This window comes from Micromonospora sp. CA-249363, assembly GCF_050950185.1.
In the GTDB taxonomy this organism is placed as follows: Bacteria; Actinomycetota; Actinomycetes; order Mycobacteriales; family Micromonosporaceae; genus Micromonospora.
The window spans coordinates 4,330,466-4,387,064 of sequence record NZ_CP192020.1 but is presented as its reverse complement, the minus strand read 5'-3'; the positions used below and the strand labels follow the sequence as shown (position 1 = coordinate 4,387,064).

Below are 56,599 nucleotides of genomic sequence, written 5' to 3'. Positions count from 1 at the left end.
CGGCTCGCCCTGCACATCCGGGAACGGGTACCCCCGCGGCAGCCGCCATGTCCGGTCGACCTGCTGTTGCAGGCCTTAATCGAGCAGAACCTCCGTCGGGTGGACGAGGCGATGCCCGTGATGCGCCGTGCGGTCGACGCCTTCCGGGAGCACGGCCGAGCGGCCGACGCGGATCCGTGGTGGATGGAGCGCGCCTGCGTGTTGAGCGTCGACATCGGGGACGGCGACGCCATGGAGGAGATCGTCGACCGGCAGGTGGAGCTCGCCCGGGCGCAGGGCGCGTACGCGATCCTTCCCCACGCGCTGCGTTTCCAGGCGGTTGCCCGGACGATCGTCGGTCGCTTCGCCGACGCGCACGTCTGCATCATCGAGGCGCGTGCCGTCGACGAGGCCGCGGAGACCTCCAATCTCGTCGGGTCCGACCTGATGCTCGCGGCCTGGAGCGGAGACACCGACCGGTTCCGCGAGATCCAGGAGAAGCTGCGTGGCTGGGTGGAGGTGAACCCCACCGCACTGCACTACGCGAATGGCGTGCTGTGCAACGGCAGCGGTGACCACGAGGCGGCGCTCGACGCGTTGCTGCTGGTGCGGGACCAGCACCGGTGCGGCGCGTACGCCGTCACCGCCTTCCACCACGAGCTGGTCGAGGCCGCCGTGTCCGTCGGACGTCCCGACGAGGCCAAGGAGTCGGCCGAATGGATCGGGGAGGTCGCACGGGTCAACCCGAACGCGTGGACGACGGGCGCGCATCGGTTGGCGTGTGCGCTGCTCGACCCGGGGCTCGGCGCACAGGACCACTACCGCGAGGCGATCAACCGGTTCGCCGGAAGCCGGCTGCGGGTGCACTACGCGCGTGCCCGCCTGCTCTTCGGGGAGTGGCTGCGACGTGTCGGACGCCGTAGCGAGGCGCGGGTGGATTTGCGCGCCGCGTACGAACTGCTCTCCACCATCGGCGCGCGCGGGTTCGCCGCCCGCGCCGCCCGCGAACTGGATGCCATCGGCGAGCCGACCCTGGCCGACGACGCCGATCCGCTCGCCGGGCTGACCGCACGGGAGCTACTCGTCGCGCGCAAGGTCGCCGCCGGCGCGGGCACCAAGGAGGTCGCCGCGCTGCTGTTCGTCAGCCCGCGAACGATCGACGCCCACCTGCGTAACCTCTACCGCAAGCTGGGCATCACCTCACGCCGGCAACTGCGCGAACTTCTCCGCTGACGACGCGGACTTTCCGAGCGACGAGACGGCCCCACCGGTACGGGACCGGCGGGGCCGTCGAGTCGCGTCAGCCCCGGCCCCGCTCACACTCCCGTTCGGCCAGCGTCTTCAGCTCGGTCAGCCACGTCTCCAGGCCCCCGGCGAGAGCCGCGGTGGAGAAATCGACGTCCTGCTCCACCTGGCCACCACGCCATGTCTCCTCGGTACGCACCAGGACCCGGCCGTCGATCTCGGTGAACGTCCAGACGTGGACGCCCTCGTCGATGCGCAGCCCCACCCCGGTCGCCGGGCCGTCCCACCGGAGGCACTGCTGGTGCTGGAGCTGCCGGACGGTGGACGTGACGACGAGCGTCGTGGCGGGGTTCAACGCGGTCTCGGGCACCTCCGTCGTCCATCGGAACGATGATCCGGCACGCAGTGGGCCACGATCGAGCCGCTTGCTGGAGAGGACCGGCTGCTGCCACGACGGCCAGCGTTCCACGTCGGTCTGGATCCGCCAGACGGTCCGTAGCGGCGCGTCGATCACCGTCTCCGTCCGGTAGCGGATCTTCGCGGTGGTGTCGACGGTCTTTCCCGCACATCGCAGCGCCATACGGTCGGAGCCGCTGTCACCCCTGGCCTCGGCCCTGGCCGGCGCACCTGTGGCGCCCACCAGGCCGGCGACGACCACCGCCGTCGCGACGGCGACCATACGGTTCTTCATGAGGCGGTCGCCGCCTCGGCGGTGCGCTTGAGGCGGTCCAGCCACCCGGCGAGGGTGGTGTCGAGGCCCTCCTGGAACGGAGCGGGATCGGCGTCGACGGGCGGACCGGCGAAGGACTCCTCGGTCGACACCTCCACCCCGTCGCCGTCCGACGTGAGCGCCCACACGTGGACGCCGAGGACGCCGTCGGGGCCGTCGCCGTATCCCCGCCACACGAGGCGTTCCTGCGGCCGTACCTCAACGATCGTCGACTCGATCTCCATGCCCCCGGCGGACCAGCGGAACACGGAGCCCGGCGCGAGCGGACCGGGCGTTTCCAGGCGGGCGTACGAGATTTCCGGCAGCCAGGTCGTCCACGCGTCGATGTCCGTGAGGATCCGCCACACGATGTCCGCCGACGCGGCCACCGTGACGCTGTGACGGCTGAGCACCGGGGCGGCCAGGTCGATGCCGGCCTCCTCGGTGTCCGTCATGTTCTCCATCGTTGAGCCCTTCTGCGGTCACTGACGAGCGGATCGCCGGGCATGAGCGAGCCGCGGTGATCCACGCCCGGCAGAACCGATCGTGCCAACCTGGCGACCTCCGCACATCGGCAAGATTTACCTACTCAGGACTCTGCCTCGACCCGTGGCCGTCACGGTGCGGGTCACGGCGGCCGCGGCGGCCTCGGTGCCCCAGTCGCCCTGTTCGAGTCGCTTGGCTCGACTGATCACCGGCGAGGTCCACGGGATCTCGCGGTGCGACCGCGGGAGCGTCCCGCTCTTGGAACAGGAGCAGGAGGAGATCTTCGACGAGGGTCGGGGGTACGACCGGACGTCGCTGGTCATCGGCGGGGCTCCCAGCGGAAGAGTCGGGTGGCGAGGGCGACGGCGATGACGACCCAGCCGAGTGTGGGCGCGAGCAGGGGCAGGGAGTCGGTGACGGCGACGCCGCCGTTCCAGGCGTTCATGACCAGTTCCGTGGCCGCCCCGCCGGGCAGCAGCCGCTTGAGGAAGGCGAGGTTCTCGGTGCCGGAGATGCCTACCCAGCTGGCCATCGCGATCACACCGAGGGTAACGGGCAGGGTGGTGACCTGCGCGTGTTCGGGAGAGTTCGTCAACCCCGCGGTGGCCAGGGCCAGGCCGATCATCATGGCCAGCGTCGCGAGGACCGCCACCACCAGTAGTGCGACGTTGGACGGCCCCCCGGCCACCACGGCCAGGGCGGTCAGAATCGCGGTCACCTGCACCACGGAGAGGACGAGGACGGGCAGCAGCAGGCCGGCGAGGATGCCGGCGTCGCCCTCGGCGGTGGAACGCAGCCGCTTGAGGAAGAGGTTCTGGCGGCGCGAGGCCAGGGTGGTGACGGCCGTGGCGTAGAGGCCGAACGCGGCCACGGTGAACAGCACGATCGCGGCGATGTAGCCGAGGCTCCCCAGGGCCGCGTACGTCTCGTGCTGGCGGACGAAGAACACGCAGACCGCGATCGGGATGATGAGGCTGGTGATCAGCACCAGTCGATTGCGGAAGATCTGGATCAGTTCGCTGGAGGCGATGGACAACACGGTGGCGCTCCTCGGGAAGGTATGGATCAGTTGCTGATGGCGCGGAAGACGTCGTCGAGCCGGGTCGGCCCCGCCGCCAGGTCGCGCAGTTCCACGGCGTGGTCCTGCGCCCAGCCGAGCAGGAGGTGCAGGTCCTTCTGCAGCTCGAAGGACTCGACCGTGACGTTCCCGTCGGCGTCGACGACGGCCGGAATCGGCAGCTGCGGAACCGGCGCGGCGAGGGAGAAGCGGATCACGCCGGGGAGGGTGTGGGTCAGCTCGGAGACGGTGCCCTCGCGGTGCAGGGTGCCCTGGTGCATGAGCCCGATCCGGTCGGCGCGCTGCTGCGCCTCCTCCAGGTAGTGCGTGGTGAGCATGATGGTGGCGCCGTTCTCCCGGAGTCGGTCCACGGTCGCCCAGACGGCGTCGCGGGACTGGATGTCGAGGCCGGTGGTCGGCTCGTCCAGGAAGATCAGTTCCGGGGTGCCGTACACGGCGGTGGCGAAGTCCAGCCGGCGCTTCTCCCCGCCGGACAGCTGAGACACCCTCCGGCCGGCCCGGTCGGTGAGGTCGACCAGGTCGATCACCCGGTCGACGTCGTCGGTGCGCCGGGTGAGCCGGCCGATCAGGCCGATGGACTCACGGACGGTGAGGTCCGGGGAGAATCCGCTCTCCTGGAGCATGACGCCCATCCGGGGACGTACCACCCGCCGATCGTCGGGGCGGTGCCCGAAGACGCGCACGGTGCCCGAGGTCGGGTTGCGATGCCCCTCGACGACTTCCAGGGTCGAGGTCTTGCCAGCTCCGTTGGTGCCCAGCAGGGCGTACAGCTCTCCGGGCCGTACCTCGAAGGAGAGGTCCTTGACTGCGTGAAAGTCGCCGTAGGCGAGGTTCAGGCGTTCGACTTCGATGACGGGTGTGGTGGACATGCACCCATGACAGCGCGGGCGCGGCCGTCCCGTCAGTGGCGCCATGTCATCACCGCATGTGACGTGGTGTCACTGTTCATGGCGTCCGGCGGCCCGATACTGATGTGGTGACCGCTGGATCACCACGCTTCACCGAGTCGACGCAGGGGCGGCTGCGCCGGCTCAACCTCGCCACCTCCCTGCCGCCGGTGGTGTTCGCCGCGGTGGTCCTGCTCTACACCGACGCGCGTACCTGGTGGCACTTCCTCGTCCTGGCGCCCGGAGCCGTGGCGGCGGTGGTGGCCTTCGAACGGTGGACGGCCAACGACCTGGCGCGGGTGGCGCGGCCGTGCCTGGTCGTGGCCGCGGTCGTGTGGCCACTGGGAGTTCTGGTGACCGGCAGCCCCAACGCCTACTGGGGGTTCTGTGCGGTCGGCTCGCTCGCCATGCGCGAGGTCCGGCGGCGGCGGAAGCTGGCGCTGACCGGACTCTTCACCTATGTCGCCGCGGTCGGCGTGGCGCGGCTGCTGGTGCAGCGGGACGACATCGGCCACGTTCTGGTCACCTACGTTCTCATTCCGACCGTCCTCACCATCGTCGTGACGGTCCTCACCATCGTGGGCGAGCGGTTCTACGACCTCATCCGGGAACTCGAACAGACTCGGGAACGCGAGGCGGAGCTGGCCGTGGTCCGGGAGCGCGTGCGGTTCGCCAGCGACCTGCACGACATCCAGGGCCACACCCTGCACGTGGTCAAGCTGAAGATCGCCCTGGCGCAGCGGCTGCTGACTCGCGACACCGAGCGGGCGGAGAAGGAGCTACGGGAGACGTACGCGCTGGTCAGCGACACCATCGCGCAGACCAAGGAACTGGCGTACGCGCAGCGGCGGCTCAACCTCACCGCCGAGATCGAGAACGCCAAGAACCTCTTCGAGGCCGCCGGCATCCGGGTGCGGGTGACCCGGGAGTCGGAGGTCGATGCCAGGGTCAGTGAACTGCTGGGGCAGGTGCTGCGCGAGACGACCACGAACATCCTGCGGCACGCGCAGGCCACCCAGGTACAGATCACCCTCACCGAGTCGGGCATCACCATCGTCAACGACGGGGTGACCGCCACCTCGCCCCCGGAGCTGCGGGGGTTGGCGGCACTGCGGCAACGGGTGGCGGGCGACGGAGGGGAACTGGGCGTGGAACAGCAGCAGGGACGTTTCCGGACGGCGGCGACGTTCCCGGCCGTGCGTGCCGGCGCGGAGCGGGGTGACGGCCGATGACCACGATCGTGCTCGCCGACGACGAGGCGCTGCTGCGCAGCGCCCTGGCCGCGCTGCTGCCCATGGAGGGCGACGTCACCGTCCTCGCTGAGGCGTCCGACGGCAGGACAGCCGTCGAGGCCACCCTGCGGCATGAGCCCGACGTGCTAGTCATCGACCTGGAGATGCCGGGCGTGGACGGCCTCGGCGCGGTCGCCGAGATCCGCCGTACGCGCCCGGAGCAGGTGGTCCTCATGCTGACCCGGCACGCCCGTCCCGGCGTGCTCCGCAAGGCGTTGAAGCTGGGCGTCCAGGGCTTCGTCAGCAAGTCCGCCGAACCGGCGCACATCTCCTCGGTCATCGCCACCCTGCACGCGGGAAAGCGCTGGATCGACCCGGACGTGTCCGCGCTCGCCGTCACCGAGGACAACCCCCTCACCGACCGCGAAGCGGACGTCCTGCGGGTCACCGGCGAGGGCTACTCGGTGGCCGACATCGCCGCTCGGCTGCACCTCGCCCCGGGCACCGTGCGCAACTACCTCTCCAACGCCATGCGCAAGACCCAGACCCGGACCCGCCACGAAGCGGCCCGCTACGCCCGCGAACACGACTGGCTGTGACCGGAGGGGCGACCGGCGGAACGCCAGCATCGCGGCGGCCTGGTTCAGGATCTGCGGACACCGACCTGGCCTCGCGTGTCAGCGCCGGCGAGCTGCGGATCCAGGTCGCTCAGCGAGTGGCGCTGGCCGACCTGCCCGCCGTCCACGCCCAGGTCGGGGCGGGGGAGCTGCCGGGCAAGACCATCATCCTTGCGCAGACGGCCTGACGTCGCGCCGCCGTCCGGGCCTTGTCGCTAAGGTGCGCGAGGGCAGCCTGGCCGGAGGGGGTCCGCGCCTGTCCACCAGAACCGCAACGGACTCGGCGACCGCTTCCGGCATGCACCTCAACCACGTGCTGGCAGAGGACCGGCACCTGCTTCAGGCCTGCTTCTTCTCCTGGAAGTTGACGATCGCCTCTCCATTGTCGCGGGCCCAGTCGGTGAGTGCCCTGATCGGCTCGACCAGGGTGCCTCCGAGTTCGGTCAGGCTGTACTCGACGCGCGGCGGCGCTTCGGCGTACGCGTGCCGTTCGACCAGGCCGTACGCCTGAAGACGGCGGAGCGTCTGGGTGAGGACCTTGCGCGAGATGCCGCCGATGAGCTCGGCCAGCTCGCTGGGCCGCTGCGGCTTGAGGCTGAGCGCGAACAGCACGATCACGGCCCACTTTTCGGTGATGATCTCGACCGTCAGGCGGGTTGGGCAGTCGGCGAGGAAGACCTGTCCGGGGGCGTTGTGCACGAGGTCAAAAGTTACCAGCGGGTTCCTGTCGGCTCCGTAGCGTCCCAAGGCGTACCGCTACTGATAGCTGAAGGAGCCACCCATGCCGCGAGTAGTTGTGTTCGACGAGATCGGTGGTCCGGACGTCCTGCGCATCGTCGAGGAGCCGGTTGTCGAACCTGAAGCGGGCGAGGTGCGCGTCCGGATCGAGGCCTTCGCGGTCAACCCGATCGACCGGATGGTCCGCGCCGGCCAGTCTCCGCGGCCCGTGCGGTTGCCGCACGCCCGGTTGGGCATCGAGGGGACCGGCGTCGTCGACGCGCTGGGCTCCGGTGTCACCGGGCTGGCGGTCGGCGATCCGGTCATCCTCGGTGCCGTCCCCGATTTCGAGACCAAGGGTGCCTACGCCGAATACACCACGTTGGGGGCGAGCAGGGTGGTGCCCCGTCCCGCCGGTCTGGACGTCCTCGGTGCGGCGGCGCTGTGGGTGGCGTACTTCACCGCGTACGGCGCGCTCGTCGAGAAGGCCGGGATGCGCCCCGGCGACCATGTTCTGATCACGGCGGCGTCAGGTGGTGTCGGCCGCGCCGCGATCCAGATCGCCAACCAGATCGGTGCTGTTCCCATCGCGGTCACCCGGCATACCGCAAAGCACGAGAGTCTGCTTGCCGCCGGTGCTGCTGCGGTCGTCGCCACCGACCGCGGGGAAGTGGCCGAATCTGCTCGATCGCACACCGGTGGCAAAGGCGTCGACATCATCCTGGACGCTGTCATGGGTCCGGGCCTGGCCGACCTGTCCCTGGCCGCCAAGCTCGGCGGCACCCTGGCCACCGTGGGCTGGCTGGACCCGAGGCCCGCGTCGTTCCCGGCGAACCCCTCGCTGACCGTTCACCGGTACATGGCTTTCGCTGACATGACCGACCCGGAGATCGTCAGACGTGTCGCGGCCTTCCTGACCGCCGGCGTCCGTACCGGCGTACTGCGACCCGCGATCGACCGAGTGTTCGGCTTCGACGACATCATCGAGGCGCACCGCCACCTGGAGGCGGGAACGGCAGCGGGCAAGATCGTCGTGAAGGTCCGCTAGCTTCACGACCGGTCCGTCCGCCCCGGCCATAAAGGATACTCAATCTATAGGAATAGTCGGTAGTGTGCCGCCATGGCCAGCGCGCTGTTCGGGTTCCCCAACCCGGTGAACGAGGTGTCCGCCCGACTCGTCGCCGGTGGGGTGGTCATCCTGTCCACGGTGACGATCGTGCTGGACCGGCCCTGGATCAGCGCGCTGATCGCGTACGGGTTTGTCGCGCGGGTGCTCACCGGCCCCAAACTCAGCCCACTCGGCCTGCTCGCCACGCGGGTGATCACGCCGCGGCTGCCGGTGCGGGCCAAGCTCGTCGCGGGGCCGCCCAAGCGGTTCGCTCAGGGGATCGGCGCTGTGCTGTCCGTCAGTGCGGCGGTGCTGGCGCTCGGGTTCGGGCAGCACCTCGCGGCGTACGTCGTCCTCGGGGTGGTGATCGTGGCGGCGACACTTGAATCGGTGTTCGCGTTCTGCGTGGGCTGCGCGGTCTTCGCGGGGCTCATGAGGGTCGGATGGATCCCCGAGGCCGTCTGCGCCGAATGCAACGACATCTGGAGCCGTGTGCTGGCAAACGGATAGAAGACCGTCGGATCGGGTTCCCGCTCGACCGAATGCGCCGCCCGGGCCGATGGTCCGGGCGGCGACGGGCTGGTCGACGTCGAGCGTTCGCGCCGGGAAAATCCAGGACGGGAATTCGTGGCTCCTCGCTCAACTGGCCAGCCCACGTCAGCGGCTGGGGTGCCATCCGAGCAAGGGGCCGAGCCGGGTCGCCATGTCGGTGAGGATCTGCGCGTAGTCGGCCGGTGCGAAGGTGAAGGGCAGGGCGAACGCGACCTCGTCCACCTCGCGGAACGCGACATTGTCGAGCAGTCGTTCGGCGATCTGCTCCGACGGGCCGACGAGGTCGGGGGCGAACATCATCCGGGCCGGACCCTGGGGTGACGCCGTTCGAGGCGTGCGTTGCAGGGCGTACTCCTCGTAGCGGGCACGTTGGGCCGAGGTGGCGGTGTCGGTGGGAATGACGACCAGCCCCTGCGAGACGCGAGCGCGTTCGCCGTCCGGGTGGTGGGCGCGGAAGGCGCGGATGTGCGAGAGCTGAATCTCGGCGAAGTCGGTGGACTCCTCGGCCTTGACCACGCTGCTGGTGAGCAGGTTCATGCCGTGCTCGCCGGCCCAACGAGCGGAGCTGAGGCTGCCGGCGCCGTACCACATCCGGGCGGCCAGGCCGGGGGAGTGCGGTTGCACCCGGCGGGAGAACTGCTCGAAGCCCTCGAAGCCCTCGACGTCGCTGGCCGGCTCGCCGCGAACGAGGTCGAGCAGCCGTCGAACCCGCGTGTAGGTGAAATCCTCCGCCTCGGCGGTGTCCGGGTAGAGCGCTCGGCGGACCCGGTCGTAGTGCATGGGTGGCCCGACGCTCACCCCGGGGTTGAGGCGTCCTCCGGAGAGGATGTCGACCGTGGCCAGGTCCTCGGCCAGCCGCAGGGGGTTCTCCCAGCCGAGCGGGATGACCGCGGTGCCGAGTTCGATGTGTCGGGTCCGCTGTGAGGCCGCCGCCAGTACGGCGATCGGTGAGGAGATGCCGTACTGGAGGTGGCGGTGGCGTACCCAGGTGCTGTCGAAGCCGAGTTGCTCGCCCAACTCGATGAGCTCAAGTGTCGCCTCGTGGCCGGTGCGAGGGTCGGCCTCGTCGAACAGGCCGATGGTCAGGAAGCCGAGCTTTCGCAGTGGCGCCGACCGCTTCGACACAGGTGTTTCAGTCACCGTCCGCCTCCAAGGATGCTCACCCAAAGACTTGAAATCCTACTTGATTGGTAGGAAAATCGACCCATGCTGCTGGTACGGCTGTTCACCTCCCGCCGGGTCGTCGACCTGATGCGGGTCGCCGCGCAGCTGTGTCACCGGGCCGCCCTTCCGGCCTGAGCAGGGGATCTCTGCCCGCCGGTTGTCGTCCCGCCGGCTCGCGTCCGGCACCTCCGCACCCCGTTCCGAGTGGTCGTACGCCAACGAGAGGGATCGGTCATGACAAATGATCTCGCACCGTCCGGATCCGCCGACGCGGCACAATCCAGTCGCGCGTTCGCCGAGGACTGGCAGGAGTGGCATCGCCGGCACGAGGAGGCGCGGGCGGACCGCCACGGCTTCCTCGCCGTGGCCGGACTGCACTGGCTCACCGGGGAGCCGCAGCGGTTCCCCGGTGTGCCGGGGACGTGGCACACCGGGACAAAGGGGCCGGTGGTGACCCTCGCCGACGACGAGGAGATCGTCGTCGACGGCCGCCGCGTCCGGGAGCGGCACGAGTTCGGGCCGATCGCCGAGCGCGCCGGCATCACCGTGGACATCGACGGCGGCGTCCTCGAGGTGGCCCGGCGGGGTGGGTACGACATCCTCCGACCCCGACGTCCCGACCACCCGCTGCGGACGCACTACCGGGGCACCGCCACCCATCCGCCCGCCGAGCGGTGGGTGTTCCAGGGGCGGTTCGTGCCGTTCGACCGTCCACGACCGACCACGGTCGGCGCTGCCGTGGAAGGCCTCCAGCACGTCTACGACGCGCCCGGTCGGATCGAGTTCAGCGTCGACGGGCTGTCGCTGAGCCTGACCGCGTTCAACGGCGCTACGCCCGGCAGCCTGTCGGTGCTGTTCACCGACGCCACCTCCGGCGTCACCACCTACGGGGCCAACCGGTCGCTGGCCGTCGGGGCGCCGGACGAGCAGGGTCGGGTGATCCTGGACTTCAACCGGGCCGTCAACCTGCCGTGCGCGTACACCGACTTCGCGACCTGCCCGCTGCCCCCGACGGAGAACCGGCTGCCGGTCGCCGTCGAGGCCGGCGAGAAGATCCCGTTCGAGCGGCTGGCCGCCGACCTCGCCGCCCGTTCCTAGCGCTCCGTGCCGTCACCCCTCGGGAGGAACGCCATGACCTCGTCCACCAACGAGCCGACCGACGCCGACGCCGACGCGCTGCGCAGGTTGCTGCGCCACCAGGCCAGCACCGTCACGGTGGTCACCGCCCCCGGTACACCGCCGGTGGGCTTCACCGCGACATCGTTCACGTCGGTGTCGCTGACGCCGCCGATCGTCTCGTTCTGCCTGAATCTCGGCTCGTCCACGTGGCCGACGCTGGCGCAGGCGCGGCACGTGGCGGTGCACCTGCTCGCGCACGGCCAGCAGGACCTGGCCCAGACGTTCGCCACGAGCGGCATCGACCGCTTCGCCGCCCCGACCCGCTGGCGGCCCGGGCCGAACGGGCTGCCGATCCTCGACGGCGCCCTGGCCTGGCTGGTGTGCCGGGTCGTCGACCGGGTGGTCGTCGGCGATCACGTGGTCGTGCTGGCCGAGCCGGAACTGCTCCGGCACGCCGACGTCGGCTCGCCGTTGCTCTACCACCGGGGTCGCTACGCGGGCCTCGCGGACGCCCCGGACGGCACGGCCCGTCGCGCCGCCGCCTGACCGCATGAGGCCGGGGTGTTCCGGCGGCCGTCGTCAGCAGCGCGGTGACGTGCCCGGTGGGTCGGTCCCGGCCCGGCGCGGGTCCAGGTCGACGCACCGGACACATTCCCTCTAAATCCTATAGCCTTAGTAGGTAATGCGTCAACGAATCGGCGTCCCCACGTGCGATAGCCGACATCCATCGACCGATGTGTTGACACCGTCCCGCGCGGCGAGTGGACTCGGCTCATGTCCAGCGAGCTGCGGCTGACGATCCGCGGCCACATCGACTTCGGTCGGGTGTGGTCGAGTTCCTGTCTGGCCTGACCGGCACTCCGCTCACACCGGCCCGCCGAGGTGGGGCTCACTGCCGAGCCGACCGCCGAGCCATCAGCACCGACACCGTGACCGACCCGCGCCCACCGCGCCGGGTCGAGTGTCGGCGTACCCGGTACCGCCTGCCTGGACAGGAGACCTCGCCATGCCCGCCAACCGTCTGCGAACCCTCGCCGCCGCCGTGCTCGCCCCACTGCTCGCCGTCGTCGCCGGGTGCTCCACCACCGCCACGCCGGCCGCCGAAGCCGCCGGCCAGCCCCGCTCCGGCGGCAGCCTCACCTGGGCCGTGGAGACCGAGCCGATCACCCTCAACCCGCACCAGTACGCCCAGGCCAAGGCCCGCCTGCTGGTCTGGAACACCTTCGAGTCCCTGCTCACCTACGACAAGCAGGGCAAGCTGACGCCGTGGCTGGCCACCGGCTGGCAGGTCGCCCCGGACGGGTTGTCGTACACCCTGACACTGCGCGACGGTGTCACCTTCTCGGACGGCACGCCCCTGGACGCCGCCGCCGTGAAGGCGAACATCGACAAACTCCGCGAACCCGGTTACGCCCCCGCTGTCGCCGCCGTGCAACTGCGCAACCTCAAGGCCGTCGAGGTCGTCGATCCGCGCACCGTACGGCTCACCCTCACCACCCCCGACGTGCTCATCCTCGACTTCCTCGCCTCGCCGCAGGGCGCGCAGATCTCGCCCAAGTCGCTGCGCGAGGCGAAGAACCTCAAGGCCGGCGGCGTCGACGTGGTCGGCACCGGACCGTTCGTGCTGGACCGCTACGTCGCCGGTCAGGAGCTGCACTACCGGCGTAACCCCGGCTACGACTGGGCGCCGCCCACCGCGACCCACACCGGCCCCGCCTACCTCGACGAGGTCACCTACCGCTTCCTGAAGGAGTCGGCGGTGCGCGTCGGCGCGCTCACGTCCAGCCAGGTTCAGGTCATCGAGGGCGTGCCCGCCACCGACCAGCCGTTGGTCACCCGCAACCGGGCGCTGCGCCTGAGCCGGGAGCTCAACTCCGGCTCCGCCTACTCGTACTACTTCAACACCTCGCACGCGCCCTTCGACGACCTGCGGGTCCGCCAGGCATTCCGCGAGGCCGTCGACGTGGACACCGTGCTCCGGTCGGTCTACCGGGACACCGCCACCCGCGCCTGGAGCGTCATCAGCCCGTCCAGCCCGCTCTACGACAAGCGGCTCGACGGCAGCGCGTACAGCGGCAATCCCGCCAGGGCGAACACCCTGCTGGACCAGGCCGGCTGGACCGCGCGGGACGCCGACGGCTACCGGGTGAAGGCCGGCAGACGACTCACCGTACGGCTCGTGCAGTCCGCACCCTTCGTCCGCGACCGACGCGACGTCCTGGCGCAGGCCGTGCAGGCGGCCGTCAAGCAGAGCGCCGGCATCGACCTGAAGGTGTCGCTCGTCGACCAGGGCACCGCCACCGACGCCATCCAGCGCAACGAGTACGAGGTCTTCGACAACTCGCGGGCCGACACCGACGCCGGGGCAGCACTGAACCTGCTGCTGCACTCGAAGGGCGGCATCAACCGCACCCAGGTCAACGATCCCCGGATCGACCAGCTGCTGGAGGCCGGTCAGGCCACCGTGGACCCGACGAAGCGGGCCGGCATCTACGCCGAACTCCAGCAACGGGTCGTCGTCGAGCAGGCCCTGTTGCTGCCGCTGTACGCGCCCGCCGACCAGATCGCCGCCGGCACCGGCGTCGGCGGCGTCCGCTTCGAGCCCACCGCCGGGGTGCCCGCCAGCGCGTACGACCTGTGGATCGGCAAGTGACATGAGCCGACCACCCGTGCGCGCCGTCGCCCGCCGGCTCGGGGCCGGCCTGGTCGTCCTCTGGGTCGCGGCCACCGCGGCCTACCTCGCGCTGCTCGCCGCCCCCGGCGAGACCGTGGACAACATCGTCGGCGACGGCGCGGACACCCCGCAGATCCGCGCGGAGATCATCAGCGAGTGGGGCCTGGACCGGCCGGCCGTCGTGCAGTACCTCGACTACCTCGGGCGGTTGGGCAGCGGCGACCTGGGTCGCTCGTACCTCCTGCAACGACCCGTCACCGAGGTGATCGGCGAACAGCTCGCCCCCACCCTCAGGCTCGCGGTCGTCGCCGCCGGGCTCGGGGTGCTGCTCGCCCTGCTCATCGCGGTGGCCACCGCCGGGAACCGGCGACCGTGGCTGCGCCGACTCAGCTCCGGCACCGAACTGCTGCTGGTCTCCACCCCGTCGTTCCTGATCGGGCTCCTGCTGCTCAGCGTGCTGTCGTTCCGGTTCGGCCTCTTCCCGGTGTCGGGTGACCAGGGCGTCGCCGCGTTGGTGCTGCCCGCCGTCACCCTCGCGCTGCCCATCGCCGGGCTGCTCGCCCAGGTGCTGCGCGACGGCATCGACAAGGCCCTCGACGAGCCGTTCGTGCTCACCGCACGGTCCCGAGGCGTACGGGAACGAACGGTGTTGGTACGCCACGCGTTGCGGCACGCCGTCCTGCCGGCGGTCAGTCTGGCCGGCTGGGTCTTCGGCATCGTGATCAGCGGCACCGTCATCGTCGAACAGGTCTTCGGCCGCCCCGGCCTCGGCCAGGTCACCCTCTCCGCGGTCACCACCCGGGACATGCCGGTGGTGCTGGCCGTGGTCACCCTCTCCGCCGCCGGCTACGTCGTGGTCAACACCACCGCCGACCTGGCGTACCTGCTGGTCGACCCGCGTCTGCGAAGGAGCTGACCCGATGACCGTCACCCTGGGCACCCCGCTCACCGAAGCGCCCGCCCGGATCCTCGCCGACCCGACCGAACCGGTCGTACGGCGACGGTCCCGGCCGGGTCCGGGCCTGCTCGCCGCCGGGGCGTACCTCGTCCTGCTGGTCGTCGCCGCGGCCTGGCCGGCGGCGCTGGCTCCCGCCGACCCGCTGGCGGCCGATCCGCTCGCCGTGTTGAGTCCGCCCGGCGCCGGGCACTGGTTCGGGACCGATCACCTCGGCCGCGATGTCCTGACCCGGGTGGTGCACGGCGCCGGTCACTCGCTCACCATCGGTGTGGCCGCCACCGCGATCGCCGTGACCGGCGGGGTGCTGCTCGGCCTGCTCGCCGGCCTCACGCACCGGGTCGCCGACGAGGCGCTGAGCCGCACGTTCGACGCGCTGTCGGCGTTTCCGATGCTGCTGCTGGCGCTGCTGTTCATCGCCATCGCCGGCCCCGGCACCGTCAGCCTGATCGTCGCCATCGGTATCGCCACCCTCCCGCACCACGCTCGTGTGGTCCGTGGTCAGACGCTTGTCGTCCGCCGCTCCGGCTTCGTCGAACAGGCCGTCACCTTCGGGCAGTCCCGGCCTCGGCTGGTGCTGCGGCACGTGCTGCCCAACGTGGTCGGCCCGGTGCCGGTGCTCGCCGTGATCGGGCTCGGTGAGGCGATCCTGGCCGCCGCCGGGCTCAGCTTCCTCGGCATGGGCCCTCAGCCGCCGTCCCCGGAGTGGGGCGCGATGCTCTCCGAGGGACGCAACTACCTCCAGGTGGCCTGGTGGATCAGCATCCTGCCCGGCCTGGCCGTCACCGCCACGGTGGTCTCGCTGACCGTCGTCGGCCGGCACTGGCAGGCCCGCTTCGACGGGCGGCGACGCTGATGGCGCCGCTGGTCGCGGTCGAGGACCTGCACGTCGACTTCGACACCCCGACCGGGCGGGTGGCCGCGGTACGCGGGATCAGCTTCACCGTCGAGCGCGGCGAGTGCGTGGCCGTCGTCGGGGAGTCCGGTTCCGGCAAGAGCGTCACCGCCCGTACCCTGGTCGGTCTTGCCGGCCCGGACGCGCGGGTCCGCGCCGCCCGGCTCGACCTGGCCGGGGAGGACGTGCGCACGCACCGCCCACGGGACTGGCGGCGGGTCCGGGGTCGCCTCGCCGGGCTGGTCCTCCAGGACGCGCTGGTCTCCCTCGATCCACTGCGGACGGTGGGCGCCGAGGTCGGCGAGGTGCTCACCACCCACGGCATCGTCGGCCGCACGGAACGGGCCGGCCGGGTCGCCCACCTGCTCGACCTGGTCCACCTGCCGGAGCCGCAGCGGCGGGCCCGACAGTATCCGCACCAGCTCTCCGGCGGGCTGCGGCAGCGGGCGCTGATCGCCTCGGCGATCGCCGGGGAGCCGGCACTGCTCATCGCCGACGAGCCGACCACCGCGCTGGACGTCACCGTGCAGGCCCAGATCCTGCGGCTGCTCGCCGAACGGCGGGCCGCCGGGGTGAGCCTGCTGCTGATCAGCCACGACCTGGCGGTGGTCGCCCAGGTCGCCGACCGGGTGCTGGTCATGCGCGACGGTCGCATCGTCGAGCACGGGCCCACCGACCGGCTGCTGCGGGCACCGGAACACCCGTACACCCGGCAGTTGCTGGCCGCGGTGCCCTCGGCGTCGTCGCGGGGCCGCCGCCTCGCCGCGGTCGAGGGCGTCCGGGCGGCCCTGCCCGCCCGCGGCGAGGTCCGCCCGGACGACCGGGTGCTCGACGCGCGCGGGCTGACCAGGAGGTACGGCGAGCACACCGTCGTCAGCGACGTCTCCTTCTCGGTGGCACGCGGCGAGACGCTCGGGCTGGTGGGGGAGTCGGGATCCGGCAAGAGCACCGTGGCGCGGATCGTCGCCGGTCTGCTCGATCCGGACGCCGGCACCGTCACCTTCGAAGGGCTGCCGTGGTCCGCCGTTCGGGAACGGACCCGCCGCCCGTTGCGCCGCCGGCTGCAACTGATCTCGCAGGACCCGCTCAGCTCCTTCGACCCCCGCTACGCGGTGGGCCAGGTGATCGGGGAGAACCTCGACCCGGACGTGGACCGGCGGGACCGGCGCGACCACGTCGTCGACCTGCTACGCCGGGTCGGCCTCGGGCCGGATCTGCTGGACCGGCATCCCCGACATCTCTCCGGCGGGCAACGGCAGCGGGTCGCCGTCGCCCGCGCGATCGCCCCGCGACCGAGTCTGATCATCTGCGACGAGCCGGTCTCCGCCCTCGACGTCTCCGTCCAGGCGCAGGTCCTCGACCTGTTGGCCGAGCTACGCGCCGCCGACGGCACCGCGCTGCTGTTCATCTCCCACGACCTGGGGGTGGTGCACCACCTGAGCGACCGGGTGCTGGTGATGCACGACGGCACGGTGGTCGAGCAGGGACCGGTCGGCGACGTCTTCACCTACCCCCGACACGACTACACCCGATCGTTGCTCGACGCGCTGCCCACGCTCGTCGTCGCCGGCCGACCGCAGGAGGAACGCCCATGACCGAGAAGTCACTGCACCTTGCAGTCGCCCTCGACGGCCTCGGCTGGCACCCCGCCGCCTGGCGTCTCTCCCGCGCCGGCGCGTCGGCGCCGCTGACCGCCCGCTACTGGGCCGCCCTCGCCGGAGAGGCCGAACGCGCCACACTGGACCTGCTCACCTTCGAGGACAGCCTCGACCTCCAGTCGACGCGACCCGACGGCCCCGACGGCCGGGTCGACCAGCTCCGTGGACGCCTCGACGCGGTGCAGATCGCGGCGCGGTTGGCCCCGCTGACCCGGCACATCGGGCTGGTGCCCACCACCAGCACCACCCACACCGAGCCGTTCCACCTCGCCACCGGGGTGGCCACGCTCGACCACCTCAGCGGCGGCCGGGCCGGCTGGCGACCCCGGGTCTCCGCCCGGCACGCCGAGGCCGGACACTTCGGCCGACGGGAGATCCCCGCCCTGGATCCGACCCGGCTCGACGACCCGGAGGTCGTCCGACTCGTCGGCGACCTGTTCGCGGAGGCCGGCGACGCCGTGGAGGTCGTCCGCCGCCTGTGGGACAGCTGGCAGGACGACGCCGAGATCCGGGACGTCGCCAGCGGACGCTTCGTCGACCGGGAACGACTGCACTACATCGACTTCGTGGGCCGGTGGTTCTCGGTCAAGGGCCCCTCGATCGTGCCCCGATCCCCGCAGGGCCAGCCGGTGGTGGCCGCGCTGGCCCACTCGTCGGTGCCGTACGCCTTCGCCGCCCGGCACGCCGACGTCGTCTTCGTCACCCCGACCGACGCCGAACACGCCGCCGCGATCGTCGCCGAGGTCCGGGCCGCCGAGACGGCCGTCGGCCGGAGCGAACCGCCGCTGCGCGTGTTCGCCGACCTGGGTGTCCTGCTCGACGAGTCGCCGACCCTCGCCCGCCGACGCGGCGCCCGCCTCGACGAGCTGCACGGCCAGGAGTTCCGCTCGGACGCGGCCACCTTCACCGGAACGGCGGCCGACCTGGCGGACCTGATCGCCACGTGGCAGCGCTCGGGTGTGGACGGGTTCCGGTTGCGACCCGCCGTGCTTCCCCACGACCTGACCCTGATCACCCGTGCGTTGGTGCCCGCGCTGCGGGGCCGAGGTCTGTTCCGTGTCGGATATCCCGGCGGGACGCTGCGGGACCTGCTCGGCCTGCCCCGACCGGCCAGCCGGTACGCCGTCGCGGCGACCGCCTGACTCCTGGAGACCGCCATGCCCAAGCAGATCATCCTGGCCGCGCACTTTCCCGGCGTGAACAACACGACGGTGTGGAGCGACCCCGACTCCGGCAGTCAGATCGATTTCTCCTCGTTCGTCCACCTGGCCCGCACCGCCGAGCGCGGCAAGTTCGACTTTCTCTTCCTCGCCGAGGGGCTGCGCCTGCGCGAGCAGCGCGGGCGCATCCACGACCTCGACGTGGTGGGCCGTCCGGACACGTTGACCCTGCTGGCCGCCCTCGCGAGCGTCACCAGCCACCTCGGGCTGGCCGGCACCCTGAACGCCACCTTCCGCGAGCCGTACGAACTGGCCCGTCAGCTGGCCAGCCTCGACCACCTCTCCGGCGGGCGCGCCGCCTGGAACGTCGTCACCACGTCCGATGCGTTCACCGGGGAGAACTTCCGCCGGGGCGGTTACCTCGACCGTTCCCTGCGGTACGAGCGGGCTGCCGAGTTCGTCCGGACGGCCCGCGAGTTGTGGGAGTCCTGGCCGGCGGAGGCGATCGTGGGGGACCAGGACGGCGGCCGGTACGTGACGGAGGCGGACCCCGGCGCGTTCGCCCACCACGGCGACCAGTTCGACATCGCCGGGCACTTCACCGTGCCGCGTAGCCCGCAGGTGCACCCGGTGATCCTCCAGGCCGGCGACTCGCCAGACGGGCGGGAGTTCGCCGCGTCCAGCGCGGACGCGATCTTCTCCCGGCACGGCACGCTGGAGGACGGCCAGGAGTTCTACCGGGACGTCAAGTCCCGGCTCGCCCGGCACGGCCGCAACCCCGACGACCTGAAGATCATCCCCGGGGTCACCTTCGTGCTCGGCGACACCGACGCCGAGGCGCAGGAACGCGCCCACCACATCCGCCGTCAGCAGGTCAGCCCGCAGACCGCGATCCTGCTGCTGGAGCAGCTGTGGAACCGGGACCTGTCCGCGTACGACCCGGACGGCCCGCTGCCCGCCGAGGACCCGGACGTGAGCGCCGACGCGATCAGCCGAGGCCGGACCGGCATGTACCCGGACCCGATCGCCACCGCCCAGCGGTGGCGGGCACTGGCCGAGGAGAAGGGCCTCGGAATCCGCGACCTGATCATCGAGGTGACCGGCCGGCAGTCGTTCGTCGGCACCCCCCGACAGGTCGCCGACCGGATGAACCACTTCGTCCAGTCCGACGCCGCCGACGGGTTCATCCTGGTGCCACACCTCACCCCGGGCGGTCTCGACCAGTTCGTCGACCAGGTCGTCCCACTGTTGCAGGAACGCGGCGTCCTCCGCACCGAGTACACGGGCACCACGCTGCGCGACCACCTCGGTCTCGGTCCCGCCCGCCCGGTCGGCCGCGTCGGTGCGGCGTGACCACGCCTGTCACGGTCTGCCGCCGGCGCTGGGACGACCCGGACGCCACCGCCCTGCGGTCCGGGATGACCGCCGAACTGCGCCACCGGTACGCCGACCGCCCCGACGACCCGATCCACCTCCCCACGGTCCAGGTGCTCAGCCCGGGCTCGGTGGCGTGGACGGGCGTGGCGTACACGGCCGACGCCACGCCGGTGGGGCACGCCGCGATGCGGTGGCACGGTCCCGACCTGGAGCTCAAGCGGATGTACGTGCCGCCCGCGCACCGGGGGCGCGGCATCGCCGGGAGTCTGCTCGACGCGGCCCGGGAGGCCGCTGGTCAGCTCGGCGCGGTACGGATCGTGCTTCAGACCGGCGACCGCCAGCCCGACGCGGTCCGCCGGTACGAGCAGGCGGGTTACCGGCCCATCCCGGTGTTCGCCCCGTACGACACCCTGCCCTACTCGCGCTGCTTCGCCCTGGCGGTACGCCGCCCATGACCCCCGTGCCGGAAGTGACGGTCCCCGCATGAAGTTCCTGCTGATCACTCTGATCACCCACCTGCCCGACCCGGTCACCGGCCAGCGTCGCAGCACCAGCGAGCGGTTCCGGGAGGTGGTCGACACGGCTGTGCTCGCCGAGGAACTCGGCTTCGACGGGTACGGCGTCGGCGAGCGGCACGAGCGGCCGTTCATCTCCTCCTCGCCTCCGGTGGTGTTGAGCCACATCGCGGCCCGTACGTCCACCATCCGGCTCTTCACCGCCGTCACCACGCTCAGCCTGCTCGACCCGGTCCGCGCGTACGAGGACTACGCCACCCTGGACCACCTCTCCGGCGGCCGACTCGAACTGATCATCGGCAAGGGCAACGGCGCCGCGCAGGCGCAACTGTTCCACGTCACCGCCGAGGACCAGTGGGACCGGAACCGGGAGGGCTACGAGCTGTTCCGGCGGCTCTGGCGGGAGGACCGGGTCACCTGGTCGGGGACGTACCGGCCGTCGCTGACCGACGCCGAGACCTGGCCACGCCCGCTGCAACAGCCCATCCGGGTCTGGCACGGCAGCGCCACCAGCCGGGAGTCCGTCGACCTGGCCGCCCGCTACGGCGACCCGCTCTTCTCCGCGAACGTCACCAACCCCATCGAGCCGTACGCCGAGCTCATCCGCCACTACCGGGACCGCTGGGTCCACTACGGCCACGACCCGGCCGACGCCCTGGTCGGCGCCGGGTCGGCCGGCTTCTACGTCACGCGTACCTCGCAGGAGGCGATCGAGCGGTACCGGCCGATCTTCGACGCCCGGGTCGCCGCGTTCGAGCGGCTCGGCCTGCCGACGGTCTTTCCCACCATCGAGGACGCCATCGAACGCAGCTCCATCCTGGTCGGCAGCCCGCAGCAGATCGTCGACAAGGTGCTGCGCTACCACGAGGAGTTCGGCCACGAGGTCATGCACCTCCAGGCAGATCACGACGGCCTCACCGACAAGCAGCACCGAGAGAGCCTGGAGCTGTTCCAGGCCGAGGTGGCGCCGGTGCTGCGGCGAGAGATCCCCAGTCGCCCCTTCGCACCGGCGCCGGCCGCCACGCCAGCGGTCTGAGAGAGACGGGAAACCCCACCATGCCATCGACGCCACTGTCCGTCCTCGACCTTTCGCCGGTGCCCGCCGGCGGTACGGTCGCCGACGCCCTGCGCAACACCGTCGACCTGGCCCGCCGGGTCGAGCAGTCCGGCTACCACCGTTACTGGCTGGCCGAGCACCACCTCGCGGCGGGCGTCGCCAGCTCGGCGCCGGCGGTGCTCATCGGGCAGGTCGCCGCGGCCACCAGCGTGCTCCGCGTCGGCTCCGGCGCCGTCCAGGTCGGGCACCGCACCGCCCTGTCGGTGGTCGAGGAGTTCGGCACCCTCGCCGCGCTGTACCCCAGGCGGATCGACCTCGGGCTCGGCCGTTCCGGGCAGCGGCGCGTCGAGGCGGCCCGGGCGCTCACCGCGCCCACGAACGTGCCGCCCGTCGAGGCCCGGGTCGTCGACGGACTGCTCATCCCGCCGCCGTTCTCCTACGCCAGCGTGCTCACCTCACCGCGGTTCGCGCTGGCCAACACGCTGCTGCACCAACCGGGCGCGCAGCCGCCGCCCTTCGCCGACCAACTGGCCGACGTCCTGGCCCTGCTGCGCGGCGACTACACCGACGAGAACGGTCTGGACGCGCACGCCGTACCGGGGGAGGGCACCGACCTCTCGGTGTGGCTGCTCGGCAGCAGCGGCGGGGAGAGCGCCCAACTCGCCGGCGCGCTCGGGCTGCCCTTCGCCGCCAACTACCACGTCAGTCCCTCCTCGGTGCTCGATGCCGTGACCGCCTACCGGGCCGCGTTCCGGCCCTCGGCGGTGCTGGCCCAGCCGTACGTGGTGGTCTCCGCCGACGTCGTCGTCGCCGACACCGACGAGACGGCACGTCGACTCGCCGCGCCGTACGGACCCTGGGTGCGCAGCATCCGCAGCGGTGACGGCGCGATTCCCTTTCCACGCCCGGAGCAGGCTGCCGCGCTGCCGTGGACCGACGAGGACCGCCAACTCGTCGCCGACCGGGTCGACACCCAGTTCGTCGGGTCGCCCGGGACGGTCGTCGAGCGGTTGCGCGTCCTGCGGGACGTCACCGCCGCCGACGAACTGCTGATCACCACGATCACCCACGCGCACGGCGACCGGGTCAGCTCGTACGAGCTGCTCGCCAAGGAGTGGCGGGACTGAGGACGTCCGCCTCGCGGTCGACGCGCCGCTCAGATGCCGGAGGAGGGCGGCTGGTCCTGCGGTCCGCGCGGGATGTCCCCGCGCAGGGTGATGCGATGCATGACCCGCCGTTCGGACCCGTAGTCGCGGTTGGCGTAGTGGGCCGTGCTGCGGTTGTCCCAGAGTGCCACGTCGCCGGGGCGCCAGCGGTGTCGAACGATGTGCTCCGGCTTGGTGAGGTGGGCGTAGAGCAGGTCCAGGATGGCCCGGCTCTCGGCGTCGGAGACCCCGACGATGTACGAGGTGAAGCCGGGGTTCACGAAGATTCCCCGACGCCCGGTCTCGGGGTGTACCCGGACCACCGGGTGCTCGACCGGGTCGAGCCGGGACACCGGCTGGCCCTCCCACACGTTGCCTCCGCGTTGGGCCAGGTAGTAGCCGAACTCGCGGGTGCCGTCGTGAACGGCGGTGAGGTTGTCGACGAGCCGGCGTACGGGCTCGCTGAGCGAGTCGTACGCCAGTTGCGCGTCGGCCCAGTTGGTGTCCCCGCCGCTCGGTGGGAGGGTGACCGCGCGCAGGATCGAGCCGAGTGGCGGCCGTTTCATGAACGTGACGTCGGTGTGCCACACGTCGGCGAAGCCGTTGTCGGTGCTGTCCAGGGCGTACACCTCCGGATGGGCCTCGTCGACGCCACCGACGACCGGATGCGAGGCGGTCAGCTCGCCGATCCGGCGGCCCAGGCGCACCTGCGCGTCGTCGTCGAGGCGCTGGTCGCGCAGGAAGAGCACCTTGCGGTCGACCAGGGCGGCGCGGAGAGCGACGATCTCGTCGTCGGTGGCGGTGGCCAGGTTCAACCCGTGCACCAGGGCGCCGAAGTGCGGTCCCAGCGGTTCGAGGTCGAGCTGTACGAGCACGGTCGTCATGTGGATGCTCCTTCGGTGCGGACGGCATGCCCGATCTCGGCGCGCAGCGCGGCGTACTCGGGCAGGCCCCGCAGGTCGTCCGGCGTGACGCCGGTGCGCGGCAGGTCGATGGGCAGGTCCAGGACGATCCGGCCCGGGCGCGGGCTGAGCACCACGACCCGGCTGCCCAGGAAGACGGCCTCGTCCACGCTGTGGGTGACGAACACCGACGTCCGACCGGTTACCGTGCTGACGTCGCGCAGGTCCTCCTGGAGGCGCTCCCGGGTCAGCGCGTCGAGCGCGGCGAACGGTTCGTCGAGCAGCAGCAGTGGGCGGTCCGCGGCCAGGGCGCGGGCGATCGCGACTCGCTGCTGCTGGCCGCCGGAGATCTGCCAGGTACGGCGCTTGGCCACATCGGGTAGGCCGACCCGGGCGAGTAGCCGGTCGACACCGTCGGTGAGCTGCCCGGCGTAGCGCAGGGCCACCTCGATGTTGCCGCCGACGGTCTTCCACGGAAACAGGCGGGGCTGCTGGAAGACCAGGCCGGCGCCGCGCCCTGGGACCGGCGGCGCACCAGCGGTGCGGACCGCGCCGGTGGTGGGCCGCTCGAAGCCGGCGATCAGCCGCAGCAGGGTGCTCTTGCCGCAGCCGGAGGCGCCGACCAGGACGAGGAACTCACCCGCCGGTACGGTCAGGTCGATCGGACCGAGGGCGGTGACGTCGCCGTACGCGTGCTCGACGTCGGTGACGGCGATCGCGGCCGTTCCACCAGCGTCAACCGAGGACATTCGGCAGCCCTTCGGTGTAGATGGCGGCCTGGACGGTCGCCAGGTCCGGCACCGCGTCGATCTTCTGCTGGTCCTTGAGGAACTGTGCCGCGCTGACGAGGTTGTCGGCGAGCTGACCCTTGGCTGCCGAGGTGCCGAGCCATGCGGGGCTGGCGAGGTCCGCGGGCTTGAGGAAGACGCCCTGCGAGAGTTGCCGCTGCGCTTCCTCGGGGCTGAGGTTCAGTTCGACGCCCACCGATTTCGCGGCTGCGGCCGGGTCGTCGTGGATCAGGTTCAGTGCCTGGGACTGGGCTTTACGCCAGGCGTCCACGGCCGCCGGGTGTGCCTTGACGAAGGCGGTGGCGACGACACCGAGGTCCAGGGTGGGCTTGCCGGCGGTGGCCAGTTCGCGACTGGTGACCAGTACGGTGCCGGTCTTCCTGAGTTCGTCGAGCGACGGCAGCCAGGAGTAGGCGGCGTCCAGGTCACCGCGGGTCCAGGCGGCCAGGATGTCCTGCGGTTCCAGGTCGACGATGGTGACGTCGGATTCCTTGACACCGGCGCGGTCCAGCGCGGCCAGCAGGCTGTAGTGGGCGGTGGAGGCGAACGGCGTCGCCACCTTCTTGCCGCGCAGGCCGCTCACGTCGGTGACCCCGGAGCCCTTGCGGGCGACAAGTGCCTCGTTGTCGCCGGCGACGTCGAGCACGAAGGCGACCTGGTACGGGATGTTCAAGGGTGCGGAGAGTCCGCGAGCGACCGGACTGGACCCGATCGCCGCGATGTCGACGCTGCCGGCGACGAAGGCGGTGTTGATACTGGCGCCGGAGTCGAACTTGGTCCAGGTGATCTGGTAGTCGGGCAGCGCCTTTTCCAGCAGACCCTGGTTCTTGACGATGAGGTCGCCGCTCGGAAATGCCTGGTAGGCGATCCGGATGCTCTTGCGGTCGGGGTCGCCGCCGCCACTGGCGGCACCATTTCCGCAGGCGGTGGTGAGCAGTAGGGTGGCAGCGGCCAGCAGGCCCAGAGTCTTGCGCATTATTCTTCTCCTATATCTGGCCGCGCCACGGGATCAGCCGGCTCTCGGCGGTCCGCAGCAGGGCGTCGATGAGCAGGCCCGACAGGCCGATGGCGAAGAGACCGAGGACGACCACGTCGGTCTGTGAGTAGCGTTGGGCGTCGCGGATCATGCCGCCGATGCCGGGTACGCCGTTGATCGTCTCCGCGGCGACCACTGAGGAGTACGCGACCCCGACGGCGATCCGGATCCCGGTGAAGATCTCCGGTAGCGCGTTGGGCAGCACCACGTCGCGGATCACCCGCGCGCGGCCGGCGCCGAGCGCCTGCGCGGCCTCCACCAGCCCGGTCGGTGCGGAGTAGACGGCTGCCGCGGTGGCGACCGCGACCGGGGGCAGCGCGGCGATGGAGAGCAGCCACAGCTTGGGCGTCTCGTCGATGCCGAACCAGATGATGAAGAGGCTGAAGTAGGCCAGGGGTGGGAGCGCCCGGATGAAGGTGACGACCGGTTCGACGACCACCCGGATCCAGCCGACGGTTCCCATGACGACGCCGAGGAGCACGCCGCCGGCGACACCGATGACGGATCCGATCAGGATGCGGCGCAGGCTCACCGCGAGGTGCTCGATGAGCAGGTGTCCGCTGTAACCACGGATGCCGTCGTGGGTGGTCGAGGTCTGAATGAGTTGGTGCCACACCGCACCGGGCGAGGGGATGAAGGTGGGGTTGCTGGTGGCTCGGGCGGCGATCTCCCACAGCCCGTAGAGCACGACGAGGGCGAACAGCCGGAGCAGGATCCGGCGGCGGCGTCCGCCGTGCGGCGCCAGTGCGTCAGGGGTCACCGCCGACGCGCCGATCGAGGTTTCCGCGGCAGGTGGCGCGGGGACCGTGGTAGTCACCTACTTTTCCTACCGTGTAGATAGGAAATGAGCAAGGGGGAGATCGAGGGGTGGGACCGGGGGCGGCGCGGCGATCCCGCCGGCCGATCAATCGTGGTGGTGACCGGCGCGAGGTCTCATGGCCTGCTGAACACCGTGCCGAAGGTGGTGGCGAGCCAGGGCTTGCGGCCGCCGGCCAGCAGTCTGCCGCGGGCGATCTGGCCCCACTGGCCGGTACGACCGAAGCCGATCTCGAGAAACGCGGCGGGGTCGGCGGAGATCCAGCAGTCCGGCCTGGCCTGCGCGGTCGACCTGCCGGTCACCGCGGTCCCGTGGTCGATCTCCACCAGATAGCGCGGGCCGCCACGCAACCTGATCTCGATACTCGCGCGGACGTTCGCGGCGCGTTTCGGGTTCAGGTATCGCGGCATCATCGTCAGTACGCCGTCGAGCACCAGCAACGCGTCCGACCGGTCGATGCGCCACGGCTGTCCGCTCGCCCGCGCGATGTCCAGCCCGTGCACGACCAGTTCGCCGAGCAGCGCCGAGCCCATCGTCGACCAGCTCAACGCGAGGCCGTTGCTGACGATCAGCGGTTGCGCCGGTGGCTCCACGGCCAGGAATCCGGTCATCGCCGGCAGCAGCCGATCGGCAAGCGAGGCGAGGTCACGATCGGGATCGGCACGCAGCTGCGCGGCGTTCGCCTCGGCGTTGCGCCGCGACGGGTGGTCGCCCGCGGCGGGGTTGTTCCGTCCCTGCGCGTACGCGGTGTAGTCGACGAACTCGTTCACCAGGTGCGCCGCGGTCTCGCCGGCGGTCCACTTGAGCCCGGGAACCATGGCGTCCGGCGACTTCGCGGCCCGGATCACCGCTGCCGCGCGGTCAGCGGCTCTGCGGATCGCGTCAGACAGTGCCACTCGTTCGGCATCGGGCGCAGCCTTCATCTCCGGCATGAATCCTCCCTCGTTTCGTCGAGCGTGGACATCGACCACCTGATCGTCCAAGGACGGCGCTGAGTTCCCGGTGTCTCACACCGCGACGGCCTCGATGGCGCTCTCGGCCCGGGGATCGTGTCGGGACGCCGGGTGTACGGCCACCACATCGAAGCCGCTGCGGCTGATCAGCTCCCGGTACTCGCCGTCGGTCCGGTTACGCCCCTCCACCATGGCCAGCATGAGCAGATCGAAGATCTTGGCCTGGCTCGGTCCCGGGCCGTCCGGGACCACCTTTTCCAGCACCACCAGGCGCGCTCCGGGCCGCATCGCCTCGCGTACGGTCCGCAGGATGGCGAGGGCCCTGTCGTCGCTCCAGTTGTGCAGGCAACGCGCCAACAGGTAGAGATCGCCATAGCCGGGCACCCGGTCGAAGAAGCTGCCTTCCACGAGTGTCACCCGGTCCGCGACACCGGCCTCGGCGAAGCGGGTACTCGCCTGCCGGATCGCCTCCGGCAGTTCGAGGAGTACGCCGCGGGTCTCCGGCCGGCCGGTGAGGAGGGCGGCGAGCAGCGCGCCGTCGCCGCCACCGACATCGACGATGGTGCGGGCCCCGCCGACGTCACACCGTGACAGGGCGGCGGGTACCGTCCGATGGCTCCCGAGGGCGGCGTGGAACGTACGCGCGACCTCGGGGTGAGTGGCGAGGTAGGTGTACATGGGCTGCCCGTACGCCTCGTCGAAGGCCGGGGTGCCGGTCCGGACCGCGTGCGGCAGCTCGGCGAACGAGCGGAACACCTCCTCGCCCAGCATGATGGCGCTGGCCCGGGCGGATGCGGCCACGTCGCTGCGTAACAGCGAGCCGGCGCCGGTGAGCTCGAACGTCTCGCGTCCCCGCTGGGTGAAGAGTCCGACGGAGGCCAGTGCCCGCAGCAGGCGCAGCAGCGCGTCCGGATCGGCGCCGCACCGCGCGGCCAGGTTCGGCGCGGTCTCCGGACCGGCCGCCAGCAGGTCGGCGATGCCGAGCTTCGCGACCGTATAGCAGGCCTGGCCCAGCCAGGCCCCGGAGAGCAGGCTCTGTACCAGCGCGGCGTCACTCGGTCGTACCCGTGGCGGGACCGCCGCCACGGTGTGGTCCGGTTCAGCGTGGGAAGTCGACATCATTTTCTCCCAGCGGGCAGACGTGGAGTGGGAGCTCCGCTCACAGGGCCGCTCCGACGGCGGACATGACGGCCACCGCGAGGCGCCGGTGCAGCGAGGCATTGTCCCGGCGATCGGTGACCACCTCGATCAGCCGGGGACCGGGCTCATCGAGCACCGCGAGCAGATCGGCCGTGCCGGCGGCCCGCGTGTACGGCCAGCCGGACGCGGCCGCCACCTGTTCGAAGGAGACGCCGTGCGGCGTACCGAAGAGCATCTCGAAGTCGTCGCTCGGCCGCCGGACCGGGAGCAGCGAGAAGATGCCGCCGCCGTTGTTGTTGACCACGACGATGGTGAGGTCCGGCCGCGGTGAGCCGAGGCCGGTGACGAGCCCGTTCTGGTCGTGCAGCAGCGACAGGTCGCCGAGCAGCGCGTAGGCCCGGCCGCCGCCCTGCGCCTGGTGGGCCAGCGCGGCACCGATCGCACTGGACACCGCTCCGTCGATGCCGTTGAGTCCCCGGTTGGCGAGGATCCGGACGTGCTGACGCGGTCGCATGGTCTGTTCCAGATCGCGAATCGGCATGCTGGACCCGGCGAAGAGCAGCGACCCGTCCGGGATCGTCGCCACCAGGTCGCGGGCGATGCGCGGCTCGCTGAGATCGGTCCGGTCCAGCATCACGTCGAGCGCGCCCGCGGCGGCCTTGTCGGCGTCCTGCCACCGGCGCAGCCAATCCGGATCCCGAGCACGCAGCCTTGGCGTACCGAGCCGGGACAGCACCTCGGTGGCGCCGCGGGTGGGGTCGGCCCAGTCGCCGGACGGATCGACGACGAGATGGTCGCCGGCCTGATCGAGATAGTCGAGAACCGCGAGGTGGACGCCGGGTCGCCCCATCGTGATCACCATCTCCGGCTCGGCCCCCTTTCGGAACTCCCGATGGCTGAGCAGGTCGCCGTACGTCCGGATGGCGTTGGCGCCGTAGCGCGCGCCGCTCTGCGGCTCGGCGAGCAACGGCCACCCGGCCTCCTCGGCGAAGGTGACAGCGGCGTCCGGATCGCTCGCGCCGTCGCCGACGACGATCACCCCGCGGGCGGGTACGTCGAGCGTGCGCGGTGGCTCCGGGACGTGCCGGACCCGGGTCCAGGGTTTCCCCGGTGGGCGCGTCGACGCGAGGAGGGCTGCCTCGTCCGGCAGGGGGGCCGGTGCGTCGTACGGCTCGTGCAGGCCGATGTTGAGATGCACCGGCCCGTGGACGCAGTTGCCGAGGGCCCGGGACACCGCGGATCGCCAGTACCGCACCGTGGCCGTGGTGGGTGGCTCGGTGTGCAGTTCGGTGTAGTGGGGCGTCGCCGTCCCGTACAGCCGTACCTGGTCGGTCGCCTGGTTGGCTCCCGTGCCGCGCAGCGCAGGCAGCCGATCGGTGGTGATGACGACCAGCGGCACGCGGCTGTGCCGGGCCTCCAGCACGGCGGGATGCAGGTTGGCTGCCGCCGTTCCCGACGTGCACACCACGGCGGCGGGGCGGCCGCCCGCCCGGGCGAGCCCCAGCGCGAGGAAAGCCGCCGACCGTTCGTCGATGCGTACGTGCAGCCGTAGGCCCGGGCACCGGTGGACGGCGTGCGCGAGCACCCCGGAGTGCAAGCCGGGCGAGGCGACCACGTCGGTGACACCGCACCGCGCCAGTTCGTCGGCGACGGTGCTGGTCAGGGGATCCGAGAAGTGCACGATGTCCTCTCCGGAGACGATCAGTCGTCGGCGTCGGGCGCCAGAGCCAGCGACGCCGGGCTCGGCGCCTCGTCCACGAACTCGACCACCGCCTGCACCACTTCACGGGCGATGAGAATGCGCTGGTGCCCCAGCCGGTCGGTGACGAGCAGCCGGGCCGGGCCGGCGTAGTCGGCGATGAGCCGGTTCGCGTGATCCATGCCGACCGTGGTGTCGGAGGCGTCGTGGATCACGAGCATTGGAACGCCGGCCTCGGCTCGCGCGCCGGGCGACTGCTGCCCGGCGCCCTGCCCGGCCCAGAAGACCTCCCGCTGTACGCGCCGGCGCAGGCGGCGCACGACCCGCTCGTTGACCCCCAGCCGCCGGTGGAACTCGTCGACCAGGAACCCGAGGTCCGCGACACCGCTGATGGCCACGAGTCTCCGGGTCCGCACACCGTTGCGTACGGCGAGCAGGGCGCACGGCACGCCGTACGAATGCGCGACGATCGCCTCGAAGGTCCCGAAACGTCGCTGCACCTCGTCGATGACGCGGCCGTACTCCGCCACGGTGGTGGCCTCCCCGCCCGAGTGGCCGTGGCCGGGGGCGTCGAAGCTCAGCGGGCTGTACCCGAGGGCGAGCAGCCGGGGAACGAAGGAGGCGAACCGGGACGCCCGCGAGCGCCACCCGTGCAGCAGCAGCACCGGCCTCACGCCGTCGCCCCAGCGGTACGTGACGACCCGCTTCCCCCCGACCACCACGACGTCCCGGATGGCCGACGTGTGTACCTCCTGCTCGGTGACCCGCAGGTTCGCCCGCTTCCAGGTCTTGCAGAAGGTGACGTACGCGCCGTGGCCGGCGAGCGCCGGCGCTATCCAGGACGCGATGTTGAGGCCTGTCCGGACGGACGAGGCGGTCAGTAGTCTCCTGGCCATCGTGGACGGCTATCCCGCGGTACGACGACGGCGCGTGCTGGCCTCACCCATGAGCAGGCTCACGTTGTGGCCGCCGAAGGCGAAGGAGTTCGATATCGCGCTGCGCACCCGGCCGGTGCGCGGCTGCTTTCGTACGTGGTCCGCCTCGCACTCGGGGTCGACCTCGTCCAGGTTGTACGTCGGCGGCAGCACTCCCCGGGACACGGCCAGCGCCGTGAGCCCGGCCTCCACCGCACCTGATCCGCCGAGCAGGTGACCGGTCACCGACTTGGTGCTGCTGATCGCCGGCGGTGCCGTGCCGAAGACCGTGCGCAGCGCCTTGACCTCGGCCACGTCACCCAGCTTGGTGCTGGTTCCGTGCGCGTTGACGTAGTCGACCTCGCCGGGTGGGAGGTCGGCGCGACGAAGGGCCGCGGCCATCGCCTTGGCCGCGCAGGCGCCATCCGGCAGGGGCGTCGTCGGCCGGTACGCGTCGGTCGTGACACCCCAGCCGAGCAGGTCGGCATATCCGGCCGCGCCCCGGGCATCCACGTCGCTGGCTCGCTCGACCACCAGGATGCCCGCGCCCTCGGCGAGCACGAAACCGTTGCGGCGTACGTCGAAGGGACGGCTCGCGGCGGTGGGATCCGGCCACCGCATCGACAGCGCGTGGGCGTGCCGGAAGCTCAGCGAGCCCGTCGGGTTCAGTGGCGCCTCGGACGCCCCGCAGATCACCACGTCCGCGTCCCCGTGCGCGATCAGGCGGAACGCCTCCACCACCGCGTGCGCGCCGGCCGAGCACGCCGTCGACATGGCGGAGCTGAAGCCCCGCGCTCCGTACCGGATGGCGATGCGGGCCGCCGCCATGTTCCCCAGGAAGCCCGGCAGCATGTACGGGCTCACCGCCGTGCGGCCGCGGGCGGCGTACGCGTGGCTCTGCTCCTCGAAGATGTCCAGGCCGCCCGCACCGCTGCTGACGACCACGGCGACCCGGTCGGGGTCGACGTCGGTGCCGACGGTCAGTCCGGCGTCCGCCATCGCGTCCGCGGCGGCGGCGAGAGCCATCAGCACGAACCGGTCGACGAGCCGGCCCTCGGCGGGGGGTAGCACCTCGGACGCGTCGATCTCCGGCGCGAAGCCGGCGTAGCCGATGGCCGGGGCGAGCCGATGGTCGGCGGGCACCTGCCGGATGCCGGACCTGCCGGAGCAGACGGCATCCCACACCGTGTCGACGGCCCGCCCGACCGGGGTGAACAGACCGATGCCGGTGATGACGGGACGCGCGCTCATCACCGCACCACCGCTGCGGCCGCCCCGAGCAGTTCCCCGCTCAGGAGCCGGTCGCGCAGCAACGCCTTGCGCACCTTGCCGGTGGCACCGAACGGCAGCACGCCGTCGTCCGCCGTCAGTACGGCTGTCACGGTCGCCGCCACCGCGGGTTCGAGCGCCGCGGTCACCTTCGCGACCAGGTCCGGCTCCGGCTCGCCGCCGTTCCGCAACGTCAGCAGAATCACCGTACGGACCTCGCCGGGCTCACCGACAGCCACCACCGTGCACTCGAGCACCTCCGGGCAGGAGGCCAGGACGCGCTCCTCGGAGAGAGCGGTGTACACCCAGTTGCCGTCGCCGATGTCGACCGCGTCGACGAGCCGGTCGACGTGGAAGAAGTAGCCAGCCTCGTTCCGGAACACCAGGTCACCGGTGAGGAAGTAGCCGTTGCGGCGGGTCCGGTAGGTCAGCTCCGAGTCGTTCCAGTAGCCGAGCGACAGGGTGGGCGCCTTGATGCCGAGCTGGCCGACCTGCCCGACCGGTAGCTCGCGGGCTTCGTCGTCGAACACCACGGCGTCCGTGTAGACGTGCGGCCGGCCGATGCAACGCCGGTACCGGTCGGTGTCCGGCGTGTGCGTGACGAAGAACTGCGAATGACCCATCTCCGAGGAGCCGAGCCCGTCGATGAAGACCGAACCGGCCTTCTGGGTCACGCCCTCGCTCGTCATCACGTACCGCCGGCCGGCGGCGACAAGGTGACGGATGTGCGGCTCGTGCGCGCAGTCCCCGGTGTTCCACCAGGCCTGCACCGAGCTGAGGTCCCGGGTGGTGAGGTCGACGCCGGCCAGGTCCGACCACGTCGTCGAGAAGCCAAGTACGCTGATCGGGCGCCACTTCTCAATCAGGTCGAGGACGTACGCGCCGTCCTGCCGGGAGCACAACGCCAGCTCCACGTGGTTGCACAGCGCCACGCTGAGCGCGATCACCATGGCCGCGTGCCCGGGCGGCAGGATCACCAGCATCCGGTCCAGCGCCGCCGCCTTCGGCAGGGTCAGGCGGTGCCGTACGGCCGCGAAGAGGCTGTGGTGCGAGTGGGCCACCGCCTTGGGTAGACCTGTGGTCCCGGACGAGTGGGTGATGACGACCGGATCGTCGGGGTGGTGCTGGAACGGCGGTGGCGCCAGCCGCGGGTCGCCCCCGCCGAGCGTCGCGACGTCGACCATCGACTGGCTGGCGAGCCCTCCGTCGCGCAGTGCTCGCCGGTGCGCCGCGTCGGTGACGACCACGGGCGAGGCCAGCCGCTTCCGGATGTACTCGGCGGCGAGACCGCTGTCGAGGTTGCCGTTGATCAGGGCCGGCACGGCGCCGATCCGGGCCAGCGCGAGGAAACTCAGCGCCTGGTCGGCCGCGGCGCGGACGTAGACCGCCACCGGATCCCGCGGCCTGATGCCCAGCCGGTGCAGCTCGGCGGCCCGGGCGGTGACCCGGTACTCCAGCTCGTTCAGCGACATCGGCTGCCAGGCCGGGTGGTCGTCCACCGGGGTGTCGAAGGTCAGCGCCGGATCGTCCAGCCCTTCACCCCGCACGATCAGCGTGGTCAGCAGATTTCCGGTGCCCAGCGCCGGATCCGCGGCGAGCTCGGCCCGCATTTTCTTGACGTCCAATGTCTCGGCTCCCTCGAAGATGTGGTGGGGACGTTCGTCAGCACGGCCGGATGCTTCGCGGGCAGCACGCCGGCACCCGGGTTCGACCCCGCATCTCAATGACGCCCTGCCGGTCCAGAGACGCGGCAGCGGTCACTTCTGCTCCCTGCGCGCGGTGATCTCGTCCGCCAGGTCACCCACGGTCATCATGGCCAGCCGCTCGGCCTCGTCCTCGTCGAATTGCACGCCGTAGGCGTCCTCCACCTGAATGGAGACCTCGGCGACCGCCAGGGACTCCAGTCCCAGACCATTGGCACCCAACGCCGTTTCCCGAGTCACCGAAGAGGTGTCATAGTTCATGTTCTTGAGAGCGTCGACAAGAAACGCGAATACGTCGGCAGACATGCGGATTCCCTTCGGTTGGAATGGCGCGACGGCTTGATTCGGTGTGTCGTTTGTCGGTGAACGTTCGGGTGCCTCGGAGGGCGCGCTGCGCAGGCCCGTCAGCGGACGGCGGCGTTCCGTGCGACGCTGCCCGGTGCGGTTGGAGCGGGACGCCGGTCACTGTGGTCGGCAGGTCCTCCGCGGTGATCGCGGCCAGCACGGCATCGACCCTGACCCGCGCCGGGAGCATCAGACGGACCGGGGCGGCGAGCGCGTACCGCAGCCCACCGACCAGGCTCAGAACAGGGACGACGGAAGCGATCGGCACGACCCGCTCCGCAGGGCGCGGGACGTCGCCGAGTCGCGCATGTCGCCGCATCTCGGCGACGAGACTCGCCGGGGACTTCTCGGCAGCGGCCAAGCGGTCGAGGATCGTGAACTGGGCGCCGGTTCGCCATGCGACCAGCATCGTGGTGAGACCCGCCAGCGAGGGTGGGAGGCAGGGCACCAGAGTCCCGTCGGCGCGAAGCCCGGGCGGCGTGCAGGCGGGTCTGGCGTTCCGCCACCGGGTTGCACAGGGTTGCCCGGGTGATCGGCTGGTCGGGGACCAGGCGGCGCTCGTCGTCGGGTCCGGACCGGAGAAGGCCGTCCACCCGCGGGCTGTCCGGTAGGACCGGCCCGTCGGCCAAGAGTGAGTCAGTATTCATATGTTCCCCGTGTTGTATTAACCTGCATGGATGCGACAAGCCTCGCTGCCTTGCGCTCGATCGCACTAGCGTCGAGCGGCGCGACCCCCATTCGACCGCACAAGATCACATAGGTCAATGCGAATCGACTGTAGCAGCGGCCTTCTGTATGGGTCAACAGTGGACACACATCGGTAAAATCTGGACGCACGCTCGATAAATTAAGAAAGTTGGCGTAAATAAGCGAGCGATCGGGGAGCGGGGGCCCGTCCAGCATCCGGGCCCACCCTCCAATTAAAGGCAAATCGACCGATCGGGTGACAACGCTCTACAAGACATCAGCGATGCACCAGCGGACTCGATCCGGCGTGGAGCCTGCCCCCTCACGCCGTCAGCTGACCCGGCAAGGTGCGCCCCCTTTACGGGGGGCCAGCGCCGCGTACGCTCCTGGGGATGAGCGGACGCCGTGACGGACCGTCCCCGGAGGGGATCGCGAAGCCGCAGTGGGCCTCTGGCCCGCCGTCGACACGTGGTCCGCAAACGTGACGGCGCAGATCACCGCTGGTCGCTTCCACGCCGCTGACGGTGTCGAAGACTGGCGATGTCTCTACCACCTTGCTTCGGCCTACTTCCGGACCGGCTCGCTGCCGGCGGGTATCGCCCTCGTCGAAGAAATCGGTCGGCTCGTCGACCGCGACGAGCAGGAGCACCTGAACCTGGACCTGCGCCATGCCGGCGTCACGGTGTCGCTGTCGCGGCGTGACATCTCATTGGCGCGACGGATATCGGCCGCCGCCCGGGCGCTGGGCATCCCCGCCGACCCCACCGCGGTGCAGCTCATCAACGTCACCCTCGATGCGGCGGTGGCCTCGGACGTGCTGCCGTTCTGGCAAGCGCTGCTGGGGTACCGGCAGATCGGTGACGACTACCTGGCCGATCCGGCGCGGCGGGGCCCCGGATTCGGGCTGCAACCCATGGCGACGGCGCGACCGCAACGCAATCGGATGCATGTGGACATCGCCGTTCCGCACGATCTGGCCGAGGGCCGCATTGCCGCCGCCGTGGCCGCCGGCGGGCGCGTCGTCTCCGACGCGCACGCGCCGAAGTGGTGGGTGCTGGCCGACCCCGAGGGCAATGAGGCATGCATCGCGACCTGGGTCGGACGCGAGTAGCGAACCAGCCAGGGACGCGCGGAGGGTACGAGTGTCCGAGGACGCCAACGGGATCGATCCCGATGTCGGCTAATCGTCGAAGCGGAACTCGAAGGTGCCGGCCTCGATGCTGTCGACGAGTCGGCTGACATCGTCGGTCTGCCGGATGGCGCTGTCCCAGCCAGCGCTGGTGATGTCGGCCAGGAGCACCGGTGCAGGGTCGCTGCGCAGGTCGAGCACGAGTTGTTCACGGGAGCCGTCACCGCCGATGATCGCGATGCCGGGATGTTCGTCGGTGGCGGCGTCCCATGCGTCGTGCAGCTCGAGCATCTCGCGTGGCGAGTTGAGCCACACGTAGGCTCCGCTGGACATCCAACCGCGGCGGAACCACGACTCCCTCTGGAGGTAGGTACGCCAGGCGGCCGGCAGAGCCCGGCCCAGGGCCTTGTCGGCGTCAACGAACTCCTGGTCCTCTACCGGGCCGCGGTACTCGGCCTCCTCGACGATGGCACCGACGATGTGATCGTTGAGGTCGGTGAGTTCCTCGGCGGGGATCCAGTACTCCACCACGTCTCGGCCACCGACCTGGCGAATCTCGTAACGGTCCAGGTACGAACGCTGGACGTCGAATCGGGTCACGTAGCCGACGCCCTCGGCGGGGACGTTCCACTCGCGGGCGATCTTCGTGGCGTACCAGCGATTGAGTACGGGGTAGAAGATCGGCTGGTCAGGCAGGCGTGGTGGCCAGGCCCGCCACCCCGACGCCGCCACGAGGTCACGTTCGGACTGTCCGGTGGGTCGCCAGAGGGTGATCGTGTCGGGGTTGTGGATCGTCTGCTCCTTGCCAATTGTGGTGACGAGATGGCCGCGGCAAGCCACATCGGTCCGGCTCGCTCCAGGACCTCGTGATGATGATGCCTGGCACCGTCGGGCTTTGACAGCCGGATTTGAAGCCGACCGCGGGCGTCGGCAGCGTCCGCGTCGTCGTCACTGGCGGGCTGCCGCCGGTGATGGGCGATCAGACGAATGGCCGGGACATGTTCGAGACTGTTCGGGACTGATCGGAACAGAAACAGCGGCATCGTCGTCTTGAGGTCGACATCGAAACAGAGCTAGCTTCAACCCTCATCGATGAACGGCGTGAGGCGCGAAAGCTTGTTTCGCACCGCGAGATGCCGCTATTGGTCACTCACGACGAAGAGCGCTGAAGCACCGCATGGCGGCCAAATTGCCGATCGGTCTGGTGCAACTGTCAGCCGGATGCCCGATGACACGCCGTGACAATCACCTACCCAAGGGAGGATTTGCATGCTCGGCAAAGGACGCTGGTCTGGGCGCGGTCGCCGACTGGGGTTGGCCTCCCTGCTCGTGACCGCGTTGGTGATGGTGTCGTCCGGGCAGCCGGTCCATGCCGCCAACCTCGGCAGCGAGCCGACCCTGCCCTACGCGCAGCCGAACAACGCCAGCCTGCCCAGAGCGGGATGCGACACGACCGCCACCGATCCGACGAGCCCGCCGGCCAGCAGTCCGGCGGCGGTGCAGGTGATCTATGCGTGGAACAACTCCACCGGGAACCAGTACGCGACGAACGTCGAGCATGCCGCCCGCGTCATGGATCGCGTCGACTGGCTGTTCGACCAGGCCAGCAACTACGACCAGCACGTGAAGGTGAGCTGCCGGTCGACCACCACCAGCACGTACAACCAGTACGCGCAGGCGATGGTGACGCCGGTGAAGATCGACACCACGAACACCGACTTCTGGTCGATCGCGAACGAGCTTTCGGCCAAGGGGTACGACGACAGCAACCGCTGGTACGTGGTTTTGACCGAGTTCCCCGCGCCATCCAACTCGGCGTACTGGTGTCCGACCACGGGGGGTAGCGGCTGCATTTCCGTCGTCGAGGCGTGGGACAGCGGGGTCGTCGGGCACGAGGTGTCGCACCTGCTTGGTGCCGGTCACGCCTACATGGGCGAGCACGTCTGGCAGGACTCCAACGGTAACTGGCAGGCCGAGCAGTACTGCCCCGACATCATGATGTGCTTCGGCGACTGGTGGGCCTTCGACCTGGGCTACCGCCAGAACTACGACCCGAGCGAGACCAGCGCCCGGTTCCATGTGGACAACTATCCGTCGACGACCACGAACAATGCGGCGGTTCACCCGCTGCTCACGCCGCCGGTGTGCTGTGACGTCGGTGCCAACAACGACCTGCTGACCGCACAGGAACGGACCATCGAGGCGCAGACGCCGGGCACCTCGAACCCCACCGGGTTCACCACCTCCGGGTCGGGGGCGGCCATCTCGGTGACACCGCAGGGCTCGTACGCCGGCGTCTCGGCCCGCTACTTCGACAACCGTCGCTCGTTGCAGTTCGTCAGCTCACCGCAGTCGGGCGAGAAGTCGGTCAGCGTGAGCCGTAGGCCGTCCGTGACGGCCGGGCACAACTACAAGTTCTTCGTCCGACTACGCGCCGACTCCGGCACCGCCGCGCTGCGGATGCGGTGGTACAACTCCGGCGGCACGCTGCTGTCCACGTCGCTCGGCAGCTCGTTCGGCCTGACGTCGAACTGGTGGGAGTGGTCCTACGAGGCGGTTGCACCGTCGAACGCGGCCAGCGTGCAGATCTCCGTGGTGGCACCGGCCGGTGGTTCGCAACCGGCGACCCTGACGATGCACGTGGACACCTTGCAGCTGACCGACTGTAGCGCCAACCAGAACTCGCTGTGCCGCCCCACCACCTGATTCCGACTCGGTGATCCGACGGCCTTTCCCCACGACGGGGGAAAGGCCGTCGACCGGTCAGGTTTCTGCCCCGTGTTGGTCTGGACCTGTGCGTCGAAGGGGCGAGTCAGCTTCTTCGTACGGTGGCCCCGGCTCGAATCGCCCGCGGTATCTCGGCGACCTCGTCGACACGGTCCAACAGCAGGGCAAGTTCGTCGCCGGACGCGGGGGAGCTCAACTCGACCTGGTAGGTGATGCCGCTCGATATCCACGTCCGCGTGTCGAAACCTCCCTCGGCCGATACCCGTACCCCGTCGATTCGGATGCCGAGTTCGCCGGCCTCCCGATAGATGTCGTTCAGGACGCAGCCAGCCGCAGCGAGGTGCAACAGGTGCGCTCCGGTGAAGTCCGCCTCGACCGTCACGCCCTCGGGTGTCCAGCGATGAGGGAACGAGATCGCACCACCGTCATCTGATCTGAACGAGCCGGCACTGACCACGACCGCGAATCGCTCCACCGGTTACCTCCGTCCGTCGTGCCTGAGCCGGCAGGCTCATTGTTGACCGGCGTCGACACCACCACCAGATACCGCCACATTCGCCTCTGCCGCTGATGAAGGGGCAATCGTCCCGCATGCTCGCCGGACGGGCGAACGCCATGGTCCCTCATTCTCGGATGCATTCGCCTGGCCCGAGTGTCACACTGCGCCAGTGGAGGGCTTCCGGTGCGCCCGATGTGGGAACACGCTGAGCGTGCCCGTCCGGATGGTGGACCTGCCGGATGGACCACACTGGTCGCTACTGGACTGTCACCACGTGAACCCGCCACTGCTGGACCCCGGCACCTATGCAATCGACGCAGCCGCCTACGGCCGTGATCAGATCGCCGGCACCTTCGTTCTCTCACCCGGCGACGTGCGCGGGACACGCATCGTTCATGGCCTTGTTCGCACCGGCTGCTGGTCGATGGTAGGTTGGGATCCGTCCGTGGCTTGCCGAGACTGCGGTGCCTTGGTCGCCTCACGCACGGATGACTGCGGGGTGGCTCAGGAGACGCGCTTTTACCCAACGATGGTTGTTCGGGAGGCGTGTGACGACGGAGCTGGCCGCGACACTGATCCATTTTCGCTGATCGCCGACTGGGACAGCCCGGCACCCGATAACAGACAACACGCCTGGATTCCCAGGCCGACCCGCCCTCGGCCCGAACTCGTTGCGACGCGCTGGGGGCCAGGCGTGCAGAAGCAGGTCTTCCGAGATGACCCGCCAGCCTGACCGCCTGACAGCATGGCCGTATGCGGCGGCATCCGAGCGAGTTGGCAGTCTCAGTGCTGGCGGGCGCCGACGTGGCGCTCGTGGGCCTCTTCTCGGCGAAGGACAAGGAGTTCGGCCGGAAGCTGGACGTGTTGGCAGCATCCGTGGAGGGCCATGGCGGGCGGGTGGTGAGCCGGCACGTCCAGCGGCGTGGGGTGTCGCACGGCGGTGCGGCCAAGATGGCCGCGCCGCTCTCGCGGCGGACACTGGTCAGCCCAGGCAAGGCGCGTGAGATCGCGCAGGCGTGCCGGGCCGCAGAGGTCGGTGTTGCGGTGTTCGTCAACTCGCTCACGGAACACCAACGAGGTGTCCTCGGCGACATGTTCGGCTGTTTGGTGATCAGCGGGGAAGACCTATGACCACTACTGAGCCGCCTCATCGCCTTCAGGGGCAGTCGAGGCGACTCGCTCTCGCATCACCTGTACGGACAGTGCGGGATTCGCCGCTGCGGACTCGGCCAGTTCATGATGATCGAGCAGCTCGATGATGCGGTCCACCGGTAGTTGAGGGCACGCCGCCATCGCGTGTCGCACTGACGCGTCGGGGTCGTGAGTGAGTCGATCGACGAGCGACGGATCCGCCTCCGGGTCGAGGGCGATGAGCCGTCGGACCGCTGGATCCTGGTCGTCGGCGTACCCGGCCAGTGTCGCGACCGGGAAGTTCGGCAGAGCCAGCAGCCGACCACGGTCACATCGGCGGTGCTCGTCCTCGCGGAACACCCGCAGCAGAAGTTCGGGCGGCGCGGCCGGATGGTGGTGGGCGAGGAGGGCTCGTACGTTGGGATCGGGGTCGTCGACGAGCATGGCGACGACATCGGCGGGTAGTCGCGGATCGACTGCGGCCCGCCGGCGCAGCAGTGGGTTGACCGACGTGGCGAGCCGCACCGATTCCGCCGGCGGTGGCAGTGATTGAGGCGGCAATGCCGAGCGAATGTGCCAGCAGTGGTCGGTTCGGCGGTCCCATGGTGCCGTGGTCACGTCGATGTCGATCGCCGCGCGGTCCATTTCGCTGAGCGCGGGATGGATGGAGACGGCGGTGCGCACCGACACGTCCGGGTCCGCGGCGAGCCGCGCCAGCTGGGTGCGGGTCAGGTCGTCGCGCTGCGCGAGGCTGCGCCGGACGTCCGCCGACGGGTGGTCGAACAGCGCCTCGACCACCTCCGGCGGCAGGGTCGGGTTGGTCGCCATCGCGTCGGCGCCCTGCCTGCCGTCCCGGTCGGCGAGCACGTACTCGATCAGCGCGGGGGAGAGCCGCAGGTCGCTCAGCATGCCCCGGTACGCGTACCCATTGGCGGGCAGGTCGGCAGGCTCCTGTACCCGTTCCCGCTCGGCGTGGAAGTGGACGGTCGCCGCCCTTACCTCCGGTACGTCGTCGTGCAGCAAGGCTTCGCGCAACTGCGCGCGGGACGTCTCGTCCAGGCTGCCGAGCAGTTTGACCGCGGCGGCGCGTACGAGGGGTTCCGGGTGGGTGGCGACGGATCGCACCGCCCGCCGGTCGCGTATCCCGACCTCGATCACCTCGCCGTGTAGCTCGGCGGGCGTCATGAGATCACGCCGGAACTGCTTGACGAGCCGGTCCAGGTACGACATGAACGCGCCGTCCGGCAATTCCAGGTCCGGATCTTCAAGGAGGAGTTCGAAGACGCGACGCTCGGGATCATCCAGGAGACGGAGCCGGATCGCTGGATCGACGTGGGGATTGGCCGCGAGCGCGCCGCGTACTCGGGCTATGGGATGACGCGTCGCCGCCGCGACGACCGCGGGCGGTAGGTCGGCCCGTCGCCGGAATGCTGCCGGAACGGCCTCGGCGTGGTTGTCGAGCAGACGCAGGAGCACGTCGATCGGTGCCGCTGGATTACCCGCCAGGCCCCGTGCCACCGGATCACCGGCCGGCCTGTCCAACCAGAGGTTGCCCCGGACGTAGACAACCCTGGGGGTGCCTGGGAGGCCGTCGCTCGTCGGGGAGTCGGCGGCCGGCCAGAGTGCGGTCCAACAGTTTTCGTTGATCACGACGAGCCAGGGTATGGCGGCGAAACCGCAGGTCAACAGGGCTTTTCGACCGACTGACAACGATCTGGCTTCGTTGTAGGCTGAACGTGGCGTTGCCCCCTGCTGTTTCCGCGTGCCGGATGATGCGAACTCCCTGCGCCTTCGCTGGGCGTTCCTGGGGCCGCTCCTCGCCACGCTCCTCATGCTTGGCGTCCTCGTCGTGGTTGGCGCGGTGCGAGGTGGTGACCCTGGCCGGTGGATGCGTCCAGCGGTGCTGTCTCCGGGCGGTCCGCTGGTCGTGCTGTGGTGGCAGGTGGTGGTCCGTCCGCGGCATCTCTGGTGGGCTCTTGCTGTCGCTGTGGCAGTGACGATCGGCGCCTACCTGCTGGCTCGCCCCGACTGCTGAAGCGGGCGCTCGACGAGGTCGCGGAGCACGGTCATCCTCCGGGCTCCGCGAACAGACGCATCCAGCTACGACGGGACGGCGGCAAGTTCCGCGGCGCCGAACGAGACGGCGAATCGCTTGCACCAGATGCTGACACTGCGGAACGCTGCCGGGTCGACCCCAGCCGCCAGCCGGTACACCTGATCACCGTGGTTGCCCTTGAGTTTGCCCAATTCCGCGTACCGGCCGTCGTCGAACACCCGCCAGCCGGCGGTGCCCTTGCGAACCCGTTGATCGGACAACCACACCCGTAGGTCGGGGCCGTCGCTGGTGTCCAGCCCGGCGATCTCCAGCTGGTGACTGCCGTCCGGGTTGCGGATCATCCGGACCGTGCCGCTGGTGTCGTGCTCGTGCGTGATGAAAGTGCCCTCTGCGAGAACGATCGGCGAGGCCGGAACATCCGCGACGTCGGATACGGACTGAGACGGCTGCGGGACGGCGGTGGACAGGGTCTCCGTCACGACTCTGTCGGTGAACAACCGCCACGGCTGGAACCAGTAGGACGCTGCTGCGACACCGACTCCGAGCACGGCAACGACGACCCAGGTGACAGGAGTACGGAAAAGACGGCGAGTCACGGTTCCAGTCAAGCCTTCGGATCTCATTGTGACCAGGTGGGGCCGGATTACCGATTGCTTACGAGGCGTGCGGGGCGGTCCGGTCGAAAGAGCTCGACCGTCGCGACGCGACGGGAACAGCCGGGGCGGCTGCACCGGGAGCCGGCCCCACAACGGGCTTACGCCCTGACCCCGCCATTCAGGCGAAGAGGTTGCCGATGATGTCGGCGTAGAAGAGGGCGGGATCGCCGGAGAGGGAGGCCTTGACGTTGGCGGTGGGCTTGTCGGCGATGACTTCGATCCTGCCCGCTTCCAGCCCGTCGAGGGCCTGGGTGACCACCTCGTGGGGCGGGAGCTTGGGGACGTCGACGCCGGCCATCATGTCCGTGTCGGCGATGGCCAGCGCCAGGGCGGTGACCAGGGTCTTCTGGTCGGCCAGCTCGAGCCGGATGCCGTTCGTCAGGGACCACTCCGCAGCCTTCGAGGCAGCGTAGCCGTTGCTGCCGGGCGCGAAGGTGTACCAGCTCAGCGCCGAGATGACGTTGAGAATGGCACCACCGGCCAGCCTCGGCGCGAACGCGCGGGTGACGTTGAGAGTGCCCCAGAAGTTGGTGTCGAAGTCTTTGCGGATGTTCTCCGTGGAGGGACCGAGCAGCGGGGCTTCCGTGGAGGTGCCGGCGTTGTTGACGAGGATGTCGAGGTTGCCCACCTGAGCCGCCGCGGCCTCGATGGACGCCGGGTCCGTGATATCCATCTGGAGGGTGACGGCACCGGGGATGTCGATGCTTTCCAGGCGTCGGGCGGTCGCATAGACGGTGGCGCCGCGGGCGAGGAGTGCCTCGACGAAGGCCTTGCCGAGGCCGCGGTTGGCGCCGGTCACGAGAGCTGTTGATCCGTTGATTCGCATAGCCACCACGCTAGAACCTCACGTTGACGTCAGAGGCAAATGGTGCGAGCTGAATCACGGCCGGCTCCGATTGTTCCGGCACCGGTTGCCGTGGGCGGTGCTGGCCCGGCCGTCGCGGCGACGAGCAACGCATGGGCCGGCCTCGACCTGGACTGCGAGGTCGTGGTTGCCTCCGCCGGGACCGGATAGCGGGGTCACGGCCGCAGAGCCGGTCGTCTCCGGTGGCGGCCCCTCGCGGTGCGGGCATCGGCGCGCGACCCATGCGGAGTATCGACTGGCATCGGTCGACACGGCTAGGCTGCCTCCAGGCTTCCATCGACGCAAGGGGATGTCGTGTCGCGCCGTACCGGTAGGCCCTCCTATCAGTTGTCCGCGCCCGACACGCGCCGCCGCCGCATGGCACGTGTCGCTGTCGTCGTCGGGGCGGTCGGGCTCGCGTGCGCTCTGCTGGGAGGCGCTGCCGGCTATACAGCCGGTCGACCCGACGGCGTCGAGTCCACTGTCGCCGACATGCGCGAGGCTGAGGCGAAGCGCGACAGTCAGCAGATCGTCGAGCTGACGGCGACGGCCCGCCGCCTTCGTGAGGAGATCTCTCCCGTTCTCACCGTCCTGGGCACGGTGACACCAAGCAGTGGGCAGGCCGGTCCTGAAGAGGCCCGCCAGTGGCGACAGACCATGCAGCGGGCAACGGAGCTGTTCGCCAACCCTCCGTCGGGCACCACCGCGACCAACGTCGCACGTGGCGGCCTGCGTAGCGCCGTGGAGCAGGGCTCCCTGGCGGTCGACTCGTATCTCCTCGCTGTCACTGGGCCGTCCACCCAACGGGCGGCTCTGACGGAACTGGCGAAACGGCAGGCGGTCCAAGCGGTGGAAGCCTGGTCTGTTGCTGCCACCCAGCTGGACCAGCTCAACATCGATGCCGGCCAAGGTCACCAACATGTCTACCTGGAGACCGGTCCGGGCGGTGACGCCATCACCCCGGACGGCGCGGAAGAGGGCTCCGGGGGATAGCGCGCAGCTGGGGGCACCTCAACCGACCCGGCCGACGGCGTCATTCCTCGGCGGGCGTTCGGCGGGCCCCGACGGGCCAGAGAATCGTGGTCGGGACGCCGTGGCGCTCCGCCCAGTCGATGGTCTGGTCGGTCGACGCGGGGTGACGGCCAGGTTTGCCGTCCCACACCGCAACGAGTCGCTGCACCCGTCGGACCAGCTCACGGTTGGCAACCACGTAGGCGGCAGTGTGCGAGTGGTCGAAACCGGTGTGGACGACCGCTGCCGCCCGGTCGAGCAACTCGTCGAAGGCCGGCCGGTTCTCCGCGCTGATGACCGCGAACCGGTAGTCGCGGGCCGGCAGGATCACCTCGTACGTGCCGCCCAGTTCGAGGATCGTGCGCGCGAAGACCTGGTCCGCGCCGGCCGCCAGGCAGGTCACGCCGTGCACGGGCCGATCGCTGATCCGGCCCAACTCGACGCGGAGAGCGTCGGCGACGAGCAGTTCGGTGTCGCGGGTCAGGTTGATGTGCCCGGTCACGCCGACGCGGACCGGGCCGAGGTCAGGCGGCATCTCTCGGGCCTCTGCGCTGTGCGGGCACCGGGGGCGCCAGCCGGATCAGCTCGAACCCGCTGTCGGACAGCACGTCGGGCAGCGCCCGGATCCCCTCGCGATTCTGCTCCTGTACGTCGGGCGGCAGGTCCTTCCACGGCCGCAGCGCGGGGTGCCGCCGCTGGACGTCATCACGCGGGTCGCCGTACGTCCAGCCGTCCCCGTGCCGTTCCCGGCACCACCGTTCGTGCTCCAGGCGGGCGAGATCGTCGATCCGGTCGTCGATGGCCTGCCCGGCGGCCGAGGCGTCACCGGTGCCACCGTTCCGAGGCGCCACGACGCAACCGAGATCCAACAGCTTGGCGGCGATGTCCTGGACATGGGCGCGGTTGGCCCGCCGTAACGACTCGGGTAGATGCGACCAGTCCACCATGGCCGGGGCGTCGCCGAGTCGTACTCCGGCGCGCTGCTGGGCCTGGACGTACCGCTCGTGGATCAGCCGGGCCAACCGCTCGGTGAGGTCCTCGGCGATCAGCCGGGCGTCGCAGGCGTGAGCGAGCACCGGATAGAGACGGAGCTTGCCGTGCACCTCGTCGAGGAGGTCGTGACGGGAGTCGCCGTGGAAGGCGGCCGCGAGCGCCGCCTGCCGGTAGACCGGCACGAACACGGCGCTCTCGGCGCCCTGCCACAGGGCGGGCGTGTCCAGCACGAACCGCAGCCCGCTGATCTCGTCCGGCGCGCAGACGTAGATGCGGTCGTAGCCATCGTGGCCGAGGCCGACGACGCCGTCGAGATCCAGGTCGTACGCGGTCAACTGGCAGACGGTGGCCAGGAACGGGTAACGCGACGACGCCAGAGCGATCTCGGTGCCGGCATCAGGCGCCACGACGTCCACCCGCAGGGGCGGCACGGCGTGGCCCGCGGGGGCGTCGGCCCGGGATGCGCGCCAGTGCCGGGCGGTCTCCACCAGCAGAGCCCGGCGGAAGGTCCCGGTGCCCGCGATGAGGATCCTGGTTGGTCGGTCACCCGCGCTGGGCAGTGGGTGGTGCCGGTGCAGGGCGCGTGCGGCGACGTCGTCGACGTGGAAGTAGTCCAGCCGCAGCCGGCTGGACCCGGCGGCACCGAGTCGTCGGGCCTGCAGGGACAGACACATCTCCGAGTCGTGCACCAGGATGTAGACCCGCGGTGGCTGCCGTCGGTCATGGATGAGGCGGTTGGCGGTGTTGGCGATCGCGTGGTTGCGGTCGTCGTCCTCGCTGCAGGCGTAGACGGTATGGGCTCGGGGCAGGCCGGCGCCGCGCAACACCTCGGGGCTGGTCGGGTCGCCGACCACACCGAGGTACCGGCGCCACCGGTACTCCAACGGACCGAACGGCTCGGAGCGCACCACCACCACGCGTTCACCGTCGGCGAAGAGCCGGTCGGCGAGCATGTGGGCGAACTGGGAGTCGCCACAGACCAGGACGTGCCCACGCGCACGCCGAGCCCGCAGGCGGCGACTCTCGGCGGCCAGCAGCAGCCGACTGGCCTCGGCCACGGCGAGGAGCGTGAACAGCGGGGCGGCGAACCGGGCGACCTGCAACTGCCACGGGTAGGGGCCGGCGTTCTGGAAGGGTTCGGCGCCGAATACGAAGAGTTGCAGGACGTAGTAGAGCACGTCGTACGGATCGTGGGCGACGTCCGGCCGCGCCCGGAGCAGGCGCTCGAAGCCCACATAGCCGAGGACGAGAGCGGCCAGCCCGATCAGGCCGAAGAGGACTCGCAGGCTCCAGCCGGTCGGGCGGGACGAGCCCGCGACCGGATCCGTCATGAGCTCATGGTATTTGACGAGGTCGATCAAATCGTCGCTCGACGCGCGCCCGGATGCACCCACAGCTCCGCATCGATCACGGAAAGTCGTCAGGACGGGTGTCGGGCAGCGTGGCCAGCAGTTGCCCGGCCAGCCGCCGCACCGCGCCGTCATCCTCCTGATGCGCGAGCCGCACGAGCACCTCCCGGGTCCGGGCGTCCCCGTCGTAGTGGCGGGTCAACGCGAGCAGCGCGGTCCGGCGGATCTCCCAGTCATCGTCGTCGGCCAACCGCAGCAGCAGGTCCCGTATCCCCGTGCGGCCGCTCAGGCTGGCACCGAGCTGCTCCACGGCCCGGCGACGAACCTCCAGGGCCGGATCGTCGCGGACCAGCCCGACCAGCAGCACCTGGACCTCCGGGTCGGCGCCGAAGTGCTCGCCGAGCGCGGCGGCGATACGGGCGCGGATCGCCGGGTCCTGGTCCGACAGGCGGCGCATGAGCCGCAGGGTCACCGCCATGGACGCCGAACCCTGCTCGGTCAGACAGCGTACGGCCGCATCGAACACGGTCGGGTCGGTGTCGGACTCGACGCATTCCAGCAGCACGTCGGTCACCAGCTCCGGGCTCCCGTACGCGCAGAGGGTCTGTACGGCGGCCAACCGGATGCCGACGTAGCTGTCGCGGCGGGCCCGTCGGCACAGTGTCTCGATGAGGCCCGGGGCGTCGCCGTGGCGGGTGAGCGCCTGGGCGGCGGCGCACAGCACGTTCGGGTCGGGGTCCCGACTGACCTGCTCGGCAAGGCACTCCCGCACCTCGACGTCCGGTGGGTCGGCGAGACGGGCCAGGCTACGGGTGACCCGCAGCCGGACGATCGGGTCCCGCTCCTGGGAGGCGCGGCTGATGAGCAGGTCCCGGGTCGCGTGGCCGAACAGCGGTCGCCCGGTGAGCAGGTCGACCGCGGCGAGCCGGACGCTCGCGGTCGGGTCGCGTCGAGCGCTCTCCAGCAGTAGTTCCCCGGTGCGGTGGTCGGGGTAGGCCTCGGCCAGCGCGCGCACCGCGGCGAGGCGTACCGTCGCGTCCTCGTCGACGTGAGCCGCGCGGGCCACCACGGCCCATCCGGTGTCGTCGGCGCGGTCCCGGTCGATCAGAGCGGTGACCGCGGCGGCCCGTACGGAGGATTCCTCGTCCTGTTCGATCTGGTCGATCAGCCGTGCCCGGCAGCGCCCCTCCGGGTCGGGTACGAGCGCCAACCGCTGCACGGCGACCACGCGGACCCGCGCGGACGTGTCCGAGCAGGCCAGCTTCAGCAGCAGCTCGGTGCTCTCCGGACTGGGTCGCTCCGGCAGCAGCTCGGTCAGGACGCAGCGCCGGACCTCGTCCGGCGAGTCGCCGGTGACCCGCTGCAACGCCGTGGTGCGTGCGGTCTCGGCGTGCTCCGGCAGAGCCAGCAGACCCTTCAGCACGCACTGCACCACACCGGGGTCGGTGTCGGTGGCCAGCAGGCGCTGCATCGTCTGGGGTGCGTCCGTCAGGTCGGCACAGCGCGCGGTGAGCACTGCCGCGGCGGCTCGCCGCACCGCGACGGCGGCGTCCCGGGTGGCCCGGGCCAACACCTGACGGACGTCGTCGGAGAGGTCGGACCGGGTGCCGAGAGACTGCACGGCCAGCGCCCGCACCGCGAGATCGGGAGAGTTGGCGAGGTCGCACAGCACGTCCACGAGGTCGAGGCCGGCGCCGAGGTGGGCGACCAGTGCGCGTACGGCGGCCTGCCGTACCGCGGTGGAGACCTCGGCCTGCGCCTGGGCGAGCAGGATGTCCCGGCATCGTCCACTGTTGCCGCCGGTGGCCTCGATGCGGCCGGCGGCCTCGGCCAGCCCGGCGACCAGGGTGAGGCGGGCCTGCCGCTCGCGGCCCTGCCCCAGCTCCCGGACGAGCAGGTCCTCCATCTGCTCCTCGGCGGTGGACAGCACGGCCGCGATCCGGGTGGCGAAGGCGGAACCGGATCGCCAACTGGTGCGGACACCCCGGCGGCGGTACCAGTGCAGGAAGGTCTCCCGCCCCGGCCAACCCGGGCCGAGCGTCCGGATCGAGGACAGCAGCTCCTGCTCGGTGAGATCCACCAGGTTCGGGTCGTCGGCGGAGATGCCGTGCTCGATGAGACGCACGACCTGGCGCAGCACGGCGTCGCCCGCGCCGGCCAGTTCGGCGGGCTGCGGCGCCTCCGCCACGCACTGCGCCGCCAGCACCAGGTTCCAGGGCGGCCCGGTCAGGTTCAGTGGCGGCCACGGTTGAGTGGCTTCGGTGGCGAGCAGGGTGACCAGCTCGTTGGCGATCCGACCGGGCAGGGCGCTGGCGACCAGTCGAAGCACCTCCCGCCACGACGGATCGGCCCAGTGCTCGCGAAACAACGAACGCAGATGATCGAGGCCCCAGGTGGTCGGATCGCGCTCGCATCTGTCCACGATTTCCTCGGCGCAGAAGAACTCCAGGAACGCGCGGTGTACGAAGCCGAACAGTCGCAGGCCGTAGCGCTCCAGGATGAAGCTTCGCTGCCGCAATTTGTCGATCATCGAGTAAGCCATGGCGAGCGCCCGCTCATTCTCGAAACCGTAGAACGCGACGAGGTTGTCCCGGAAGATGCGTGCCAGTTCGTCGGACTCGATGTAGTTTCCGGCGGGGCCGGACTCGCGGAACTGCATCCAGTACGCCAGGTGACGCAGCAGCCGACGCTTCGCCTGTAGGTCGAGCGACGGCACGTCGCCGTGACTCTCGCGCAGTTGCTTGGTCACATCCCATTCGGAGATCAGTACGTCGGTGACGTGCGCGTAGAGCCGGCGACGGTTGCGCGGCAGCGGGTGACCCCGGCCGACGATCGCCATGAGCATCAGCAACAGGGGGTTCCCGGCGATCTCGCGCATCGCTCGGGAACTGCCCACCACATCGAGGATCTGCCGCCGCTGCCGCTCTGCCTCGGCAGCCGGCGTGGGCATCACGTACCGGTACCAGTTGTCGAGGAACCTCGCGATCTGCTCGTCGTCGAGATCCTCCAGGGTGAAGTGGTCGAAGCCCGCGTTGGCGAAGGTGTGCCGCTGGTAGCCGGCCGCCCGCGAGGTGACGACCGTCAACACCCCCGGATATTCGTTGGCGAACGTGGCGATCTGCGCGGCCACCTCTTCCCGCTGCGCCGGGTCGAACACCTCGTCCAGGCCGTCGAACAGGAACAGCGCCTGGCCGCCCTGGCGCAGGTACGCCTCCAGCACGTCCTGGTCGACACCGGCCAGTCCCTGCTGGTGGCGGTGGCCGACGTAGTCGAGCAGGCCGTCGCACCGGCCGTCCCCGTGATGGGTGGCGTAGGACCGCAACTCGATCAGGACGGGTAGGTACCGGTCCAGCGCGCTCAGTCGAGGCTCGACGCAGACCCCGGCCAGCGTCAATGCCAGGTATCGCGCGGCCGCGGACTTGCCGGAGCCGGGATCGCCCAGCAGTACGATCGTGCGCCGCCCCGGGTCGGACACCACGTCGAACAAGGACAGCTCGTCCTTGGCGGCGTACTCCTCCCAGAGCCGCTCCACCTCCTCCGGATTGACCACCCCGGGCAGCCCGCCGACGTCGCCGCCCGGCGTGGAGCCGGCCCACCGCCACCACGCCAGCGGCATCTCGGGCCGCGCGTCCTCGTGGACGCGGGGCTCCACGAACACCTTGGGGAGTCCGACGGTGAGGTAGCCGATGGTGGGACGCGGAGAGACCGCGTCCACCGAGACGGCCTGGTATCGCAGCGACAACTGCTTGTAGTACTGGTTGCGGACGACTGTCGGCAGGTGGGTGTCCGGATCGGCGGGCTCGCGCGCCGGGGATCTGCCGCTGCGTACGTCGGCCAGTGCGGCGGTCACCTTGGCGGTGAGGTCGTCCACCCCGGAGAAGAAGGCGCAGAGGTGGCGCTCCTTGAGCTCACGACGCAACGCGACGATCTGCTGCCAGTCGGCGTCCCGGTCGATCATGTCGACCGGCCAGGGAGTGTCCTCCGCGAGCAGGAAGACCAGGCAGGGCTTCCCTGCCGCGAGGGCCTCCCGGTATTCCAACTCGGTGATCGAGGACTCCTGACCGGGCGGCCGGAAGCCGTACCGCCAGGCGAACAGCCCCACGTAGAGGTCGCACCGGCGCACATCGGCGAGGCAGCGTTCCAGCGGCGGCCGGATGTCGGCGCCGTAGGCCTCCATGGCCACGTCGTCGATCTCCAGACGGCGGGCCACGGCGTGCACGGCAGCGCGGTATTCCAGCAAGTCCTTTTGGGTGGCCGAAATGTAGACCTTCATGGACGGCAAACTCCAGGGGGTGGCCGGCGACCGCACATTGAAAATATCAGCCGGTGTCACGTCCGTCCGACCCGTGCGAACACTCCGAACGCCTGCGGTACATGGGATTCCCGCCGACCCCGTGCCTATGATGGCCATCAACAGATACGGGTCCGGGCGATTCGAATCGCGTACTCGAGAAGTGTGTCAGTGCCGGTCGCGAGGGGTTTACGTCAATCAGCACGAGCCGCGTACGCGGGACGCGCGCGGGTCGGTGGCAGCGTTGCGGAGGAAGCCATGCTCACGGTCGGTGAGGTGCACACCAGCCTTCTGCAGCACAGCACGGCGCTGTCCCAGGAGCAGAGCTCCGACGTGCTCAGCCTGATCGAGGGCGAGGCCGTGCTGACCTCCCGACGCCCGTCGCTGTACGCGGTCTCACCCGATGTCCGTACCGGTGTCGACTGCTGGCTGCCGAGCGCCCGAAAGCGCCAGTTGCGGGGGGTGGGCGCGGTCGTTACCCGGGCCATCATCACCGGCGGCCGGATCGTGCAGGCCTCCTCGGTCATCCACGTCGTCCCCGGCGAGCGCCGCCAGCCGTGGTCGCACTATCTGGCCAACCCCGGCGTCCTCGAGACGGTCGGCAAGCTGGACGTCGCCGACCTGAACGCGGGCTTCCTGCACGGCACCAACGCCGACGTGCTCAACCTGGAGGCGATCACCGGCCGGGTGCTCGACGGTGTGCAGATGTCCGACCTGCTGGACCGACGCCCGCCGCTGCGTACCGCGCGCACACGGCTGCGCTGGACCGCGCAGGCGGACGAGCGGTCGAACCGGGACGTCTCGGCGGTGGTCACCGTGGACTCACCCACCCTGCGTACGGTCGAACTAGTGCTCGACCCGCAGGACGTGCCGGCCGCCGTGGCCGGGCTCTGCGAAGATCTCGCGTTGCACGACTGGCTGCTGACCATCCTGTCCTCGCTGGTGGAGTCCGCGGTCACCCGATCGGCCTCGGGGCAGGAGCACGTCGAGCGGCTGCGGCCGGTGTTGGAGCACCTGCTGCACCTGTGGCTGCCCGGCGCGCGGGTGCACCCACGGCTGCGGCCGATCTGGGACCAGTTGGAGCAGGTACCGGGTTTCAGCCGTCAGTGGAACTCGTCGGTCAACTGGATCCGGGATCAGATCAGCGTGAGCAACATGGCTCTGCTTCGTGACCTGGCCGGCCGGGTGACCGTCGACGAGCCGTGCGGGCGCTGAGCGCTCAGTCGCTGATGAACACGTAGCTGAGCCGGTCGACCAGCTCACTGGGCAGGTGCAGGCCCTCGCCGCCGGCGCGTTTGGCGACCTGCTGCGCGACCGCCGGCGGCACCGCCACCTGGCCGAGGATGGTGCGTACGGCCAGTTCCACCGGCAGGTACTCGGTGCCCATCAGGGTCAGCGTGCGATACGCGCAGAACGGCGCGGCCGTCGGGTTCAGCTGGACGATCGCCGGCAGTTGGTCCCAGTCCGTCGGCAGTTCGCCGGTGAGCCGGCGCGGCTGCGTCATCGTCTCGCCCCGATGCCGTAGCACGCCGAGTCGGGTCATCTGCCAGACCGAGGCGAGCAGGGCGCAGGCCCACACCCGGGAGTCCGGCTCGTCGGACCAGAGTTCGATGTCGACGAAGATGGAGTGCCGGGGATCGCCGGACTGCAACGGCGGAGACCACGGACGTGGCAGGGTCATCGCCGGCGCGTCGACGTGCCCGGGGGACCGCTTGCCGTTGGACAGCCAACCCGACTCGCTCAGCGGTGGACGACTCCCGGTGGTGTGCCGAGGTGGTTCCACCACCAGTGTGTCGACCACCAGCCGGGCCAGCTCGGCGCCGTCGTGCCGGGCGAAGCTGGACTCCCGGGCCACGTAGTCCAGGATCAGGCCGTGCTCCGCCGCGGCGCTCTGCACCTGCGGGATCACCTCGCGGGGGGTGCCGAAGCGGTGGAAGTAGTCGTCCAACATGAAGCAGGTGCTGATCCGCGGCTCCCGGGATGCGGGCAGCCCTCGTCGGGCCAGAGCCGGGATCGCGGCGGACCAGTCCGCGATCCGCGCGAACTTGCGCCGCAGTTCCTCACACCCGTCGCCGAAGTCCTCCGCGTAGAAGTGCCCCAGCTCCACGGACAGATGCGAGTACGCCACGCTCTCTGTACGCCGCACCGCAGCCGCCTCCTGGAACCTGACATCCATGCCGATCACGCGGTGTCCCATGCCGTCTCGTCGAAAAGCTTCTCGGTGAGGTCAACGAACGCGTCCACCGTCTTGACGTTGGCAATTTTGGATTGCACGTCGTGATCGGAGATCAGCTGCTCCCGCCACTGCAGCAGCGGATCCAGCGGCACCACGCCCAGCAGCGTCGTACGCCCGACGCCTCGTCGTCGGGCCAGCTCCGACAGCTCCGCGTCGCATTTGCGCAGGAAGGCCTGCTGGGCCAGGCCGAGATGACCCACCTCCGGACCACGCGAGTCGATCACCGCCGTACGGATGAAGCGCAGCGACTCCCGTAGCTTGTCCGGCTCGTGGCCGTACTCCTTGCCCATGGCCACGATCCCGCCCGCCTCGAAGGCCAGGTCCGCCGCTGCGGTGACATGCTGGGGAGTCCACCGGTGAAAGACCAACCAGCGCACGGCGACCTTGCGCAGGGTCGAGGTCGCGGTGGCGGCCAGCGCGATCTGACTGGCGTACGACCGGCCGGCGCTGAGGTCCACCAGGGTCAGGTCGAACTCCTCCTCCAACCGGAGGAAGAGCTCGGCGCAGCGCTTGGCGATGTCGTTGGTGAAACCGAACTCGCTACCGTTGCGTTGCCCCGGCAGGAGCACCAGCGGACCGGACCCGATGGGCCTCTGACGCAGGCTGGCACGTTCCGAGGTGCCCCACACGTCCAACTGCTCCGGAGACGGGATCTCCCCGCGCAGATATCGGTGCAGGCCGCCACCATTGGGCCCAGCGCCCTCCACACCATTGACGGCCTGCGGAATCTGGAACGTGATGCCGGCGGTCGGCGAGCCGAAGTCGTAATCCAGGTAGCAGGTGGGGTGGCCGGACAATGCGCTGCGGTAGGCGATGTTCGCGGCGGTCACCGACCGCCCGGTGCCGCCCTTGTGTGACGTGACGAAGACCAGCATTCAGATCCCCTCGCTGGCCTTCTGCTGCCCGGTGGCAACGTCGTTGAGCAGCAACAGAAGAGTAGCCGCCAGAGCGGCCGCAGTGCCGGGACGCTCGTCGACCAGCAACTGTGCCCGGCCCAGGCTGGCGCGGATGCTGCGCATGCTGCGCTGCATCGCCTCGCCGTCGAAGGTGCCGCGCATCAGCTCCCGATCGAAGAGGTACTCGGCCTCGTCGATGAGATCCTGCGCGTAGTCGGCCAGCCGGGCGGCTCGGGGGAACGGCCGCTCCCACAGCAGCTGACCGGAGGTGACCAGAGCCTGCACCACCCGCTCGGTCAGATACCACGAGGGTGCGTCCGGCTTCGGCGCCAGGCCGGGAAACGCGCCACCGGCGTGGTCCCACAGCCCTTGGTGCCGGCCGTCCGGGATGCGCCGCAGCAGCAGATGGTCCCACACCTCGTCGGCCAGCTCGAGCAGTTCACTGCGCCGTCGGGCGTTGCTCAGCAGACCGGCGACGGCGGCCGCCCGCTGTAGCAGCACCACGGAGAACTCGTTCACGTTCCACGTCATGATCGGTTTGGACGTGTCGTCGTTCAGGGTCACCCGTTTGCCTGGCGCGTGCACGAACAGCGCCGGTTCGCCGGGCGACGCACGGCGGGTGATCCGCGCCCGCTGCGCCAGCTCCACCAGCACCGAGGCGATCCGCCCGAGCTCCTCGTCACCGCCGCGCCCGACGGCGATCAGGCCCTTCACGGCCAGCGACGTGGTCTGGAGCGTGTAGTAGTCGGTCCGGTCACCGTCGGTCGTCCGCCAGGGGATGTCCTCGATGGGCCACCGTCGTCGGTTGCCGAAGGTCGCCACCGTCGCCCAGTACGTCCGGGTGAGCTCCCAGCGCAGTTGCAGCGCCCGGGACAGCCGCTGCTGCTCCTCGTTGAGCAACCCGAGCAGCCGGGTGCGTTCGGAGTTCAGGTCCTCGATGGCGTCCATCGCGATCACGGTGAAGTAGAGGTAGGGGGCGTTCTCGGCGGAGCCCTCACGCTGCCGGCCGATCGGCTCGGTGGTCGGGACCTCCTCCGCCCCGGAGATGATCCCCCACGACCAGCCGCACTCGAACAGCATCTCGCTGTTGTCCAGGTCCTCCGTCACCCGACCCGAGCCGATGATCACGCTACGCAGGCTCGCCATCGTGTCCCGCAACTGTTCGCGCAGCGCCGCCACCAGCTCGCGGCGCGGTAGCTCGTCCTGGTTGACCATGTCGCACAGACGAATGCCGTACTCGTCGCTGGCGGTGAAGACGAAGGTGCTGAAGCTGCGGAGCAGTCCGACCATCGCCGCCGTGAGGCGGGCGCTCGCCATGGCTTCCAGTTCGTCGAGTTGCGCCAACAGGTCGCGCCGCTGGGTGGACCCCCGGTAGACCTTGACGAAACCGATCGTCGCCAGCGTGAGTGTGACCGACACCGCGAACGAGTCGACGATGTCCAGGGAGCGCTGCTCGTCGGTGAGCTCCGGGCCGCCCTCCAGCGGGGTGAGGTAACTGCCACCGCCGAAGATCGGAGTGCCGGCGTCGTCGGTGTACCGCCGGAAATAGTCGATCATTACGCTGACCAGCCGACGGGGAATCTCGATCGCGCCGCCGATCGGGCTGAGCGCCGAGATCACCTCTTCGTCGGCGCGGTCCGGGTCGTCGAGTGACAGCACGGGGACCTTGGCCGCGGGGAGCAACAGGGTCAGCAGTTGTTCCGCGTCGCTGATCGAGTTGCTGCCACTTCGGCCACCCCAGTGCCATTCACCGTTCGCCCAGCAACTGCGAACCGTAGCCCGCCAGATGTCGAGGATCTCCTGGCGCGGCTGCATCCGCATGATCCACCGCCGTCTGTTGTAGTCGTCGACTCGAAACCGCTGGTGTAGCCGTGCCCACGATGATCCACGGTGACGTACAGCATCATGGTAGCGGGCCGGTCGAGTGCCACTTGAAAGGCTTCGATGGCCGCGTGTCGGCAATCCGGCCAATCGGGCGCGGTGGAATGCCACCCCGACCATGCTGCGCCGACAGGACCATGTCGAGGCATTCCACCGGTACGCATCGGCGCTTATCCGCGGGTACGGCCGGTCGCCAGCAGCATGCCCACATACCCGTCCCGCAGCGGCGGCTTGGGTCGTACCTCGTGGACGTCCAGGTCGTACGCGCCCGCCGCGATGGTGGCCACCACGTCGGCGCGTTGCAGTGCCACCGCCGGG

Annotated in this window: 50 protein-coding genes and 1 pseudogene (2 of these 51 cut by a window edge); 22 read left to right on the top strand and 29 right to left on the bottom strand. The window is 70.3% G+C overall.

The features are described 5' to 3' along the window. On the top strand, positions 1-1,212 hold the final stretch of the coding sequence (locus tag ACQPZK_RS19810; protein WP_433534429.1) for an ATP-binding protein. It extends 1,569 nt beyond the left edge of the window; the window shows 1,212 of its 2,781 coding nt (coding positions 1,570-2,781); its start codon lies off the left edge, out of view; it ends in the stop codon at positions 1,210-1,212. A gap of 67 nt (positions 1,213-1,279) precedes the next feature. Here ACQPZK_RS19810 and ACQPZK_RS19805 read toward each other — a convergent pair whose 3' ends face one another. The 4 genes from ACQPZK_RS19805 to ACQPZK_RS19790 form a co-directional block, all read right to left on the bottom strand. Continuing rightward, positions 1,280-1,915, bottom strand: coding sequence for an SRPBCC family protein (locus tag ACQPZK_RS19805; RefSeq protein WP_433534428.1), 636 nt, complete (start codon positions 1,913-1,915; stop codon positions 1,280-1,282). Beyond that, positions 1,912-2,388, bottom strand: a complete 477-nt coding sequence (locus ACQPZK_RS19800; protein ID WP_433534427.1) for an SRPBCC family protein — start codon at positions 2,386-2,388, stop codon at positions 1,912-1,914. The genes ACQPZK_RS19805 and ACQPZK_RS19800 overlap by 4 nt, the downstream gene beginning before the upstream one ends. Before the next feature lie 350 nt (positions 2,389-2,738). Further along, entirely contained in the window at positions 2,739-3,458 is a 720-nt protein-coding gene (locus ACQPZK_RS19795) for a hypothetical protein (protein WP_433534426.1), read from the bottom strand. Between the two features lie 26 nt (positions 3,459-3,484). Beyond that, positions 3,485-4,366 carry an ABC transporter ATP-binding protein gene (locus ACQPZK_RS19790; RefSeq protein WP_433534425.1) on the bottom strand — a complete coding sequence of 294 codons (882 nt, stop codon included), beginning with the start codon at positions 4,364-4,366 and terminating at the stop codon, positions 3,485-3,487. A 107-nt stretch (positions 4,367-4,473) separates the two neighbouring features. Between ACQPZK_RS19790 and ACQPZK_RS19785 the strand changes: the two genes are divergently transcribed. After that, the gene (locus tag ACQPZK_RS19785; RefSeq protein WP_433534424.1) at positions 4,474-5,616 is read left to right on the top strand and encodes a sensor histidine kinase; all 1,143 of its coding nucleotides are present in this window, start codon (positions 4,474-4,476) and stop codon (positions 5,614-5,616) included. Beyond that, entirely contained in the window at positions 5,613-6,215 is a 603-nt protein-coding gene (locus ACQPZK_RS19780) for a response regulator (protein WP_433534423.1), read from the top strand. The genes ACQPZK_RS19785 and ACQPZK_RS19780 overlap by 4 nt, the downstream gene beginning before the upstream one ends. 357 nt (positions 6,216-6,572) lie before the next feature. Here the strand turns inward: ACQPZK_RS19780 and ACQPZK_RS19775 are convergent, their stop codons facing one another. Next, positions 6,573-6,932 carry a winged helix-turn-helix transcriptional regulator gene (locus ACQPZK_RS19775; protein WP_433534422.1) on the bottom strand — a complete coding sequence of 120 codons (360 nt, stop codon included), beginning with the start codon at positions 6,930-6,932 and terminating at the stop codon, positions 6,573-6,575. Between the two features lie 82 nt (positions 6,933-7,014). Between ACQPZK_RS19775 and ACQPZK_RS19770 the strand changes: the two genes are divergently transcribed. After that, positions 7,015-7,998 (top strand): zinc-dependent alcohol dehydrogenase family protein, encoded by a 984-nt coding sequence (locus ACQPZK_RS19770; RefSeq protein WP_433534421.1) that lies wholly within the window; start codon positions 7,015-7,017, stop codon positions 7,996-7,998. A 72-nt stretch (positions 7,999-8,070) separates the two neighbouring features. Beyond that, positions 8,071-8,568 (top strand): DUF4395 domain-containing protein, encoded by a 498-nt coding sequence (locus ACQPZK_RS19765; protein WP_433534420.1) that lies wholly within the window; start codon positions 8,071-8,073, stop codon positions 8,566-8,568. 147 nt (positions 8,569-8,715) lie between these two features. Here ACQPZK_RS19765 and ACQPZK_RS19760 read toward each other — a convergent pair whose 3' ends face one another. Continuing rightward, positions 8,716-9,750 carry an LLM class flavin-dependent oxidoreductase gene (locus ACQPZK_RS19760; protein WP_433534419.1) on the bottom strand — a complete coding sequence of 345 codons (1,035 nt, stop codon included), beginning with the start codon at positions 9,748-9,750 and terminating at the stop codon, positions 8,716-8,718. A gap of 258 nt (positions 9,751-10,008) precedes the next feature. Between ACQPZK_RS19760 and ACQPZK_RS19755 the strand changes: the two genes are divergently transcribed. The 11 genes from ACQPZK_RS19755 to ACQPZK_RS19705 all read left to right on the top strand — a co-directional run bounded on the left by ACQPZK_RS19755 (position 10,009) and on the right by ACQPZK_RS19705 (position 22,311). After that, positions 10,009-10,872 carry a DUF1684 domain-containing protein gene (locus tag ACQPZK_RS19755; RefSeq protein WP_433534418.1) on the top strand — a complete coding sequence of 288 codons (864 nt, stop codon included), beginning with the start codon at positions 10,009-10,011 and terminating at the stop codon, positions 10,870-10,872. Between the two features lie 33 nt (positions 10,873-10,905). After that, positions 10,906-11,439, top strand: coding sequence for a flavin reductase family protein (locus tag ACQPZK_RS19750; RefSeq protein WP_433534417.1), 534 nt, complete (start codon positions 10,906-10,908; stop codon positions 11,437-11,439). A 460-nt stretch (positions 11,440-11,899) separates the two neighbouring features. After that, the gene (locus ACQPZK_RS19745; RefSeq protein WP_433534416.1) at positions 11,900-13,546 is read left to right on the top strand and encodes an ABC transporter substrate-binding protein; all 1,647 of its coding nucleotides are present in this window, start codon (positions 11,900-11,902) and stop codon (positions 13,544-13,546) included. A 1-nt stretch (position 13,547) separates the two neighbouring features. Continuing rightward, complete coding sequence (locus tag ACQPZK_RS19740) at positions 13,548-14,483, top strand: ABC transporter permease (protein ID WP_433534415.1); 936 nt, start codon at positions 13,548-13,550, stop codon at positions 14,481-14,483. Between the two features lie 4 nt (positions 14,484-14,487). Further along, positions 14,488-15,378 carry an ABC transporter permease gene (locus tag ACQPZK_RS19735; protein WP_433534414.1) on the top strand — a complete coding sequence of 297 codons (891 nt, stop codon included), beginning with the start codon at positions 14,488-14,490 and terminating at the stop codon, positions 15,376-15,378. Further along, positions 15,378-17,012 carry a dipeptide ABC transporter ATP-binding protein gene (locus ACQPZK_RS19730; protein ID WP_433534413.1) on the top strand — a complete coding sequence of 545 codons (1,635 nt, stop codon included), beginning with the start codon at positions 15,378-15,380 and terminating at the stop codon, positions 17,010-17,012. The genes ACQPZK_RS19735 and ACQPZK_RS19730 overlap by 1 nt, the downstream gene beginning before the upstream one ends. Beyond that, positions 17,009-18,217 carry an LLM class flavin-dependent oxidoreductase gene (locus ACQPZK_RS19725; RefSeq protein ID WP_433534412.1) on the top strand — a complete coding sequence of 403 codons (1,209 nt, stop codon included), beginning with the start codon at positions 17,009-17,011 and terminating at the stop codon, positions 18,215-18,217. The genes ACQPZK_RS19730 and ACQPZK_RS19725 overlap by 4 nt, the downstream gene beginning before the upstream one ends. 15 nt (positions 18,218-18,232) lie before the next feature. Continuing rightward, positions 18,233-19,588 carry an NtaA/DmoA family FMN-dependent monooxygenase gene (locus ACQPZK_RS19720; RefSeq protein WP_433534411.1) on the top strand — a complete coding sequence of 452 codons (1,356 nt, stop codon included), beginning with the start codon at positions 18,233-18,235 and terminating at the stop codon, positions 19,586-19,588. Beyond that, a complete protein-coding gene (locus ACQPZK_RS19715) occupies positions 19,585-20,067 on the top strand; it encodes a GNAT family N-acetyltransferase (protein WP_433534410.1) in 483 nt (160 codons plus the stop codon). Before ACQPZK_RS19720 ends, ACQPZK_RS19715 begins: the two co-directional genes overlap by 4 nt. 28 nt (positions 20,068-20,095) lie before the next feature. Then, positions 20,096-21,163, top strand: a complete 1,068-nt coding sequence (locus ACQPZK_RS19710; RefSeq protein ID WP_433534409.1) for an LLM class flavin-dependent oxidoreductase — start codon at positions 20,096-20,098, stop codon at positions 21,161-21,163. A gap of 20 nt (positions 21,164-21,183) precedes the next feature. Then, a complete protein-coding gene (locus tag ACQPZK_RS19705) occupies positions 21,184-22,311 on the top strand; it encodes an LLM class flavin-dependent oxidoreductase (protein ID WP_433534408.1) in 1,128 nt (375 codons plus the stop codon). A gap of 29 nt (positions 22,312-22,340) precedes the next feature. Here the strand turns inward: ACQPZK_RS19705 and ACQPZK_RS19700 are convergent, their stop codons facing one another. The 11 genes from ACQPZK_RS19700 to ACQPZK_RS19650 form a co-directional block, all read right to left on the bottom strand. After that, the gene (locus ACQPZK_RS19700) at positions 22,341-23,213 is read right to left on the bottom strand and encodes a TauD/TfdA dioxygenase family protein (protein ID WP_433534407.1); all 873 of its coding nucleotides are present in this window, start codon (positions 23,211-23,213) and stop codon (positions 22,341-22,343) included. Further along, complete coding sequence (locus ACQPZK_RS19695; protein ID WP_433534406.1) at positions 23,210-23,980, bottom strand: ABC transporter ATP-binding protein; 771 nt, start codon at positions 23,978-23,980, stop codon at positions 23,210-23,212. The genes ACQPZK_RS19700 and ACQPZK_RS19695 overlap by 4 nt, the downstream gene beginning before the upstream one ends. Next, a complete protein-coding gene (locus ACQPZK_RS19690; RefSeq protein ID WP_433534405.1) occupies positions 23,967-24,995 on the bottom strand; it encodes a taurine ABC transporter substrate-binding protein in 1,029 nt (342 codons plus the stop codon). The genes ACQPZK_RS19695 and ACQPZK_RS19690 overlap by 14 nt, the downstream gene beginning before the upstream one ends. A 10-nt stretch (positions 24,996-25,005) precedes the next feature. After that, complete coding sequence (locus tag ACQPZK_RS19685; protein ID WP_433534404.1) at positions 25,006-25,872, bottom strand: ABC transporter permease; 867 nt, start codon at positions 25,870-25,872, stop codon at positions 25,006-25,008. A 116-nt stretch (positions 25,873-25,988) separates the two neighbouring features. Further along, positions 25,989-26,804, bottom strand: coding sequence for a maleylpyruvate isomerase N-terminal domain-containing protein (locus tag ACQPZK_RS19680; RefSeq protein WP_433534403.1), 816 nt, complete (start codon positions 26,802-26,804; stop codon positions 25,989-25,991). Positions 26,805-26,879: 75 nt separating this feature from the next. Next, positions 26,880-27,944, bottom strand: coding sequence for a methyltransferase (locus tag ACQPZK_RS19675; RefSeq protein WP_433534402.1), 1,065 nt, complete (start codon positions 27,942-27,944; stop codon positions 26,880-26,882). 40 nt (positions 27,945-27,984) lie between these two features. Beyond that, positions 27,985-29,646: a 2-succinyl-5-enolpyruvyl-6-hydroxy-3-cyclohexene-1-carboxylic-acid synthase gene (gene menD / locus ACQPZK_RS19670; protein ID WP_433534401.1), complete on the bottom strand. Its 1,662-nt coding sequence runs from the start codon at positions 29,644-29,646 to the stop codon at positions 27,985-27,987. Between the two features lie 20 nt (positions 29,647-29,666). Next, positions 29,667-30,560, bottom strand: coding sequence for an alpha/beta hydrolase (locus ACQPZK_RS19665; RefSeq protein WP_433534400.1), 894 nt, complete (start codon positions 30,558-30,560; stop codon positions 29,667-29,669). A 9-nt stretch (positions 30,561-30,569) separates the two neighbouring features. After that, a complete protein-coding gene (locus ACQPZK_RS19660; protein WP_433534399.1) occupies positions 30,570-31,829 on the bottom strand; it encodes a beta-ketoacyl-[acyl-carrier-protein] synthase family protein in 1,260 nt (419 codons plus the stop codon). Next, positions 31,829-33,472 carry an AMP-binding protein gene (locus tag ACQPZK_RS19655; RefSeq protein WP_433534398.1) on the bottom strand — a complete coding sequence of 548 codons (1,644 nt, stop codon included), beginning with the start codon at positions 33,470-33,472 and terminating at the stop codon, positions 31,829-31,831. Before ACQPZK_RS19655 ends, ACQPZK_RS19660 begins: the two co-directional genes overlap by 1 nt. A 132-nt stretch (positions 33,473-33,604) precedes the next feature. Further along, positions 33,605-33,856 (bottom strand): acyl carrier protein, encoded by a 252-nt coding sequence (locus ACQPZK_RS19650; RefSeq protein WP_433534397.1) that lies wholly within the window; start codon positions 33,854-33,856, stop codon positions 33,605-33,607. A 1,207-nt stretch (positions 33,857-35,063) separates the two neighbouring features. On the opposite strand from ACQPZK_RS19650, the gene ACQPZK_RS19645 reads away from it, so the two are divergent. Then, a complete protein-coding gene (locus ACQPZK_RS19645; RefSeq protein ID WP_433534396.1) occupies positions 35,064-35,693 on the top strand; it encodes a VOC family protein in 630 nt (209 codons plus the stop codon). A 483-nt stretch (positions 35,694-36,176) separates the two neighbouring features. Here the strand turns inward: ACQPZK_RS19645 and ACQPZK_RS19640 are convergent. Next, positions 36,177-36,503: pseudogene (locus ACQPZK_RS19640) on the bottom strand (ADP-ribosylation/crystallin J1); the annotation flags it as partial. A 477-nt stretch (positions 36,504-36,980) separates the two neighbouring features. Here ACQPZK_RS19640 and ACQPZK_RS19635 point away from each other — a divergent pair. Continuing rightward, the gene (locus tag ACQPZK_RS19635) at positions 36,981-38,417 is read left to right on the top strand and encodes a hypothetical protein (RefSeq protein ID WP_433534395.1); all 1,437 of its coding nucleotides are present in this window, start codon (positions 36,981-36,983) and stop codon (positions 38,415-38,417) included. A gap of 106 nt (positions 38,418-38,523) precedes the next feature. On the opposite strand, the gene ACQPZK_RS19630 is transcribed toward ACQPZK_RS19635, so the two are convergent. After that, a complete protein-coding gene (locus ACQPZK_RS19630; protein WP_433534394.1) occupies positions 38,524-38,913 on the bottom strand; it encodes an OsmC family protein in 390 nt (129 codons plus the stop codon). A 777-nt stretch (positions 38,914-39,690) separates the two neighbouring features. Here ACQPZK_RS19630 and ACQPZK_RS19625 point away from each other — a divergent pair. After that, entirely contained in the window at positions 39,691-40,068 is a 378-nt protein-coding gene (locus ACQPZK_RS19625) for a hypothetical protein (RefSeq protein WP_433534393.1), read from the top strand. A gap of 3 nt (positions 40,069-40,071) precedes the next feature. On the opposite strand, the gene ACQPZK_RS19620 is transcribed toward ACQPZK_RS19625, so the two are convergent. Beyond that, positions 40,072-41,718 carry a HEAT repeat domain-containing protein gene (locus tag ACQPZK_RS19620; RefSeq protein ID WP_433534392.1) on the bottom strand — a complete coding sequence of 549 codons (1,647 nt, stop codon included), beginning with the start codon at positions 41,716-41,718 and terminating at the stop codon, positions 40,072-40,074. A gap of 238 nt (positions 41,719-41,956) precedes the next feature. Here ACQPZK_RS19620 and ACQPZK_RS19615 point away from each other — a divergent pair, with 238 nt between their 5' ends. Further along, the gene (locus ACQPZK_RS19615; protein WP_433534391.1) at positions 41,957-42,103 is read left to right on the top strand and encodes a hypothetical protein; all 147 of its coding nucleotides are present in this window, start codon (positions 41,957-41,959) and stop codon (positions 42,101-42,103) included. A 65-nt stretch (positions 42,104-42,168) separates the two neighbouring features. Here ACQPZK_RS19615 and ACQPZK_RS19610 read toward each other — a convergent pair whose 3' ends face one another. Both ACQPZK_RS19610 and ACQPZK_RS19605 read right to left on the bottom strand, forming a co-directional pair. Then, the gene (locus ACQPZK_RS19610; RefSeq protein WP_433534390.1) at positions 42,169-42,720 is read right to left on the bottom strand and encodes a DM13 domain-containing protein; all 552 of its coding nucleotides are present in this window, start codon (positions 42,718-42,720) and stop codon (positions 42,169-42,171) included. Positions 42,721-42,898: 178 nt separating this feature from the next. After that, on the bottom strand, positions 42,899-43,606 hold the full coding sequence (locus ACQPZK_RS19605) for an SDR family oxidoreductase (protein ID WP_433534389.1): 708 nt from the start codon (positions 43,604-43,606) through the stop codon (positions 42,899-42,901). A 510-nt stretch (positions 43,607-44,116) separates the two neighbouring features. Here ACQPZK_RS19605 and ACQPZK_RS19600 point away from each other — a divergent pair. Beyond that, complete coding sequence (locus ACQPZK_RS19600; protein WP_433534388.1) at positions 44,117-44,617, top strand: hypothetical protein; 501 nt, start codon at positions 44,117-44,119, stop codon at positions 44,615-44,617. 40 nt (positions 44,618-44,657) lie between these two features. Here ACQPZK_RS19600 and ACQPZK_RS19595 read toward each other — a convergent pair whose 3' ends face one another. The 3 genes from ACQPZK_RS19595 to ACQPZK_RS19585 all read right to left on the bottom strand — a co-directional run bounded on the left by ACQPZK_RS19595 (position 44,658) and on the right by ACQPZK_RS19585 (position 51,250). After that, positions 44,658-45,170 carry a hypothetical protein gene (locus ACQPZK_RS19595; RefSeq protein ID WP_433534387.1) on the bottom strand — a complete coding sequence of 171 codons (513 nt, stop codon included), beginning with the start codon at positions 45,168-45,170 and terminating at the stop codon, positions 44,658-44,660. Then, a complete protein-coding gene (locus tag ACQPZK_RS19590; RefSeq protein ID WP_433534386.1) occupies positions 45,160-46,959 on the bottom strand; it encodes a RyR domain-containing protein in 1,800 nt (599 codons plus the stop codon). The genes ACQPZK_RS19595 and ACQPZK_RS19590 overlap by 11 nt, the downstream gene beginning before the upstream one ends. A gap of 76 nt (positions 46,960-47,035) precedes the next feature. Continuing rightward, complete coding sequence (locus ACQPZK_RS19585) at positions 47,036-51,250, bottom strand: HEAT repeat domain-containing protein (protein ID WP_433534385.1); 4,215 nt, start codon at positions 51,248-51,250, stop codon at positions 47,036-47,038. Positions 51,251-51,526: 276 nt separating this feature from the next. Here ACQPZK_RS19585 and ACQPZK_RS19580 point away from each other — a divergent pair, with 276 nt between their 5' ends. Further along, positions 51,527-52,483: an SCO2521 family protein gene (locus ACQPZK_RS19580; protein WP_433534384.1), complete on the top strand. Its 957-nt coding sequence runs from the start codon at positions 51,527-51,529 to the stop codon at positions 52,481-52,483. 4 nt (positions 52,484-52,487) lie between these two features. On the opposite strand, the gene ACQPZK_RS19575 is transcribed toward ACQPZK_RS19580, so the two are convergent. The 4 genes from ACQPZK_RS19575 to ACQPZK_RS19560 all read right to left on the bottom strand — a co-directional run. Beyond that, the gene (locus ACQPZK_RS19575; RefSeq protein ID WP_433534383.1) at positions 52,488-53,414 is read right to left on the bottom strand and encodes an SCO2522 family protein; all 927 of its coding nucleotides are present in this window, start codon (positions 53,412-53,414) and stop codon (positions 52,488-52,490) included. A gap of 35 nt (positions 53,415-53,449) precedes the next feature. Then, positions 53,450-54,379, bottom strand: a complete 930-nt coding sequence (locus ACQPZK_RS19570; protein ID WP_433534382.1) for an SCO2523 family variant P-loop protein — start codon at positions 54,377-54,379, stop codon at positions 53,450-53,452. Continuing rightward, the gene (locus tag ACQPZK_RS19565; RefSeq protein ID WP_433534381.1) at positions 54,380-56,221 is read right to left on the bottom strand and encodes an SCO2524 family protein; all 1,842 of its coding nucleotides are present in this window, start codon (positions 56,219-56,221) and stop codon (positions 54,380-54,382) included. A gap of 230 nt (positions 56,222-56,451) precedes the next feature. Continuing rightward, on the bottom strand, positions 56,452-56,599 hold the 3' end of the coding sequence (locus tag ACQPZK_RS19560) for an SCO2525 family SAM-dependent methyltransferase (RefSeq protein ID WP_433534380.1). Its footprint extends 575 nt past the window's final position; 148 of the gene's 723 nt are visible here — the last part of the coding sequence; the start codon falls outside the window, past its right edge; it ends in the stop codon at positions 56,452-56,454.

What these genes read in the sequence shown, in the direction of transcription:
- ACQPZK_RS19805 (WP_433534428.1), bottom strand. Translation starts at nt 1,915, where the DNA reads ATGAAGAACCGTATGGTCGCCGTCGCGACGGCGGTGGTCGTCGCCGGC.
- ACQPZK_RS19800 (WP_433534427.1), bottom strand. Translation starts at nt 2,388, where the DNA reads ATGACGGACACCGAGGAGGCCGGCATCGACCTGGCCGCCCCGGTGCTC.
- ACQPZK_RS19790 (WP_433534425.1), bottom strand. Translation starts at nt 4,366, where the DNA reads ATGTCCACCACACCCGTCATCGAAGTCGAACGCCTGAACCTCGCCTAC.
- ACQPZK_RS19780 (WP_433534423.1), top strand. Translation starts at nt 5,613, where the DNA reads ATGACCACGATCGTGCTCGCCGACGACGAGGCGCTGCTGCGCAGCGCC.
- ACQPZK_RS19770 (WP_433534421.1), top strand. Translation starts at nt 7,015, where the DNA reads ATGCCGCGAGTAGTTGTGTTCGACGAGATCGGTGGTCCGGACGTCCTG.
- ACQPZK_RS19765 (WP_433534420.1), top strand. Translation starts at nt 8,071, where the DNA reads ATGGCCAGCGCGCTGTTCGGGTTCCCCAACCCGGTGAACGAGGTGTCC.
- ACQPZK_RS19755 (WP_433534418.1), top strand. Translation starts at nt 10,009, where the DNA reads ATGACAAATGATCTCGCACCGTCCGGATCCGCCGACGCGGCACAATCC.
- ACQPZK_RS19750 (WP_433534417.1), top strand. Translation starts at nt 10,906, where the DNA reads ATGACCTCGTCCACCAACGAGCCGACCGACGCCGACGCCGACGCGCTG.
- ACQPZK_RS19745 (WP_433534416.1), top strand. Translation starts at nt 11,900, where the DNA reads ATGCCCGCCAACCGTCTGCGAACCCTCGCCGCCGCCGTGCTCGCCCCA.
- ACQPZK_RS19740 (WP_433534415.1), top strand. Translation starts at nt 13,548, where the DNA reads ATGAGCCGACCACCCGTGCGCGCCGTCGCCCGCCGGCTCGGGGCCGGC.
- ACQPZK_RS19735 (WP_433534414.1), top strand. Translation starts at nt 14,488, where the DNA reads ATGACCGTCACCCTGGGCACCCCGCTCACCGAAGCGCCCGCCCGGATC.
- ACQPZK_RS19730 (WP_433534413.1), top strand. Translation starts at nt 15,378, where the DNA reads ATGGCGCCGCTGGTCGCGGTCGAGGACCTGCACGTCGACTTCGACACC.
- ACQPZK_RS19725 (WP_433534412.1), top strand. Translation starts at nt 17,009, where the DNA reads ATGACCGAGAAGTCACTGCACCTTGCAGTCGCCCTCGACGGCCTCGGC.
- ACQPZK_RS19720 (WP_433534411.1), top strand. Translation starts at nt 18,233, where the DNA reads ATGCCCAAGCAGATCATCCTGGCCGCGCACTTTCCCGGCGTGAACAAC.
- ACQPZK_RS19710 (WP_433534409.1), top strand. Translation starts at nt 20,096, where the DNA reads ATGAAGTTCCTGCTGATCACTCTGATCACCCACCTGCCCGACCCGGTC.
- ACQPZK_RS19705 (WP_433534408.1), top strand. Translation starts at nt 21,184, where the DNA reads ATGCCATCGACGCCACTGTCCGTCCTCGACCTTTCGCCGGTGCCCGCC.
- ACQPZK_RS19700 (WP_433534407.1), bottom strand. Translation starts at nt 23,213, where the DNA reads ATGACGACCGTGCTCGTACAGCTCGACCTCGAACCGCTGGGACCGCAC.
- ACQPZK_RS19695 (WP_433534406.1), bottom strand. Translation starts at nt 23,980, where the DNA reads ATGTCCTCGGTTGACGCTGGTGGAACGGCCGCGATCGCCGTCACCGAC.
- ACQPZK_RS19690 (WP_433534405.1), bottom strand. Translation starts at nt 24,995, where the DNA reads ATGCGCAAGACTCTGGGCCTGCTGGCCGCTGCCACCCTACTGCTCACC.
- ACQPZK_RS19680 (WP_433534403.1), bottom strand. Translation starts at nt 26,804, where the DNA reads ATGCCGGAGATGAAGGCTGCGCCCGATGCCGAACGAGTGGCACTGTCT.
- ACQPZK_RS19675 (WP_433534402.1), bottom strand. Translation starts at nt 27,944, where the DNA reads ATGTCGACTTCCCACGCTGAACCGGACCACACCGTGGCGGCGGTCCCG.
- ACQPZK_RS19665 (WP_433534400.1), bottom strand. Translation starts at nt 30,560, where the DNA reads ATGGCCAGGAGACTACTGACCGCCTCGTCCGTCCGGACAGGCCTCAAC.
- ACQPZK_RS19660 (WP_433534399.1), bottom strand. Translation starts at nt 31,829, where the DNA reads ATGAGCGCGCGTCCCGTCATCACCGGCATCGGTCTGTTCACCCCGGTC.
- ACQPZK_RS19650 (WP_433534397.1), bottom strand. Translation starts at nt 33,856, where the DNA reads ATGTCTGCCGACGTATTCGCGTTTCTTGTCGACGCTCTCAAGAACATG.
- ACQPZK_RS19635 (WP_433534395.1), top strand. Translation starts at nt 36,981, where the DNA reads ATGCTCGGCAAAGGACGCTGGTCTGGGCGCGGTCGCCGACTGGGGTTG.
- ACQPZK_RS19625 (WP_433534393.1), top strand. Translation starts at nt 39,691, where the DNA reads ATGCGGCGGCATCCGAGCGAGTTGGCAGTCTCAGTGCTGGCGGGCGCC.
- ACQPZK_RS19615 (WP_433534391.1), top strand. Translation starts at nt 41,957, where the DNA reads ATGCGTCCAGCGGTGCTGTCTCCGGGCGGTCCGCTGGTCGTGCTGTGG.
- ACQPZK_RS19605 (WP_433534389.1), bottom strand. Translation starts at nt 43,606, where the DNA reads ATGCGAATCAACGGATCAACAGCTCTCGTGACCGGCGCCAACCGCGGC.
- ACQPZK_RS19600 (WP_433534388.1), top strand. Translation starts at nt 44,117, where the DNA reads ATGCGCGAGGCTGAGGCGAAGCGCGACAGTCAGCAGATCGTCGAGCTG.
- ACQPZK_RS19595 (WP_433534387.1), bottom strand. Translation starts at nt 45,170, where the DNA reads ATGCCGCCTGACCTCGGCCCGGTCCGCGTCGGCGTGACCGGGCACATC.
- ACQPZK_RS19590 (WP_433534386.1), bottom strand. Translation starts at nt 46,959, where the DNA reads ATGACGGATCCGGTCGCGGGCTCGTCCCGCCCGACCGGCTGGAGCCTG.
- ACQPZK_RS19585 (WP_433534385.1), bottom strand. Translation starts at nt 51,250, where the DNA reads ATGAAGGTCTACATTTCGGCCACCCAAAAGGACTTGCTGGAATACCGC.
- ACQPZK_RS19580 (WP_433534384.1), top strand. Translation starts at nt 51,527, where the DNA reads ATGCTCACGGTCGGTGAGGTGCACACCAGCCTTCTGCAGCACAGCACG.
- ACQPZK_RS19570 (WP_433534382.1), bottom strand. Translation starts at nt 54,379, where the DNA reads ATGCTGGTCTTCGTCACGTCACACAAGGGCGGCACCGGGCGGTCGGTG.
- ACQPZK_RS19565 (WP_433534381.1), bottom strand. Translation starts at nt 56,221, where the DNA reads ATGCGGATGCAGCCGCGCCAGGAGATCCTCGACATCTGGCGGGCTACG.